The following is a 57671-nucleotide window of genomic DNA, read 5'->3' on the forward strand; positions in this document are numbered from 1 at the left end:
TTTCTTGACGTAGTATCATTTATGAGCGAATTTTACTGATTTATGAGCGAATGCTATTCTACTGTGTCACTCGTTCAGATAATTCACCATGAATCTTCGAGTTCAATCGAACAAGTTGTTCAGAATTCCTTACTTTAAACGTCAGCAATAATCCAACCACTAAACACAGTGACGAAAATAAAAAAGCACTTTTGAAGCCGCCAAAATCCTCGATCAACCAGCCTGCTATTGTAGGACCAATAAATTGCCCAACTGCAAAATAAAAGGTAACATAACTAAAAGCTAATGGCATGTCAGTAGGCCGAACATGGTCCATACTTGAAGCCTGTGTTAACGTAAATAATCCGGTAGACGTGCAGCTTAAAATAATGATATGGATGGTAAAGCCTAGGAGCGTGGTAAAGAAAATAGGCAGCGCCATTGAAAATAAGGTCAGGCCCATTGTTAAAATGAGTGACGTTCTCCTTCCGATTTTATCAGAAATAAATCCCCATATTGGTCCGCTAAAAATAGACAAAATCCCATTCAATGCCATTAGTTGCCCTGCAAACTTCATATTAATACCTGATTCAATCATAAAGCTCATGATAAAAATCATTTGGACAATGTAGGTAATTCCAACAATTCCATAGATTAATCCAACATTTATAACATGTGGATTTTTATAAATATCTCTGGGTGATTTCTTTTTGAAACGTTGTTCAGTAGAGAATTCAACTGGTGGGTTTTTGATAAAAAATAGAGTGAGAATTACAACAACCACCCCAATAGCGGCGAATACTCCCCAAGCAATTCTCCAACCAATCTCGGTATTCAAGCTGCCAAGGTAGGGAACGATGATTCCTGCAAAGAGGATTCCAATACCTGCCCCGCTCGTTGTTAAACCGATGACAAATCCCTTTTTTTGCGGGAACCAGGCAACAAGTAAGGAGATAAAAGGGGTATAGGTAAAGGAGGTCCCAATCCCTAATAAAAGCATAAATAGAAAGGTGACTAGAAATGAAGGAGTAATAGTGAGACCAGCTAGGCCTAGCGTAACAAGAGAAATACCAAGTAAAATCGTCCGTTTACTACCCCATCTTGAAGCAAGGATCCCAGCAAAGATAATGGTGATTAAATACCCTAGGGAGGTAGTGGTACCGAGGTAACCTGCTTCCTTATAAGTTAGATAAAGGCCCTCTCGCATAAAAGGAAGGATTACCCCATAAGAGAGTCTTGCAAATGCCAAAACAACGACGGTTGTTAACATACCAATAGTGGCATAACCCCACAAACGTTTATTGCTACTTTTTTCCATTGAACAACCTCCTATTTCCCAAAATCCGATTCAATTTAATTTATTTATCATTTTATTCGGGTACCTAAATTTCTATGTGAACTATTATAAGATAAGCATCCGAAGCACTATTACTTTATTAATTTAAAAAAATCCAACTTGACAATTTACTAATTTCTATGGATAATCAAATAAATTGAAAAATCGAAAAATGGTAAGGGATTAGTAAATCTTTGGAACGTGTTAGAGAATGAAACCCACTGGCTGAAAGGTTTCTCACGGAAAAATAATTGAACCTGCCCTCAAATGCTGCTTATGCAAACATAAGCCGTCCTCCCACGTTACAGGTTCAAGTGGATGTAGGCGCAAGCTTCCTGCATCAATAAAGGTGGTACCGCGGAAACGACTATTCCGTCCTTTTTTAAGGACAGGAGAGTCGTTTTTTTATTTTATAATGGAAAGGTCCGAAGACAGATGAAGAAACAGCTGGTGGTAGTGAAGATTGGAAGCAGCTCACTAACAAGTGCCTCGGGGCATATTTCAGAAGATAAAATACGTGATCACGTGAAAGCACTGTCCTATTTAAAAGAACAGGGGCATGAGGTTATTCTCATTTCTTCCGGAGCTGTTGCTGCAGGCTTTGGATCGCTTGGATATCCAACACGACCTAAAAGTACAGCTGGTAAACAGGCAGCTGCAGCTGTCGGGCAAGGTCTATTAATGCAGCAATACATTCAACTTTTTAAAGAGTTTGGTATCATTCCAGCTCAAATATTATTAACACGAGAAGATTTTTACAGTCAGGTCCGGTTTCAAAACTTATTTTCAACGATGACTGAGCTTCTTCAACGAGGGGTTTTACCAATTATCAATGAGAATGATTCCGTGTCAATTGAGGAATTAACCTTCGGAGACAATGATTTATTGTCAGCACTGGTTAGTGGTTTTCTACATGCCAATGCGTTAATTATTCTAACGGATATCAATGGACTCTACGATGGGAATCCGAAAGTGAATAAAGAGGCAAAAAAATATCATTTTATACCAGAAATATCAGATCAACTCATCTCAGTTGCCGGTGAAAGTGGGTCTTCTGTAGGTACAGGAGGGATGAAGTCAAAGCTACTTGCTGCAAAAAAAGCATTATCCCTTGGTGTCAGTGTTTTTGTCGGCACCGGCACTGGAAAGGAAAAACTGGTCGATATTTTATCTGGGAAAGGCGACGGGACATATATTGGAGGACCCTTCCAAACACAGATGCAAATGAAAAAGCAATGGATTGCTTATCACTCGCAAGTCGGCGGTGTTATTGAGATTGATGAAGGAGCAGAAAAAGCCATTGTGTTTCATGGAAAAAGCTTATTGCCTGTAGGGGTTACCAATGTCATCGGCGAGTTTAATGCCTTAGACGTTGTCATCGTTAGAAATCAAAAAGGGTATGTCATAGGTAAGGGGCAAATTTATTATTCTTCTAAAAACTTATTAAAAGTGAAAGGCTTACCTGGTGAACAATCGAAAGGATATTCGATCAATCAAAAAGTAGAAGTGATACATCGTGATAATTGGGTCATTATGCCAAAGGAGTGAGTAGGAGAATGAGTGAATTACTAGAGAAATCCCGTCTTTTAAAAATTGCTTCAAAAACATTAGGAATGCTTTCATCGATCGAAAAAAACGAAGCGTTAGAAAAAATGGCTAAGCATATTCAATCTAAAAAGGAATGGATTATCAGTGAAAATGCGAAGGACATTGAGGCTGGGAAAAAAAATGGACTATCAGACTCTTTAATTGATCGACTCTCATTAACAAACGAGAGAATCGAACAGATTGTGGATGGAGTTCGTCAATTAATACATTTAGAGGACCCAATCGGTGAAACGATTGAGGCTTGGGAACGACCAAATGGACTTCGCATTGAAACGATTAGGGTTCCACTCGGGGTTATTGGGATGGTATACGAAGCTCGACCGAATGTAACGGTAGATGCAGGAAGTCTTTGTTTAAAAGCTGGAAATGCGGTTCTTCTAAGAGGGAGCTCTACCGCTTTTCATTCCAATAAAGCCCTTGTCCATACTATGCAAGAGGCGCTAGAAGGAACGGCGATTCCGAAGGATGCGGTCCAGCTATTGGAGGATACGAGCCGTGAGACAGCTTCTGAAATGTTTAAGTTGAACCAATACTTAGATGTCCTCATTCCTCGTGGTGGAGCAGGACTCATTCAAACCGTTATTAATCATGCTACTGTTCCAGTTTTAGAAACGGGCGTAGGTAATTGCCATGTGTATATTGACGAATCAGCTGAAGAAAAAATGGCAACAGAAATTGCTATCAATGCCAAATTACATCGGCCTTCCGTATGTAATGCGGCTGAAACATTGTTAATTCATGAAAAATGGCCTTATAAGTCGGAACTCTTAAGAGCCCTTTATGACCGGGAAGTTGAACTTCGAGGGGATGCAACAATAGCAGCTGATTATCCATTTGTACAGCAAGCCTCAGAGGAAGACTGGCACACAGAATACTTAGCACCTATATTAGCAGTTAAAGTGGTTAGCAATGTAAAGGAAGCGATTGAACATATTGATCGTTATGGTACGAAGCATTCGGAAGCGATCATTAGTGATAATGAAGCAAATGTTCATCTGTTTTATCAATCGGTGGATGCGGCGGTGTTATACCACAATGCTTCTACCCGTTTTACAGATGGGGAGCAATTTGGCTATGGGGCAGAAATCGGAATTAGTACGCAAAAGCTTCATGCTCGCGGACCAATGGGCCTAAAGGCAATTACAACGACAAAAACAATTGTCCGTGGTACAGGACAAATTAGGTTATAATTCTAAAATACTCGAAAAATATCAAACAAGTAAGGGCAATTAGTCCTTACTTGTTTTTGTTATGAATTCATTTCTGCTATACTTAAAATACAAACATACATTCTTATATTTATAATAGTTGGTGATCATGTGACAAATACGATTCAACTATCCGTTCGGAAGCTTGTAGAATATGTTTATCTGGCTGGCAGCATAGATAACCGTTTCCGCTCTCAATCGTCTCTTTTAGATGGAACAAGAATTCATCAAACAATCCAGCAAACGTATAAAGATGGTGATCAGAAAGAAGTGTATCTTCGTTCAGAAATTCCCTTTGAAGAGCTAACCTTTCTTATTGATGGCCGTTGTGATGGGCTTTTGTTTCAGGATCATGTCGTGACGGTAGATGAAATTAAATCTTTTTCGAGACCACTTGAGGAACTAGATCTGGAAGGGGTTCTTGTTCACTGGGCACAGGCAAAAATGTATGCCTATATGTATATGCTAGATCATGAATTACAGGAAATCACGGTTCAGCTTACCTATGTACATGTGGAAACACTAGAAAAAAAGCAATTAAAAACAATTTGTACTTTTTCAGAGCTTGAGGCATTTGTCTTTCATGTGATTGAAAAGTACGCACCCTATGCAAGATTGATACACGTTCATCGAATGAAGCGAAATGAGAGTATAAAAGACCTCCCTTTCCCTTTTGAAACGTATCGCGCAGGACAAAGGAAATTAGCGGGAGCTGTGTATAAATCCATATTAGATGAGAAGAATCTTTTTGTTAAAGCCCCAACCGGAATTGGCAAAACGATATCAACCCTCTTTCCAGCAGTCAAGGCTATAGGGGAAGGGCATCTAACCCGTATTTTTTATCTTACAGCAAAAACAATTACACGATCAACGGCAGAGGAAGCTTTTGCAAGGATGACATCACGCGGACTATGTATGAAAACTGTCACGATTACCGCTAAAGACAAGGTTTGTTTTAAGGACGAGACCAAATGCCAAAAGGAATACTGTGAGTTCGCTGACGGGTACTATGACCGCATCAACGAAGCTATTCTTGATATTTTATCCAAGGAAAACAGACTGACCCGTGAAGTGATCGGTGACTATGCACGGAAACATACAATTTGTCCATTTGAATTTTCGCTTGACCTTTCCTATGCGGCTGATGCGATTATTTGTGATTATAATTATATTTTTGATCCACGAGTATCCTTAAAACGCTTGGTTGAAGAGCAAAAGAAAACGACTGTTTTACTGGTAGATGAAGCACATAATCTCGTTGACCGGGGGAGGGATATGTTCTCTGCATCACTAAATAAAGATATGTTTTTACAATTGAAAAAAGAGCATAAAGGGATTGATAAAGAAATTTACGAGTCTGCCAGCCAGATCAATAGCATCTTTATTTCAATGAAAAAGGATATGGAAAGAGAGAATGAAATGGTGTTAGAGGTTTTAAATGAATCATTCTTAAGTCATCTTATTGATTTTGTAAAAAAGGCAGAAAAAATGCTTATAGAAAATGCCTCGCCCAATTTATTGGAAGCCTACTTTAAGGTGAATCAATTCATAAAAATGGTTGATTTTGTAGATGAGCATTATGTTATTTATACTGAAAAAAATAAAAATGATTTGCTGGTCAAACTCTTTTGTATGGACCCTTCTAAACTCCTTGCACAAATGGGGAAAGGATATCGGACAAAAGTATATTTCTCAGCCACCTTATCACCGTTACCTTATTATCAAGAAATCCTTGGAGGAAATGAGGGAGATTATGTACTCTCCATTCCTTCTCCTTTTTCAAAGGAACAGGTGGATATTTTTATTAAACCATTGTCCACCAGATATCGTGACCGTAAACAGACAAAAGTGAAAATCATACGTGTGTTACTTGCATTAGTAAAACAACGACCGGGTAACTATCTATTCTTCTTTCCTTCCTATGATTACTTACTAACTGTCTATGAAGGGTTTAAGGTAGAGGACCAAGTAACACAAACGATCATTCAGGCTTCAGGAATGTCTGAAGCAGAACGGGAACACTTTCTAGAAACCTTTAAGCCTCAATCAGAAAAGGGAGTCCTAGGATTTGCTGTCCTCGGAGGTATTTTTTCGGAGGGAATAGATTTAATCGGAGATCGATTAAACGGTGTGGTCATCGTAGGAGTCGGATTACCTAAAATAGGTTTTGAGAAAAATCTCATTAAGGATCACTTTAATAAAAAGAACAAGAGGGGATATGATTATGCCTATATCTATCCAGGAATGAATAAAGTGTTACAAGCTGGAGGCAGATTAATTCGCTCTGAACACGACCAAGGAACCATCGTCCTGATAGATGATCGATTTTTACACAACCACTATCAGAGCCTTCTGCCCGAGGAGTGGAATGAGTTTACTATTTTATAATTAGCCATAGTTGATAAGCTGCCTAAAAATAGGCAGCTTATTTTTTAAAAAAAGGTGACAAATAGGGGAATCATCACATATAATTAAACAAAAGTTGCACGAGGTAAAAACTTTGAAAGTGGGGAAAGAGAGATGGATAAACCTAAAACAATGAAATTGGTTCAAGGGGAAAAGGGAAATTTAATAAAAATAACATCCTTAAATTTAGAAGGTGTGATGAGACGAAGACTGTTAGATTTAGGCTTTGTAAATGGAGCGTTAGTAGAAGTTGTTCGTAAGAGTCCATTAGGAGACCCTATTGCTTTTCGTGTGAGTCAAACAACGATTGCTTTAAGAAAAGAGGAAAGTTCTAAAATAGAGGGGGAGCTGATTACTGATGCGGGATGAATATCGCATTGCCTTAGCAGGTAATCCGAATACGGGTAAAAGTACCTTATTTAATGCTCTAACAGGCCTCCGCCAGCATACTGGGAATTGGGCAGGAAAAACAGTTACACATGCTCAAGGAAGTGTTCAATATAAAGACAAAACCTTTCATCTGATTGACCTTCCAGGGACATATTCACTTTTTTCTAACTCAACGGATGAAGAAGTTGCACGCAATTATATAGTATTTGAGAAACCAGATCTTACGCTTGTAGTTCTTGATGCCACCTCATTAGAAAGAAACTTCAATTTGGCATTACAAGTGCTAGAGATGACAAAAAACGTAGTGATTTGTATAAATCTAATCGATGTTGCAGAAGAGCGTGGGATTCATATAAATGAAAGGTTGCTGACAAATCGATTAGGTGTACCAGTTATTAAAATTTCTGCAAGGAATAAAAAGGGGTTTCCTATGCTTCTAGATACTATAGACCGTATTGTGACAGGAGCAATAGAATGTAATCCGATACAAATCACGTATCCTGATGAAATAGAAGAAAAGATCAAACAAATTGAGCCGAAAGTTCGGGGAATCGTCGGGAATCATCTATCTGCTCGCTGGGTTTCTTTAAGATTACTAGATGGTGATGAGGCTTTACTCAATGAAATAAGTAAGCGGTTAGTGGTAGCTGAGGAGGTATAGAAAATGAGTCTTCAAGAGCTTTATGCAGAAGCACGTAGTTTGTCAACATCAGAGCTTAGAGATGAGATTGTCCAACATCTATACGACCGAAGTCATAAATTATGTCATGAAGGCATTTCTTACACGAAATCAAAACAGGATTCGCGAACGGAAAAATTGGATGCGATTTTTACCTCACCGGTATTCGGATTCCCGATTATGATTACCATGTTAGGTGTACTGTTTTATTTAACGATTGCTGGAGCGAATATCCCTTCATCATTGTTAGCAGAGTTTTTCGGTTTCCTTGAGGGGTATCTAACTTCATTCTTTCAATTCATACATGCACCTGATTGGCTGCACGGTATATTAGTTCTCGGGTTGTATCGGGGAACGACGTGGGTCATCAGTGTGATGTTGCCGCCAATGGCAATTTTCTTTCCAACCTTTGCTCTTCTTGAAAACTATGGTTATCTGCCAAGGGTTGCCTTTAATATGGATCGTTTGTTTAAGAGGGTTGGAGCACACGGGAAGCAATCCTTAACAATGGCAATGGGCTTTGGTTGTAATGCAGCCGCTGTTATATCGACACGAATCATTGAATCTCCAAGGGAGAGAATGCTTGCCATACTGACAAATAACTTTGTACCCTGTAACGGCCGTTGGGGAACATTGATAGTATTAGCTTCCCTGTTTATGGCTGCTAATTTTACAGGTGGGTTAAAATCGTTAGTTACCACAGGGGTTATTGTCGGAATTGTATTATTTGGAATTATCGTCACTTTTTTTGTCTCCTGGGTATTGTCAAAAACTGCTTTAAAGGGAGTCCCTACACATTATACTCTAGAGCTCCCGCCTTACCGGAAGCCAAAGATTTTTGATACGGTGATACGCTCCTCTTTAACTAAATCATGGTCGGTTTTAGTACGTGCGGTTAAGGTTGCTGCACCAGCAGCCATCCTCACATGGGTGTTCGCAAACATCTATATCGGTGATACAAGTATTTTGATGTATGCGGTAGAATTTTTAGACCCGTTTGGAAAAATGCTCGGACTTGACGGGTATATTATGATGGCATTTATTCTTGGGTTACCAGCTAATGAGATCGTCTTGCCTATCCTTTTAATGGGGTATTTATCAACAGGTTCCTTAACTGAAGTTGATAATTTAGCGGATTTAAAGAATATTTTCCTTGACCATGGATGGACGTGGCTGACAGCGTTAAATATGATGTTATTTTCACTATTGCACTATCCATGCGGAACTACCTTGCTAAATATTTACAAAGAAACAAAAAGTAAAAAATGGACCTTCATGGCTTTCCTTATCCCAACAGTTATCGCCATCTTGGTTCCATTAATCATTACCCAAACGGTAAGAATGCTTGGAATTCTATAAAGTAAGGAAGACACCTGAATTAATTCTCAGGTGTCTTTTTCATGAAAAACTTATTTTCTTTTTTTAATCTCTTCCGTCACTACGAATGCAAGGTCCTCGTTTCCAAACAAGGATAATACACCTAGAAGAGTTTCATCAGGTACTTCACCAGCTTCTTCCTTCGGTACGGTTAACTCAATCGCTTCCCTCAACGCAGGGTTGGCTGCTTGATCAGGGTAAGCCCTTATGTATACTTCTTCAGGATTAAGGTGGTGATTAATGCACCATTGGGCAAAAACGAGGATCATCATTTTCTCTTCTCCGCGATAATTTTCAATGATCTTTTCTTCTAACTCTTTTTGATTCATTTGAATTCTCCTTACAAAAAACTTAATAACACAATTATATCGGATTTTTAACTATGTTGCTGAGATTTTCGAAAAGTATGATTACTGATTTAGATTAAATTCATTGGTTTTATGAGATACTGTTTGAAGGTAGAAAATTTTTCATTAGGGGTGAATGAACATGAGTAAAATTGAAATTGGTGAGATTTTTACAATTAGCGATGAGAATGACGATGAACAGGAAGTAGAAGTACTTGGAGTTATGACAATTGAAGGTTCAGAGTATGTAGCCGTCGCATTTGCAGACGAAGTGAAACAAGAAACGGAAGAGGATATTGATATCTTCTTTTTAAAAGTAGATGAGGATGGAGATTTTACAGCGATTGAAAGCGATGAAGAATTTGATAAGGTATCTGAGGCTTTTGATGATATGATGGAAGAAGATGAATAGCATACTTTGAGAGAGAGGTATACCTCTCTTTTTTTTGTTATGAACCTGCTGGAAAAATTATGTATGCAAACATTGATTTTTGGCATACTAACATGGAGAATATTTACAAAGGAGACTTTCATGTTTATTGAAGAGGGTTCAAAGTATCAAATTTCCCAAAGTATCAAAAGTTTTTTCAATTCTGCTGAATTAATGACAGTGACAAGTAATAATGGCATCACTGTCCAATTCATTCTTGGCGACAGTAAAGGTCATGGATCTATGCCAGTTGAACATATGAATTACTTATTGAAAAGGTCTAATTTAACTCAAATCCCGAGTAAACGAGCTTTATTGAATACGGACCAAACTGAGGAACAGATTGGATAATATGTATATAAAGAAACTATGGCATTGCTCTGAAAAAGCAATGCTTTCTTTATGGTAAAATTGGGTATATATATGACTAGAAGAGTGAAATGGATAGGAGTGAGGATGATGGAAGTGAAATTTCAAAAACTTGATGGTTCATCGATTTCATATGTGGATAAAGGAGAAGGAATGCCAGTTGTTCTTCTTCATGGTTTTTGTGGTAGTTCTCGTTATTGGGAAGAGGTCATACCGGAATTATCAAGAAACTACCGGGTCATTGCACCAAATTTGCCTGGTCACGGGGAATCCGAACCACTTTCAAATGGTGCGACGATTGAAGCGATGGTTGATCGGATAAAAGAACTTATAGATGTACTTGATTTAGAGAAGGTAACGATGTTCGGGCACTCCTTGGGAGGTTATATTACTCTTGCTTTTGCTGAGAAATACAGTGACCAATTATATGGATTCTCTTTAGTTCATTCCACTGCATATCCAGATTCAGATGAGGCCAAAAAGGGAAGACAGGTAAATATTGAAAAAGTGCAGCAGCAGGGAGTCCGGCCTCTAATTGATGGGTTAGTACCAAAGCTTTTTTCTCCTGAACATACAGATGAAAAATACGTAGAAACGGCAAAAGAGATCGGTTACGGTACGACACAAGAGGGTACCATTCATGCATTGCAAGCAATGAAAGACAGACCTGACCGTAATCAAATATTAGAAAAGACAGAGTTACCTGTCCTATTATTAGCAGGGGAACAAGATCAAATCATCCCTGCAGAGAAAACATTTTCAGTAACAAAACCTAATATTACTCATTCAGTGATAAAATCTTCGGGACATATGAGCATGTACGAAAATCCTATAGAATTGATAAGAAAGATGCAAGAGTTTATGTTTAAGTAGGATTAGAAAAAAAGGTTCCCAACTGTATGGGAACCTTTATCCTTGTTAAGGAAGTAATACAGGTAATTCTGTTTCTGGATTAAGAGCTCCCGCAAATTTACCATTTACAAAACCAGCAATAATAACTTTTCCATCGCTAGTATAAAAAGGAACAACAACAATAGTAACAGGATTCTCTGGATCTTGATTATTGTTTTTGGCTACTTGGATGAGATTTACCCCTTTGAAAGAATACCCAGCGGTTATAAGCGTTTCTTTTGCTGATTTAAAATTTTGACTGCTTAATAAGTCAGCCACAATAATATTCCTTTCCACGCCTACAACTGGTGTACATCCACAATCCTCATTTTCAGCTGCTTTTGCTGTATTCCCCGTAGTGACAAAGAGGGATAAAGCGATTAATGCACCAAATAATAATGTTAATAATTTCTTCATCTTTCTTCCTCCTTTTTTCAACTCCCTATTTTATTCTTCTTTTTTCGACAATCTCCTTCAAAAAACCTGGAAAAATATTCGACAAATGCCATATTTTGTGACAAATTCATGTCATGTAAATGTAGATGCTAAAAAGTAAACAATAAAAAAGCTGAACCATCTTTTTAAGAGAGTTCAGCTTCATATCCTTAATCTTTCTTAACCGTATAGTATTTAACTGGTTCCTTATTGGAATCTTTCAAAACATTGTAAATAGATGAAGTTAAACTATGAGAGCCTTGTGCATCGAGACCCGCTTCCCAGAGCATCATTCCACCTAAGCTGTGGTCAAGTGCCAATTTCGTTTTCTTTTTCATCGTTGCATCGCCATTATAATAATAGGTTGTTCCGTTCATCTTTACTGTATCACTGTTTGCATTAGCGGGGTTTTCGTTAATGATGGCCCCATAAGATACCTGTTTAATTTTTGGATCAGCAGGTTGTGCGTAAAGCGGTACACCTAATACCAGCTTTTCTGTTGGGTAATGGTATGTTTCAAATAAATGAGTCCAATAGGTTACAATTTTTTCTGTAAAGGGGAACGGTGATAAGTTTGCTCCATTATACCCACCATCCCACTGTCCGTCATATGCCATAATATTGACATGATCTACATCGGCGAACATCGATGGCTCATACACCACAAAGCCAATTTCTGTAAGAGTTTGTGCATGGATTTTGGAGTAAACAGCAATTGATAATTCCTTATTATTTGCATGCAACTGGGTACTTAATTCCTTCGTAAAAGCAGCTAGATTTTTTGCATCTGCTTTAGAACGAGGGTGTTCAAAATCTATATCAATACCATCTAGCTTTTCTCGTTCTGCGATACTAGTAAGCTCGTTAACTAACCTTGTTCGGCTAACAGGATTAGAAATCGCTGTTTTGAAATACTCATACGATTCGCCGCCGTTTATATGAAACCAACCGCCAACAGCCAGCATCACTTTTGTATCATATTTATGAGCTTTAGCAACCATTGCCCGAAGGTTCCCTATAGCAGCATCACCATTGAGCAAAATCCCTCCGTCTTTTGTCGGATGAGCAAAAGAAAAAATCACATGTGTTAATTTTTTGTAATCCACTATATTGGGATCACGAAAATCCTGTACATAACCAATAAGGACTTTCGAAGCGGCTTTTTTAACTTCTGGTAAGCCCTTTGTCTGCGGCTTTATTTCAGACTGTGCTACTTTTTGTATATTTTTAGATTGTGAATGTTCATTGTTAATAGAGAAAAATACTCCAGTAAAAATGCCACCAATAAAGGTAATAGAAATTACCAGGGCAAGGAGGCTATAATGTTTTTTCATTAGATGAGTTCCTCCTCCGTTTTTCTTCCATGAAAATTGTAACAGAAAAAGCAGGGAAGATAGGTTGGTAATATCCACCTTTTAGCTAAAAAAACCAAAGACGGAGGTTTAGACATTTGAAAAGTAGTTCGAGTTTTTGATATAGTAATAAGGTTAATGTTAAAAATACGTATGTTTTATACGTTTTATTATAGGAAAGTGCAAGGTGGTAAACATGACTCAAGAATATAGAGTGTTATTATATTATAAGTATGTTCAGATAGAGGATCCTGAAGAAACGGTGAATGAACATCGTCAATTCTGTAATGATTTAGGCTTAAAAGGCCGAATTATTATTGCTGCAGAAGGAATTAATGGAACTGTTTCCGGTACTATTGAACAAACAGAAGCCTATATCCAATACATGGACCAGCACCCTCTGTTTTCTGGAACAATTTTTAAAATAGATGAAGCATCAGAACATGCATTCAAAAAGATGAAGGTCCGTTTTAGATCGGAACTGGTTACCTTACGTTTAGAGGATGATATTAATCCAAATGTTTTGACTGGAAAGCATTTGAAACCGAAGGAATTTTTTGAACAAATGCAGAGTGAAGATACTGTGGTTATTGATGCTAGAAATGACTATGAATATGATTTAGGACACTTCCGAGGCGCTGTTAGACCGGATATTTTAAATTTCCGTGATCTACCGCAATGGATTAGAGATAATAAGAAAGAGTTTGAGGGTAAAAAGATTCTTACTTATTGTACTGGTGGCATTCGTTGTGAAAAATTTTCAGGTTGGATGCTTCAAGAGGGATTCGAAGATGTATCACAGCTTGATGGCGGTATTGTTACTTATGGAAAAGATCCAGAAGTAAAGGGAGATCTTTGGGATGGCCAACTCTATGTGTTTGATGAGCGTATTAGTGTCCCTGTAAATCAAAAAGAGCATGTGGTGGTAGGAAAAGACTACTACACTGGAGAGCCATGTGAACGCTATGTCAACTGTGCAAATCCAGAATGTAACCGAAAAATCCTTTGTTCAGAAGAAAACGAGCACAAACATTTACGCAGCTGTTCTCATGATTGCAGGGTTCACCCAAGGAACCGTTATGTGGCTCAGCATGGATTAAGTGAAGAAGAGGTCAACGAAAGATTAATAGCTCTTAAGTAATAAATATTTATTTAGAAGCAGGTCAGATTATAAGCTGACCTGCTTTTTATTTTTCGAAAAATGGGATATTTAGACACTTATGGTATATAATTGTGAAAATGATTTTCGAGGAAGGGGTTTAATATGCAAACCTATACAAGCCGCAACGAAGTACCCGTTTATGAGAAGTGGAATCTTGCAGATATCTATACGAATATAAGTAATTGGGAAGAAGAGTATCAATTAGTTGAACAAATAGCTTTACAATTGAATGAGTATGACGGAAATATTCATGATGGCCCCACCTTGTATAAGTATCTTCAACAAAGAGAGGTTTTATCGTTTCATTTTAATAAGTTGTACGCTTTTGCCATGTTATTAGTGGATGAAAACACAAGGGATACAAATGCCCAATCTCTTTTAGAGCGGGCGAAACAACTTAGCGTGAAGGTTAGCTCGTCCACCTCATTCTTTATGCCCTATTTATTAAGCTTAGATGAGAAAACTTTAAAAAGATACATTGAAGGAGAAGAAAAGCTTGAATACTTTGCAGAGGATTTATGGGAATCCTTTCGTTATAAGAAACATGTGCTTAGTAAGGAAAGGGAAGAACTACTATCACAATTAGGTGATGCATTGTCTGTTCCTAGTCATACGTTTGGGATGATGAATAACGCTGACATAAAGTTCGGGGACGTGACAAATGACAATGGGGAACGTGTGGAGTTAACTAGGGGAATGTACGCAAAGCTCATTGAGAATGAAAATCGAGAGAAGCGAAGAGAAGCTTATAAGGCATATTATCAGCCGTATGTTCAATTAAAAAACTCTATTGCATCAACTCTTGCAGCTGCCATAAAAAATAATGTTACTTTAGCTAAAATACGACAATATCCATCTGCACTTGAAAAATCTTTATTTGGTGATAAAGTTCCGAAGGACGTATATGAGAACTTAATTCAAACAACAAAAAAGAATATTGCCCCATTGCATCGATATACACAAATCCGTAAGGAGAAATTAAAGTTAGATGAAATTCGCCAATACGATATGAGTGTTCCACTCGTAAGTGGAGTGAAGCAAGTAATCTCATATGAGGAAGCTTATGACACCATGTGTAAGGCATTAGCTCCTCTCGGAGAGGAATATATTCAAATTCTTAAGGAGTTTAAGGATGCTAGATATATCGATGTTCGGGAAACGCCTGGTAAACGATCAGGCGCCTACAATTTAGGTGTTTATGGAGTGCATCCGTTTATCCTTTTGAATCATCAGGATGATTTGGATAGTTTATTTACCTTAGTGCATGAATGCGGTCACGGAGTACACAGCAGACTAAGTTCCGAGCATCAGCCACAAATAACAGCGAGATATAGCATTTTTGTAGCAGAGGTAGCTTCCACAGTTAATGAAGTGCTATTAATTAATTATTTATTGAAAAATGAGGAGAATGTAGAGGCTCGCAAACATTTACTCAATCATTTTATTGATCAATACAAGGGTACTTTCTTTACACAAGTGATGTTTGCTGAGTTTGAAAAGATAACCCATGAGAAGGCAGAAAAAGGGACACCGCTTAATGTTGAGGTATTTAATCAAACTTACGAAAGCTTGTTTAGAGAATACAATGGGAATGAACTTGTATTTGATGAGGAAGTAAAATATGGATGGTCAAGAATACCCCATTTCTATCGTCCTTTTTATGTTTATAAGTACGCAACTGGTTTTGCTTCAGCGATTCATTTGGCAACTAGGATTCTCGAAGGTGATGAGGATACACTTCAATCCTACCTGGAATTTTTAAAGAGTGGCAGTTCCGATTATCCTTTAGAGTTAATGAAGAAGACTGGTGTAGATTTGACGTCACCCTATCCAATTGAAAACTCATTAAAGAAATTTGAAGAATTAGTTGAAGAGTTCTCCAAACTGTAAATTTACCAAAAACCGTGATTCTTCCTTTTACTAGGGGATCATGGTTTTTTTTTGATAGAGTATTGTAAGAATTTGTTATAGAATTAAGAAAGTTAGAAAAATATTAAAGGGGTTAATTGCATTTATGAATGAAGAGACAGATAAAAAAGGGACAGAAACCAGATTAGTGCGCCATCGATCGCCAAAAAAAAGACGGAATATTATCCTCATGATCCTCTTAGTTTTTATTGCTTCCGCTGGAGCGTATTATTTCATGGGCATAAACTCAGAACAAGCTTCTACAAAATTAGTGAAAAAAGAATCAATATCTACGGAGCAGAATACAAAAGCAAAGGCGAAAGAAGAAACCAAACAGGAAGAAAAGAAAGAAGATAACCAGACTGCTACTCCAGAACCAGTTACAGAAACTAGTATTAAAATTAGTGCAGCCGGTGATTTTACGCTTGGAACAGATGAAAGCTTTACTTATAGCGATTCCTTCGTCAAGACCGCCTCTGCAAACGGTTTAGCTTATTTTGTAAAAGGGTTAAATGATATTTTTAAGAACGACGACCTCACAACTGTTAATCTAGAAACAACCTTAACAAATGCCACTCAAAAAGCACAAAAGACTTTCCGCTTTAAAGGTGACCCATCGTACGCACAAATTTTAGAGCTTGGAGGGATTGAAGCTGTCAATCTAGCAAACAATCATATCCATGATTATCTTGAGAAAGGGTATTCTGATACCATTAATACATTGAAAAGTCAAAAAATCGGTTATTTTGGATACGATCATCAATTTATTACCACGGTTAAAGGCGTGAAAATTGGGGCTTTAGGATATGAAGGCTGGAATGATACAGCAGAAGTTCGCAATAGAACGGCTCAGGATATTAAAAACCTAAGGGATCAGGGTGTCCAGATAATTCTTGTCCATTATCATTGGGGAAACGAGGGGCATTACGTACCAGAAGGGTCACAGCAATCATTAGCTCATTTTACCATCGATAGTGGTGCGGATTTGGTATTGGGTCATCATCCACATGTTGTGCAAGGTATAGAAGAGTATAAAGGTAAGTTTATTGTCTATAGTCTTGGGAATTTCATGTTTGGTGGGAATAGAAACCCTAAAGATAAGGACACATTTGTGTTTCAACAAACGTTTCATTTGAAGAATGGGTTACTTACAGACAAAAAGGAAATTAATATCGTTCCATTTTCTATTTCATCGGTTTCTTCAAGGAATAACTATCAACCAACTTTATTAACGGGTACTGAGCACGACCGTGTTAAGAACAAGATAATTAATGCTTCAAATAAAATTAATGGCTCTGAATGGTTAGTATATGAAAATAAAGACCAGGTTGCAAAAAAGTAAAGAGTTAAGGCTATATAAATTCAGATTTGCCATTTCATTCTAGGAGGGTTCAAATTGGATACAAAGTTTAATAAACCAAAAGGATTTGGTGAAATTCTTGATCATACCTTTAGCTTAAGTAAAAGCCGCTTTAAGGACTTTTTCCGTATTCTACTATTGTTAATGGGACCTTTATATTTACTAGAAGCTATAGTCCAGTTAGCTTCTGGAACAAGTTTTTTTAGAGCAGTTGGTACAGGTGGTGCTTGGTATGAACAGATGCTATCTAGCTTTGAAGAAACAGGAACATTTGATTCAAGCAGTTTGGGAGCAGACGTTGGCGTGATCTTGGTGGGCCTAATTAGCCTCATATTAGGTCCGGTGGCTGAGGCAGCTATTCTTTTTGCAATTGATCATGTACGAAAAAATGAAGAATATACGGTTGGTACTGTCATTAAACAGGCCTTTTCCCGATTTTGGCCGATGATTGGAAGTAGTATTTTATTTGGATTAATCGTTTTTGCTATTATCTTAGTTCCGATTATTATCATTACTTTAATAGTAGTTATTGGCGTTGAAATCCATCCTGTAATAAGTATTCTAGGTGCCATCTTATTGTTTTTGGGATGTGCAGTTGCAGTTGGGCTGCTTTTGACCCGTTGGAGCTTTTATTTCGGTTCTGTGGTATTAGATAAAGAATCACCAGGTATGGCTAGAAGCTGGAGACTTACGAAAAAAAGAACATGGCCATTAATGGGGCTATATATCGTTTTTTATTTGATTATTTCAAGTATCGGTTTCGCCGTTCAAATGACGTTTGGAATTATTTTAGGGAATAGTGTGCTATTAAGTATTATTTCAAATATTGCTACACTATTTACAACCTTGATTTTTTCAGTTGGCTATGGTGTTATGTATCTTGATTTAAAGCTCAGACATGATGCTGATGATTTAAAAGAAATGATTGATGATTATAACCTGGTAAAGTAAATACCTAAAGTAAGCTAGGTGATGAAAATGCTTGATCCAAGCAAAGCTCGTGACACGTTAGAAAATATATTAAACCGTAAGGAATATAGGGTCTACCAAGATGGTACCAAAGGATTGTTAGAGACCTGGTGGGAAAAAGCAAAGGAATGGGTCGCGGACCGATTGTCTAAGCTGTTTCCTTCCATGGAATCAGCAAGCAGCGCTTCAGGACCAGTTCTTATTGGTATTATCGTAGTAGTTGTTCTTTTTTTGTTAATTTTTACATTTTTTATGGTTCGTAACATTAGACGGAACCGGACGTTTCGAGAGAAAAAACCTCTGCAATCATTAAAGGAAATGAATTGGTCCTATCAAAAACATATAGAAGAGGCGAAAAAACAGGAAGAACAGGGAGAATACACACTTTCAACCCGTCATTTATTTTTGGCCTTACTTTTATATCTCCATGATAAGGAATGGCTTGAAGCGAGGATATGGAAAACAAATTGGGAGTATTATGAAGAACTTCGGAAAATACATCAATTTCGGGCAGACCAATTTTTCCTCCTAGCCAATTTTTTTGATGAAGTGACTTATGGTGAAAGAAAAGTGAGCAAAGAAGAATATAGAAATTTTTCGATAGAAATTAACAAGTGGCTTGCTGAACATGAAGTTGAACACCTAAGAGAAAGGAGATAGGAGAGCTTTGAGAAAACTTCCATCAATTAGCCGTTCATGGATTGGGCTGACTGTTTTACTCTTTTTATTTATTCTTATAAGTTTTTTCATTTTTTCGCAAAAGCCAAAGAGTTATCCAAGTTACGTTTCTGACTCTCCTGCTCCAACCGGTGTGAAAGCATTTTATACATATGTAAAGAATGAAATAGGAGGTAAAACCTGGTCCTATTCTCCTGACATACTGCCAAAAGGAGAAAGCAATCAACTTCTTGTAATGGTCGAACCATTTTTTACTCCCGATCAAAAAGAAACGAAAGCGTATGTAGATTTTATGGAAGCTGGAAATACCATTTTATTGTTTAAAAACAATCCTAAAGGAATGTTTGATATAAACACTGGACCAGAAGAGTCTCCTGGAACATCACAGGATGTATCGAATTTGAATAATCAAAATCATATCTCCTTTAAAGCAGAGATAAACTCATTTATTCGATTAGATCCCACCGATAAGGATCAGCTTTTACTAAAAGATGCTGCAGGTACTGTTGCACTAAAACGAACATATGGACAAGGTCAGTTGATTGTAACTATTGCCCCTGAATGGATAACAAATGGACAGCTATTAAAACATGATCATTTGCCAATTATTTTAAGTCTACTAGATGAAGGTAAACCTCAAAAAATCTTGTTTGATGAATACCTGCATACTGGCAAGAGTACAGCTGGCCAATTAGCGGTATATCCAATGTGGTTCTTAATAATGCTGTTTCAAGGCATTCTCATCATTATTCTATGGCTATGGAATAAAGGAAAACGCTTTGGACCTATTTTTACCCCAAGAGAAGAATCCGTTCGATTTAGTGATGAGGGAATCCAAGCCTTGACCGCTTGGTATTTACGGGGCAGAAGGTATCAGGATTCCATTAGGATTCAGGCTGATTATGTGAAACACATGCTACAGGAACATTGGCGGATCCCCTATAGCAAAGAGTGGAGGGATTCCATCAGTTTGTTGGAGAAGAAATGGAAGCTAATGCCGAGTAGTGAGATTCATTCCTTTATAAACGGATTAGAAATAATATTAGAAAAAGAAAAGATTAGTCAACAAGAATACTTGCTTTGGTCTAAAAAGCTAGATCGATTAAGGAAAGAGGTGAATGAGGGATGAAAACTGTTTTAACATCCTTCTTAGAAAAATATGAGGAACGGATTTTAGGTCAAGGACTCAATCTAAGACTCTTATTGTCAGCTATATTAGCTGGAGGACATGTCTTACTAGAAGGAGTTCCAGGTACTGGTAAAACACAAATGGTAAGGACACTGGCGAGTTTCCTTGGAGGAAACTTTAATAGGATTCAATTTACACCTGATTTGCTTCCAAGTGATATTACTGGAAGTACCATTTACAACATGAAAGAAAGTGCGTTTCAAACACTTAAGGGACCTATTTTTACAAATATTCTCCTTGCAGATGAAATTAATCGCACACCTGCAAAGACACAGGCAGCTTTATTAGAAGCGATGGAAGAAAAACAAGTGACGATTCAAGGTGAAACGTATCCATTGCCGGAAGTGTTTTTTGTCGTCGCCACCCAAAATCCAATTGAATTTGAAGGTACATACCCTCTACCAGAAGCACAGCAGGACCGCTTCCTATTCAAACTACAAATTAACTTCCCGTCGTTTGAGGAGGAAAAGAAGGTATTACAACAAGTGATTGAAAAGCGTTTTACTGAAAATCAAGTAGAATCCTTCTTAGATATGAATACTTTTCAAACGATTAGACAGGAAATTGAGCGAGTGACAGTAGGAGAAAATGTCTTAGATTATATTATGCAGATTGTAAGGAGATCACGGGAGTCAGATTCCATCCGTTTTGGGGCAAGCACGCGTGCAGGAATATCAATAGGGAAGGCAGCGCAGGCTTGGGCATACATACATGGCCGGAATTACGTAACACCTGATGATATCAAAATGGTTGCAAAGCCAGCTTTAAGACACCGGGTACAGTTATCTCCACATGTGGAATTGGAGGGAGCAAACGTTGACCAAATCATTGAAGAGCTTGTGGGGTCGGTTCCTGTTCCAAGATAGAGGGATTCTTCCAACGAAAAGGTTCATGCTTATTGCCATGATCCTATCAATTCTGTTGGTAATTGGCAGCGTATTAGAAATATCATGGGTATCTATTATTACGGTTGATATTATGATGATAGTAGCGAGTTTCCTTGATTTGTTTTTTTCTCCTAAAAAGGCACAATTAACTTTTAAACGATCTTTACCGGAGGAGTTAGAAAGAGGCTTGAATTATAAGACAGTGATCGAGGTAACAAATACATCAGGCTGGTCTCTTACCTATCGAATAATTGATGGTTTGCCACAATCATTCAACACATCGTTTCCCCTCTTGGGTGAGATACCAAGAAAATCTACTGTACAGGTAACCTATGAAATGACTGCCACAAAAAGAGGGAATTATGATATTTCTAAACTATATTTTCGATATAAAAGTTTCCTTGGATTATGGGAGAAACAGAGCACTCTAGAGATTAAAGATTCAGTAAAAGTGATACCAGATCTAACAGAGACAAAGCAGTATTTAGCCAATGCACAAAGGTTTCTTGTCAATGAGGGTTTGCAAATTCGTAAACATCGAAGTGGTGTGGGTGATTTTTCAAAAATAAGAAGTTATGTAGTAGGCGATGACCCTCGGAAAATAAATTGGCGCCAAACTGCAAAGCTACAGGAAGTTATGACAAATGATTATGAACCAGAGCACGGAAAGTATATTACTTTATTAATTGATTGTGGACGAATGATGGGAGCAGAACTCAAAAAGGGAAATCGGTTAGAAAAATCCTTAGAAGCTGCGTTAACTGTAGCGGCGGCGGCTCTACAAAAAGGCGATTATGTTTCTGTCCTTGCTTTTTCAAAAAAGATAAAGGTTTTTGTGCCTCCTGCCAAGGGGATGGCTCATTTACAGGTGATTCTTAAGGCCGTCTATAATATAAATGTCGACGCAACAGAATCTAATTATGCTTCAGTACTACAGTACTTAGAAACGGTACAAAAGAAACGAAGTCTCTTGCTTTTATTTAGTGATGTGCGCACCTTTCTTCATGAGGAGAGTGCACTTACTTACTTAAAGCGTCTTAGACAACGACATATGTTTTTAATGGTAGGTATTGAAGATGAGACCCTATTAAAAAGAAGGAATGAAGAACCAAAGGATGTACATGCTGCCATGGTAAAAAGTATGGCCCAACAACAGTTACTTTTTAAGAAGCGGGAGAAAATCAAGTGGGAAAAGCAGGGCCTCCAAATGATTGAGGCCCTAGAGGAGAAATTGGCGATTACTGTAGTATCTCAGTATATCGACATTATGAATCAAAACCTTTTGTAGGCTCATTTTTTATAAGTAACAGCTTACCAATAACAACATATAGAACTAAACTGAGCACAGTTAAACAAGCAACAATATACTTAGCTTCTAATGAGATGGCTGCTGGTGTGATAAAGCCCTCGATTAATCCAGCAATAACAAATAATGGGATTGTTCCAAGAAGTAGCTGAACAGACCGAATCGCTTGTTGTTTTAATTGAAAGCCCCTTGAAAAGTGGCCAGGAACAAAGAGCTTATAGCCCATTAACAATCCTGCTCCGCCGGCAATAAAAATAGCTGTAAGCTCAATCATTCCATGTGGAACGATATAGGCCCAAAAATCATAGGACTTATTGTGATGCCAAAAAAGTGCGGCGAGTGACCCAATGATGATGCCATTATAGACAAGTAAATAAACCGTCAACAGACCAAATGTGATTCCCCCTGCAAAGGCTAAAATGGCCACCTTGATATTATTCGTCATAATGCTTGCTGACATTAGCGAGGAATCAACTGCACCATTTCTATTTCCAAGTTGTTCAGGGTCAACTCCTTGAGCAATTTCTGCAGGGAGAATGGAATAAATATGTAAGGGATCATTCAATACGGATAGAAAGCTGCCTATAGCACCGATGGTAAAAAGAATCATGGCAGTGACAACAAATCTCCATTGTTCGATTAATAATCCAATAAACTTCGTGCTGAAAAAATAACGAATTTGCTTCATACTCGATACTTGATCCTTATACATAAGGTTATGTGATTTTGCAACTAGTCCGTTTAGGTAAAAGGTAACATCATCATCAGGAAAGTATGTTTGACTATACGAAAGATTTTGAGCAGCTTTTTGATAAAGCCGATGGAATTGAATAATGGTATCACCGGTAATACTTTTTCTGCTTTTATTTAGGGAAGTGACCAATAGCTCTAGCTGATTCCACTCATCACGGTGCTTTTTAACAAATTGTTTAACATTCATATTGACACCTTCTTGGTTTGGCATTTAGTAAACTTTTCATTCTATTAAAACTTTCTTATCCACCTAATTATAGTAATTTTGTTAGTAAATTGAAACAACTAAAGAAATATTCTAGATAGAGATGGGGGATTCCTGTTGAATGAAGACCATTTAGATATAAAAACACCTGAATACGTATCCCTTCAGTTTCAGCTTGCAGGTTTGGGAAGCAGGGCAGCAGCCTTTATCATTGATCAATTATTATTAATGACCATCAATGTCATCATTTTAGTGGTCCTTTTTGTAGTTATGAGCGGAATGTCATCCTTGTCGTTTTATATTATGGATAATTCAATTCCTCTTGCTATTACAATTATTCTCCTGTTTATATTGAATGGGGGTTACTTCTTCGCTTTTGAGTTCTTTTCAGGTGGACGGACGATTGGAAAGAAATTAATTGGGATTCGAGTCATTCAGGAAACTGGCCACAGTATCACCTTACTTTCGAGCTTTATTCGAAACCTGATGCGCATTGTTGATTCACTGCCAGTTAGCTATTTTCTTGGTATGATCATGATTTTTTTCCATTCCAAACATAAAAGGCTTGGAGATATTGTTGCGGGGACCATGGTAGTTCATGAGCGGAAAGCAAAAATGAAAAGAAAACTTTCACCCATTGAGAAGGAAATACAAGCCAGAGGATTAACAGTAAATGACCTGTCCATTGATGATTGGTCATTGAAATCTTTAGGTATGAAGGAATGGAAACTAATCAGTACATACTCCCGCCGATTTCATCAGTTATCGTTGAATGATAGGCGTGATTTAACAAAACAAATTGCAGATATTCTATTACCCAAAATCAAGTTTGAGACAGAGGGGAAAACGGAAGAGGAGTTAGAAAATATGCTTCTTGTCCTTTATTTGATTCTGAAGGATGAATGGGAGTTTGAACTATAAAAAAAGGGATAGAAAAACCTCGGCATATGTGAACCTGCCGAGGTTTTTTAACTGTTTATTCAGTTGCTTCCTGCCCATGTATGTTTGCTTGAAGCTCGTTTTCTTCTGTTAGTTCTTTATCTCTCTTAATACGACCTTTTCCTACAGATAACGCGACTAAAATTCCAATCGAAATAAAGATAAGACCTGTTAAGAATACTGTTGTAAACGATTCTGACCATGCAGTTTGAATACCATGAATAACCATCTTTTGAATGTCACTTGGCAATTTTAACAAACCCGGGTTGATCAATAAACCAAATAATACATCCGTTTTTTCAGAAAGCTTGGTTAATGCAGCCTGGGCGATTGGATTATCTGCATTATTTGCCGCTTCAACCATTTTTGTTCCTAATGAATGATTCATAACAGAATTCAAAATGGTGATTCCGATAGTGCCACCAATCGAACGGAAGAAGGTGGACGCCGAAGTAACTGTTCCGAGCTGAGATTTTGGAAATTCATTCTGAATAGCAATCATCAATGTTGGCATGACTAGACCCATACCTAACCCCAGAACAACCATATATGCATAGGCAGTAAACTCACTAGATTCAAGTCCCATCGTACTCATTAAAAAGAACCCAGCAGATGCTAGTAACATACCAGCTGTTAACACCGTACGGAAAGTGAATCTAAGGAGCAGTTGTCCGCCTAGGATACTCGCAGCGATCATGGCGATCATCATAGGTGTCATAGTCGAGCCCGCTTGAGTTGGAGAAACACCTAAAATTCCTTGCATAAACATTGGAACGAACATGATTGCTCCAAACATTCCAAGACCTAACAAGAATCCTAACCCATTCATCGTTGCAAAAATTCTATTTTTAAACAAAGAAAGATCTAAAATTGGTTCTTCCGCTTTTTTCTCAATAAAGCCAAAGAGAATAAACAGTACAATGCTTCCGCCAAAAATCAAGTAAGATTTCGTTGACAGCCATTCAAACTTATCTCCGCCAAAGGTTAAACCAAGCAGTAATAAGACAATTGCAGGTATTAAGGTAACAATACCTAAGTAGTCGATACTTACCTTATCCTTTTTCCCAACATTTTCATGTTTCAGTCCAGCAAAAATTAATAAAGCAGACAATAATCCGAAAGGTACATTAATAAGGAATATCCAATGCCAACTGATATGATCCACAATAAGTCCTCCTAGGAAAGGACCAATTACAGAACTTAATCCAAATAGACCGCCAAATATTCCTTGCCATTTTGCACGTTGTTCCGCTGTGAAAATATCACCAATAATCGTTTGTGAAAGTGGCATTATCATCCCACCGCCAAGTCCCTGAAGACCTCGATAAAGTACTAATTGTTCCATTGACGTGGCAGTTGCACATAGACCAGAACCAATAATGAATATAATGGTCCCTAGTAGATAAAGAAAACGCCTGCCATACAGGTCTGATAATTTACCGACAACAGGTACGATTGTTGTCGATGTGATCATATAGGCTGTTGTCACCCAAGCAAAAATTTTAAATCCATTGAGTTCAGCAATAATAGTAGGCATAGCAGTTCCTACAATTGTTTGTTCAAGAGCACTAAAGAACATTCCGATAATTAGTCCAGTAATGACTAATCGTGTATTGATCCCTTTTTGTTGTATTTCCATCTTTTTATCTCCAATCTAGTTGGTTTTATATTGTCATTTATGGCTGACCTCCCAGTCAGAAATTATAACTCTGAATGTCCAGTCAGTCAATAGTATTCATTCCGCGTTTTAAAATCCACCAATTAAAGATTGTAAAAGGAAGAAATCACTCTCACATACCCTTTAAATTCCTCGGTTTCTTTAAAATTGGTGAGCATTCCTTTAATAACCGGTTTTCTAGGATTTTCTCGCTTCATTTCCTCTTCTAATACGTCAAGCGATATTTCTAGTGCTTCTTTATTTTCGAACTGCTCTAATTCATTTCTCATTTTTTGTACGATTTCGCTGATATCGGTACTGCCAAATAGGTCCATGGATTTTTGTATCACCTTTTCCAATTTCTCTTCAGATATAAATGGTTTTTCAGCAGTAATATCCTTTACAATGCTATCCATTCTTCTCATTAGAAATTGGGTTAGACCTTCCAATTCAAATTCAGCTGGTTCAAATATGATTAACCTCATATAGGAATGAAATAGTCCTTCTAATATCATTGATAGATCTGTTGAAAAGGGTTCGATATTTTTTCCATAGATGGATATTAATCCATTTCGAAAAAGCTGGTGTGTTTCAAATTGCTTTTTAAATAATAGCTTTTTGATTTCATCATTTCGAGGTATGGCTTGTTCTTTTGAAAGCATGATAAAAAATTCTTTATGTCCCATGAAGGTCCCCATGAGAGAGGATAGCTGCTTACAAAACCTTTCGCGTGAAGGTAAATCCGAATGTTCGAACTTTAGGATGTTTGAATGAACTGTCTCGAAGATAAACTCAAGTATGGCAAATAATAACTCATCCTTTGATTTAAAGTGTAAATAGAAAGCTCCTTTTGATATACCGCTATCAGTTGCAATTTCCTGAATAGAAGTGGAGGAGAAACCCTTCGTAGCAAAAAGCTTCATTCCTGATTCAATTATTAATTTTTCCTTCTCATTCAAAATAAACCCTCCATATAAACATCATAATACTATATAAAAACAACTTTATTTCTTGACTTATGACTGTCCGGTCAGTAACATTAGTTTTGTTCAATATAGTCAAATGCTAGACGAATTCATTTTAATTGTCAACAACATTACAAATAAGGAGAAATATATGAAAAAAATCATTCAATTTTCATTGAAGAATAAGTTTGCTGTATGGTTATTAACGATTATTGTAACAGTAGCCGGTCTGTATTCAGGTATGAATATGAAGCTTGAAACGATTCCAAATATCAATACACCTCTCGTTACTGTTTTGACCGTCTATCCAGGAGCTACTCCAGAGCAGGTTGCTGAGAAGGTAACAGAACCTATTGAAAGTAGAGTAAAGAATTTAGATGGAGTTTCAGTGGTAAGTTCATCTTCGTTTCAAAATGCTTCTTCCATACAAATAGAATACAATTTTGATAAAGACATGGAAAAGGCCCAAAACGAAGTAAAAGAGGCATTAAATGATCTTACATTACCAGATGGTGTCCAAGCACCAAAAGTATCACGTTTAAGCTTTTCATCCATACCTGTAATGTCATTAAGCATTTCCAATAAAAAACAATCATTAGCTGAATTAACTGATACGGTGGAAAAGAAAATTGTTCCGGAACTTAAAGGAATTGATGGAGTTGGTTCGGTTCAAATCTCTGGTCAGCAAATAGATGAAGTTCAATTAAGATTTGACCAGGATAAATTAAAACAATATGGATTACAGGAAGATACGATTCGCAATTTAATTAAAGCATCTGATATTTCTTTTCCACTCGGTTTGTATACTTTCAAGGATACACAAAAGTCAGTAGTAGTTGATGGAAATATCCAGACGCTTGAAGAGTTAAAGTCTTTAAAAATACCGGTGATTCCATCTTCAGCTGGACAACAGCAAGGGATGACGGGAAATACCTCCCCTACACAAGGGAAACAGCAAAACCCAACTGGTGTACCATCCATGCAAGGGCAAAATACCCCAAAACAGGCTGGTATTCCAACAATTGAATTAAGGGATATCGCTTCGGTTGAAGTGGTTGGTAAAGCAGAGTCCATATCTAAAACCAACGGTAGGGAATCCATTGGATTACAAATTGTAAGTGCGCAAGATGCCAATACAGTCGATGTCGTTAACGCGGTAAAAGACCAACTAAGTGAGTTAGAGAAAAAGATTGATGGCTTAAAGGTTACCCCAATATTTGATCAGGGAAAACCAATCGAAGAATCTGTTTCAACGATGTTGGATAAAGCTATATTTGGTGCTATTTTTGCCATGATTATCATTTTGCTTTTCTTAAGAAACTTCCGAACTACAATTATCTCAGTCGTATCTATTCCGCTATCACTACTTATTGCTGTATTACTGTTAAAACAAATGGATATCACACTTAATATGATGACGCTTGGTGCAATGACCGTTGCAATTGGTCGCGTAATTGACGACTCCATCGTTGTCATTGAAAATATTTTTAGAAGAATGTCCTTACAAAATGAAAAGTTAACTGGTAAAGAACTTATTGTAGAAGCCACAAGAGAAATGTTTATGCCAATTATGTCTTCTACCATTGTTACTATTGCAGTGTTCCTTCCATTAGGTTTAGTTAAGGGACCGATTGGAGAAATGTTCTTGCCATTTGCATTAACCATAGTTTTCTCGCTACTTGCTTCCTTATTAGTAGCAATTACAGTTGTTCCAATGATGGCTCATTCCCTCTTTAAGAAGGGTGTAACCTCAAAACACATTCACGAGGAAGGCAAGCCCAATAAATTAGCTTCAGGATATAGAAAGGTTCTAAGATGGGCGTTAAATCATAAACTTATCACGTCTGGTTTGGCAATATTGATGTTAGTGGGAAGTTTGTTCCTTGTTCCTGTTATTGGAGTGAGCTTTTTACCTTCTGATGAACAGAAAATGATTGTGGCGACCTACAAGCCTGCTCCAGGACAAACAATAGAAGATGTAGAACGAATTGCCACAGAAGCCAATGAATTTTTAAGTAAAAGAAAGAACGTAAAGGATATACAGTTTTCTGTTGGTGGAGAGAATCCAATGAATCCTGGTGAAAGTAATTCTGCCATGTTTTTCGTTGGTTACGATAAAGACACGAAGAATTTTGATAAAGAGACAGAAAATGTTATTAAGGCACTAAAGGATAGAAACGATAAAGGTGAGTGGGGGAAACAAGACTTTTCTGGTATGGGCTCAAGTAACCAACTGGCACTCAATGTTTATGGTGATACGATCGATGACATTAAGCCTATAGTCACCCAGATTGAAAAGATCATGAAGAACAATAACTCACTTACCAACGTAAAAACAGGTATTTCTGCTACGTATGATGAATATACGCTTGTAGCTAATCAAGAAAAGCTTAGTAAACTTGGACTGACAGCAGCCCAAATTGGCATGGAGCTTTCCGCTAATGGACAACGCCAGGTATTAACAACTATAAAAAAAGATAATAAAGAATTAAATGTCTATGTAGATGTGGAGAAGAAGGGATATTCTGATATTCATGAATTAACAGATAAGACTCTAACATCACCACTTGGAGTGACTGTTCCAATCAAAGACGTTGTGGAAATTAAAGAAGGAAATACATCAGATACGATAAAACGTCGAGATGGTCGTATTTATACGAATGTAACGGGTGAGATTAAAACGAAGGATGTAGCAAAAGTTTCAACTGCAGTACAGAAAAAAGTAGATAAGCTTGGCATTCCAGCGAATGTGGATGTTTCAATGGGCGGTGTAACGGAAGATATTAATGATTCTTTCAAACAACTTGGACTTGCGATGCTCGCAGCAATTGCGATTGTTTACTTAGTCCTTGTTATCACATTTGGAGGCGGATTAGCCCCATTTGCTATTCTGTTCTCTCTGCCATTTACAATTATTGGTGGTTTGATTGGGTTACTGATTGCTGGAGAAACCTTGAGCGTATCTGCAATGATAGGCGCACTCATGTTAATAGGAATCGTAGTAACCAATGCGATTGTTTTAATAGACCGTGTCATTCATAAAGAAAATGAAGGTTTATCTACAAGAGATGCTATTATTGAAGCGGCTGGAACGCGTGTTCGCCCGATTCTTATGACTGCTATTGCAACCATTGGTGCCCTTATTCCACTTGCAGTGGGAATTGAAGGTAGCGGTTTAATCACAAAAGGCTTGGGTGTAACTGTAATTGGTGGGTTAACAAGTTCTACCTTACTCACGCTGTTGATTGTTCCGATTGTGTATGAAACATTAATGAAATTGAAGAGAAAAGGGAAGAAACAAGTAGTAAATGAATAAAGGCAACAATAAACAACTCGGCACTCTATCAGAGGCCGAGTTGTTTTATTTCATAAAGAGCTTAATTTTTTGTAGTCCATTTTTAACATTCGGATAGCGAAAGGGGATATCGAATAAGGTCGTTTGCTTAAGGACACTCTTATTATGGGAGAACGTATCAAAATTCCCTTTTCCATGATAAGCACCGATGCCGCTATTTCCCACACCGCCAAATGGCAGGTAAGGTGAGACAAAGTGGTAAACTGTATCGTTCACACATCCTCCACCAAAAGAGACGCTGTTTATAACCTCTTGTTGGAGGTTTTTGCTTTCTGTAAAAATATAAAGGGCGAGCGGTTTTGGGTGACGGTGAATTCCCTCAATCACCTCATGTAAATCACTGTATTCAAGTACGGGAAGGATCGGACCAAAAATTTCATCCTGCATAACCGGATCATCCCAAGTGATTTGAGTAAGAACGGTCGGTTCAATACTTAGTTTGTCTTTATTTGTTTGACCTCCCATAAACTGTTTTCCATTATCTAAGAAGGAAGTTAATCGATCAAAATGACGGTCACTTACAATCCGAGTAAAATTTGGATTATTTATCGGTTGTCTCCCGTATAATTCCAATGTTGTCTCTTTAAATTGTTGAAGGAATTGATCTTTGATATTTTTATGAATGTATAAGTAGTCAGGTGCAATACAGGTTTGTCCGGCATTAGTGAATTTTCCCCAAGCAATTCGTTTGGCAGCAAGTTTTATATTGGCATCTTCGTGTACAATACAAGGGCTCTTACCACCAAGCTCTAATGTAACAGGAATCAAGTTTTTCGCGGCAGCTTCCATAATCACTTTTCCAACAGGGACACTTCCGGTAAAGAAGATATAATCAAATTTCTCCTGCAGCAACGCCTGACTAGTTTCTACACCACCTTGAACAACAGCAACAAACTCCTCAGAGAATAACTCTCTTATCATTTTACCTAGTAATTCAGATGTTTTTGGTGTTAACTCTGAAGGCTTAATAACGGCGCAGTTTCCTGCCGCTATGGCGCCGATTAAAGGTGCTATGGCTAACTGAAACGGATAATTCCATGGAGCGATAATCAACGTTACACCATATGGTTCCGAATAAATGTAGCTAGTTGAACCGATATGGGTGAGCGGTGTTTTCACTCGTTTAGGCTTCACCCAAGAACGTAAATGTTTAATCGTAAATCGTAATTCTTCTAGAACAAAACCAATTTCAGAGGTATAGGCATCGAACTCAGATTTGTTTAAATCTGCTCTAAGTGCTTCCATTAGTTTGTTTTCATTATTTTTAATAGCTGCTCGCAGCTTCTGAAGCGCATCGAGGCGGAAAGCAAGGTCTTTTGTCATTTCCGTTCGAAAGTAAGATTTTTGTTTAGCTACTAGGGAGCTATAGTTTTCCATTTTTCTTCAACCACCTTGCTATATTTGACATTTCAGCAGTAATGAAATGCATGCATCTTATTCCTTAATTTGTTGATAAAGTGTGTCCAAGTCCTCTTTATAAAGAATTTTCGGTACAGGGTAGAGGGGATTGGCTTCCTTCAAAGCTCGATCCACCATCACTGGGATATCATTGTCGATAATTCCGCTGATCTTTTTTGGTATTTCTAATTTTTCGTTCAGTTTCTTTATGGCATCAATGAATTTACGAGCTTTTTGCTCAATGGTATCGTCAGGTTGACTGAGTCCAACTAAATCAGAAAGCTCTGAAAGCGGCTGATAGACCGAATCCCCATAATACTCTAGTACATATGGTAAAATGACGGCATTTGCCAGACCATGCGGTACGGAATAAAAACCACCTAGTGTATGTGCAATTGCATGGACATAACCAACATACGCTCTAGTAAATGCCATTCCTGCCAAATAGGCCGCTTTTTGCATGTTTTTACGTGCCATTATGTTTGTCCCATTGGAATAGGCTTCATACAGATTTTCAAAAATCAACTTTACGGCTTCAATACTGTATTTCTTTGTATCTTTGGTGTTACTTCTCCCGATATAGGCTTCAACCGCATGTGTCAAAGCATCAATTCCCGTTGCGGCAGTGATATGAGGGGGAAGGTTAACCGTTAACAAAGGATCTAATACAGCCACATGTGGGAGGAGAGAAGGATCCATTAATGCATATTTTTCATGCGTCTCACTATTCGATACCACCGCTGCAATGGTGGCTTCACTTCCTGTACCAGCCGTAGTAGGAACGGCAAAAAGGGGCGGCATTTTTTTCAATATCTTCAATATACCTTTCATTTGGGAGATGGTTTTATTAGGTCTAGCCACCCGTGCCCCCACACCTTTCGCGCAATCCATGGGTGAGCCCCCGCCGAAAGCAACAATCCCGCTACAATTGTTAGAGTGATACAATTTTAAAGCTTCCTCGATGTTTTCTATTGTCGGGTTCGGTACGGTTTTGTCAAACATAACGAATTTAATTTTTTCAACACGTAAGGCTTCAAGAAATTTATCTATTAATCCAACAGATACAATACCTTTGTCGGTAACGATTAGAACGCTTTCAATATTTTGATTTTTGATTCGTTGTGGCAATTCATATAAACTGTTTTCACCCTCTAATAATTCAGGCTCCCTCCAGGGTAAGAAGTAGGAGGTAGTTTTCATTACTCCTTGAAAGGATCTGCAATAGACTTTATACATAACATTACCTCGCTTTTATAAAAATATAGGATTGCCTTTTATAGTAGTCTACGAAGTATATGTAAATCTGGAGGATACACAAAAGACCCAAAAAGTGGGTTAAACTTACCCAAAAGACCAAAAAACAAAAGGGTATACAACATATATAACTTGATTATCTGATGATTGTCAAGAGAGTCTTATGAATATAATTAATATTCAGAAAATTATATATATAGAATAAAATTAATTCCAAAATAAAAAAATAGTCAGACAGTGGAGTCCTGACTGACTTACAATAGTAATGAAGGGGAAGTGAGTTATTAGCTTTGCTCGATAAACGCTATCAATAACTGTAGTTCCTCTCCATTTAGTTGATTAACATTATCGAAAAATTGTTGTACCAAGGTGATCATTTCAGGACTTAACTCATCACCGACAGACTGAATGATCATTCCTATAACCGCACCGACGAAAACAGTAAGTTTTAATTTGGTTTCTGGTGACGCATTGACCATGTTGACGGTGAGACTCTTAACAGTTGTTCCTAAGCTATTTAAATATAAAATCAGGACACATAGAAAGTATGCACAAAATTCCAGCTTAACGTCTACTGTTTTCATGCGAGTGATAATATTATGAATCGCATCCATTAAGGGTAGATTTTGATGATTCTCAATTAATTCTGTCATATGGTTTAGAATTGCTTCCCATTCTTCCATATTTGATGTTTCTCTTCGTTCTTTTTGAAACATTTCCTCTGCCATTTCAGTAGGAGAGAAGACCACAACTGAACGCCCTGTTTCATTTTCATTAGTAGAATAGTTTCTTTTTACAAGACCTTGGCTTTCAAGGGTTTTTAGCACATCGTACGCTGTCCATTTACTCACACCAATTGCTTCGGCCACCTCAGAATAATGTACAGGAAGATTGGTTGTATGATATTGTCGGCAAATTTGATCCAAAAATTCACGTCTTCTTTTTGTTAAGATCATTGCAGCAGCCCTCACGATCTGTTTTTCAGTATGTTATTTATAAGATATCAAATATAGGGAGAAAGAAATACTACTTTTTTTCATTCAAAAGAACAATAGTCGACAAAATACAGCGCTAAAGTATAATATGGAAACAGTGCTAGATTTTTAATAGAAAAGAAAAGGTAACGAAGATGAGTATAATAAAGGATTTTTTGCTGCAAATAACGTTCATGGTCATACCCATATTTATTTACTATACATTTATTACTGAGAGGGTAGAGACTGATAAGAATAGAAACTTAATAATGACCATTTTGTGGGGAATATCAATCTTATTTTGCATGTCCTTTCCAGTGAGTTATGGTCAAAATGCTCGATTGGAGTTAAGAATTATTCCTCTTTTATTTGGAGCCTTATACGGCGGATATTGGCCGGGCATCTTTCTATCAGCCCTTATCATTATCTTTCGCCTATATTCTGGGTTCAGTATAGGATTTTATAATACGGTTCTTGTCTTATTATTCTCACTGCCTGTGATATTGTTTTTTCAAAGATCGTTTGCAAGTTCGAAAAAAGATAAAAGGGTTAAAATTGCTGTCAGTCTTTCCTCTTACTACTGTGTGTTTGGCCTTATTTTTTTTGGTATTCTTAGAGGTTTTTCCGCAGAGTATCTTAAAGTACAGATGATTCATCTTATTTTTGTAGTTATAGTTACATGGGTATTCACTTTGTTAATTGAAAATATAAGGGAGATTCACCAGCTGCGGTTAGAGATGCAAAATTCGGAGAAATTACGAGTTATAAGTGAGTTAACCAGTGTTTTTGCTCATGAAATAAGAAATCCGATGCAAGTTACTCGTGGCTTCCTGCAACTTTTAAACGAGCCTGATTTGCCTGATAAAAAGAAAGAATATATCCAATTATCCATTGAAGAATTAGATCGTGCAAATGAAATTATTAATGATTTTTTATCTTTTGGAAAACCTTCCATAAATCATTTCGAAAAAATCGAAGTAGGTTATCAGTTGCAACGAGTAGCAAATATCATTCAAGGTTATGCCAAGAACCATAAGGTAGACGTTAAAACTGATGTTCGTGATAATTGTTGGATATATGCTAATCCTCAAAAATTAAACCAATCTTTGATTAATATTTTAAAAAATGCGATAGAGTCAATGCCGAATGGTGGAAATGTCTGGATTACATGTAATTCTACGAATGATGGATATATAAAGATTATCATTAAAGACCAAGGAATCGGCATGACGAAAGATCAAATTGATAGGCTTGGATCTCCGTTTTATTCTTTAAAGGAAAGTGGAACTGGATTAGGGATGATGGTAAGTTTTCAAATCATCCGTTTATTCAAGGGGAAAATATATGTGAACAGTGAAAAGGATAAGGGGACAGAATTTATTATTCTTTTACCCGAGATAACCTAAGAGCAATGACACGAAATTCCTTGAAACACAGGATTTTTGTGTCATTATTTTTTTGTTCGCTATCATATCGCGCCAGTCGTTTATATCGCATTGGTCAATTCCTTAAGCCCTTCCCATTATAAATCTCTAGAATATCTTCTTCGCAAACTCCGTAAGAACTCCAAGAAAAAAATTCTACAAACTGTTTGAAAAACTAGATTGAATATTAGCTTTAGAATTGTCGGTTGTAAAAATAGTGAGTAAATCTTTCATTATTAAATTAGGTGATATTTGAAAGTCACTTTTAATCCATTCATGGATTAAACCGTAAAACCCATACGCTTTATAGAAGGCATTCGAATTAAATATAGGTGAACTATCTTGGAAATTAGCGAAAAGCAGTTCATTTTGTAATATTGTAATAATGGTTTCTATAATTGAACTCTGTAATTTTGGAACAGTGTCGTTTACTATTAATAATCTATAATAATGAGAATGTTTCAAAATATGATGGAAAATCGTAAACTCTTGTGGCTTCATGCGATTGAAGTTAATTTGTTCTTTTTCATTAAAAGGATGAAGGCATTCTTGATAGAACTCATGAGATAGGTATTCAACGAAAGAGTTGGCAAGATCTTGTTTATTCTTAAAGTATTTATAAAATGTCGCACGATTATATCCGGAGTGTGACACGATTTCTGAAATAGATAACATGGAATATCCGTTTTTAGCCGTCATGTCCGCCAAGACGAAGTAGAAATCCATTACTGTATGTTGTTGTTTTTTAGAGATATTTTTGTAATCGATCATGAAAAATCCTCCTTAAGTCAACAATTTTTGGTAAATTGTTTATTACCTCAACACATTTTAACCTTCTGTTGATTGTGGGCCTTTTAGTCAGTTTGGTATAGTGATTATATCATAAAATAGTATGTATATTCTAAAAATTCAATAATCATTTTTTCCTAAAAATATACTATTTTATGAATATATTATCTTACTATACTAGAAAAGGAAAAAGAGAGAAGGTGGGGGTAAAATGAAAGTACAACAAAACAAATGGCTTGTTGTTGCCAGCTTTTTGGTCCTGTTTGTCATCGTTGTCGGGTTTTATTTTTTTCTGAACTCAGGCAATAAAACCGAACAAACAGCTAGCAAACCTAATGAAACTGAAAAAGTTCCCGAACAACAAGTAGAGGTGCCAAAGGATCCGATTCCACCAGCATTTACGAGCAAGGAATTGACAACGCTTCCAGGAGAGAATTGGATTACTAATGGCGGCAGTACATTTAATCAACGATTTTCTACATTAAATGAAATCAACACTACTAATGTTAAAAATTTAAAAGGAAAATGGGTAACACACCTTGGTTCTGGTCAAGAGTTTAAGTATTCAGGCGAGGCATCGCCGATAGTTTATAATGGAGTAATGTATATTATTACAGGGGCTGATGAGGTATCGGCACTGGATGTAAAAACGGGTGAGAATTTATGGATTTATAAGCCTAAAATTGACGATTTAACAACCGTTTGCTGTGGCTGGACAAGTCGGGGAGTTGCCATTGGCGATGGATTAGTTTATGTAGGTCTTTTAGATGCAAAGCTTGTGGCGTTAGATCAGAAAACAGGAAAAGAAGTTTGGTCCACTGTTGTTGATGATTGGAAAAAGGGCTATACGATTACAAGTGCACCGCTATACTATAACGGCAAAATATACACGGGTATCTCAGGCGGTGAATATGGAACAAGGGGCAGGGTAACTGCCTTTGATGCCAAAAGTGGAAAAGAACTTTGGCGATTCTATACCATTCCAGGGCCCGGAGAAACTGGACATGAAACATGGCCTAGTGACAATGATTCATGGAAACGCGGCGGTGCGCCAGTCTGGCAGACACCGGCTGTTGACCCTGAAACGGGACTGCTCTATTTCTCAACTGGGAATGCTGGCCCAGACTTAGATGGAAACGTACGATCAGGGGATAACCTTTTTGCCGCTTCAATTGTGGCGATTGATGCAGAAACGGGTAAATACAAGTGGCATTTTCAAGAGGTGCACCATGATATTTGGGATTTAGATGCACCAAATCCTGTCATTTTATTTGACGTTGAGATTGATGGGGAAATGAGAAAAGGATTAGCTCAAGCCGGGAAAACGGGTTGGGTATACATTTTAGATCGGACAAATGGGAAGCCATTAATAGGAATTGACGAAGTACCTGTTCCGCAGGATAAGCGACAGGCAACTGCACCTACACAGCCGATTCCAAAAGGGGATGCGTTTGTTCCACAAGAGGTAACAAAAGAAGCTCTTGCTAAGGATGCACCTAAATATGAAGGGAAATTTGGTAAGATATTTGATCCTTTCTGGGAAGAGCCACTTCTTTTAAAACCAGCAGCAGCTGGAGGTGCCAACTGGCCACCATCTGCCTACAATCCAGACACTGGATATTTTTATGTCGTAGCTACAGACCAGTACCAGCTTTTCACCAGAAGTGAAGAAAAGTTTAAAGAAGGAAGTATGTATCTTGGAAGTATCATTGCGCCTGTAGATGATTCTCCAAGACGAGGCACCGTGACGGCGATCGATGTGAAAACAAATAAAATAGCTTGGCAAAAGGTATGGGATGATAGTGCCTATAGTGGTGTTTTAACGACTAAGGGTGGCCTTGTTTTTGTCGGTCATAATGATGGCAGATTAATTGCATATGATGCCAAAACGGGTGATCAAGTGTGGGAGTTCAAGACAGATGCTGGTGTAAATGCCGCGCCAATCGCCTATGAAGTCGATGGAAAACAATATATTTCTGTCCTTGTTGCAGGAAATTCTCTTGCTGGGACGAAGCATGGAGACTCACTATGGACATTTGCCTTGGACGGTACGATTGAATCTGGGACTACTCCAGTAGCTGTTAATAATGATGAAAGCACAAACGATGGTGCTGTTGAAGTAACTGCAAGTGTCGATGATGGCCAGACAGTATTTGAAGGAAACTGTCTAGCCTGTCACGGGAGAGAAGGAACAGGGGGACATAATGGGCCTGATTTACAGCTTAGTCAAGTTGCAAAGGATCCCGAGAAGGTAACAGAAAGGGTAAATAAGGGCGGAACAACTATGCCTGCATTTGGAGATATTCTTACAAAGCAACAAATAAAAGATGTCACCGCCTATATCACTGAGATTATTGCAAAAAAGCGAGAATAGAACTGAGAGAGTCAGGCCCCCGAATGCTAATTCTTTAGCGCGAGGGGGTCTTTTCATTTTGTAAAGGCATAAGAAGGAATGTTAATTCGTATGATAGAATTTTTAACTAGGGAAAAGGAAGAATAATGAATATGTTATGAGGAATGAAAAAACATTCAACGAATGAGGGATATGATGAAACTATCAGGGAATACCGTACTTATTACGGGAGGGGCAGCAGGAATCGGGTTTGCTTTTGCCGAGAGATTCATAAAAGCAGGCAACAAGGTCATTGTCTGCGGCAGACGCGAAGCAAAGCTAAAGGAAGCAAAGGAAAAATATCCTGAACTGATTACCCGCGTTTGTGATGTCACCAAAGTATCTGATCGGATTACTTTGTTCGACTGGGTAAAGGACGAGCACCCTGAAGTGAACGTGCTTGTAAACAACGCAGGCATTCAGCAGCGCTATCATGTACTTAAAACGAACACAATGGAAGATTGGAGCTATTACAGTCATGAAATAGCGTCTAACATCGAGGCACCATTTCATTTATGCATGCTATTTGCGCCGTACTTTGCCAATAAAGACTATGGGGCTATCCTTAATTTATCATCTGGTTTAGCGTTTACCCCAATGGTGATTGCACCGATTTATTCAGCTACGAAAGCGGCGGTTCATTCATTTACGATGAGCTTACGACATCAGCTTGAAGATACGGCCATTGAGGTGATCGAAATTGCGCCTCCGGCAGTTAATACCGATTTAGGCGGAGTAGGCTTGCATACCTTTGGCACCCCAGTAGATGAATTTGCAGATGCTATATTTAAAGGCCTAGAAGCAGGAAAAACCGAAATTGGTTACGCACGTGCTGAAAAAGCGATGAGGATGTCCCGAGATGAAATTGATGAGACCGTAAAGGCGATGTACGCCAATATGAAAAACACAATTCTATAATGACGCAATGAGCTACCGTGTGGGTAGCTCATTATTGTTGAATTAACGAATGTGGAGAAGATGAAATTATGTAATTTATTATTATTACGTAAAATATAAATTTGACGTAATAATAGGAGGATTTTAAAAAGGGGGGGCGAATATATAAATGATGAGGTGAATTTATGGCAAATCAAACAAAACAATTAAATTATAAAAAGCTGCAGCAATTATTAAATGAATTGCCATGGTATGTGGCTGAATATATCAATCATAAACAACGAAAGCTTTCAGCAGCATCCTTATTAAACTATTGTCATGATTTCAAGATCTTTTTTAATTGGATGATCAGTGAGCAATTGTGGACTGGTGATGTTAAAGATATTCCACTTGAACAATTAGAGAAAATGACTGTCATCGAGGTCGATAATTTCTTAAACTTTTTACATTATCAGTTAAATAACAAAGAAATTACTGTCAATCGTAAGCTTTCGGCGCTGAAATCCTTATTTAACTATTTGCAGAATATCGCTGAGACACGTGATTTACAGCCCTATATCCAGCGAAATGTCATGGCTAAGATTGAATTTAATGAGATTAAGGAAAGCATGGAAACAATCGCCAATAAAATGGAAGGCAAAATCCTTCTTGGCGATGAATATGAGAAGTTTAGAGCATTTATTGCACATGATTACGGAGAATTAAACAAAGATAATAAGAGAATCTATCATTTTTATAAAATGAATCAGCAGCGTGATACGGCTATTGTATCGTTAATATTAGGTTCCGGCCTCCGTTTATCTGAGTTGGTCGGATTAGATGTGGATGATATTGATTTTAGCAAGTTCACAGCAAGAGTGATTCGTAAAGGAAATAAAGAGCAATACGTGTATTTCAGCCAGGTGGCGATGGCGGATTTACAAGAATATTTGGCTGTCAGAGTTTCAAAATACCAAATTGATAAGAATAATAAAGCGCTATTTATTTCGGCTCCCATGGGTCCAAAAGGTAAATCTCGTAGACTGACAGCACGTGCGGTGGAAAAATTAATCGAAAAATATGCTGCAGCATTCGGTAAACCAGCGTTATCAGTACATAAGCTGCGGCATTCATTTGCTACCAGATACCATTCGGAGATAAATGATGTACCGAAATTAAGACGGCAATTAGGCCATTCATCGATCCAAACAACAATGATATACACGCATATACGTAATGATGATCTAAAAGATGCTGTTGATAAGATGGATATGCCGAAGGATTAAATTTGATATTTATTTTTTACTGGTCTGTATTTGTTACGATTATTAGACAAATGCAGATTTTTTATTTGATATAATTCTCATGTTTTTTGACACAAAGAACATTTGTTCGTATAATTAAATTAGGTTGCTTCTATCTTAGGAGGATGTTCAAATGCATAGAAAGAAAGATATTACCTACGAGCAAATCATTGAAATGTACTTAAATGGTCTATCTTATAAATTGATGGTTGAGGTCCTTTCCAGATGTTCCTAATAAATACTTACCTCCATTTATAAGAGGTGTGATTGATGGTGATGGTTGGGTTCAAAAGACAGGATATGTAATGAATATAACAACAGGAAGTATTGGATTTGCCAACGGTCTTCTATCTGTTTTTCAATCTTGGAATTTACGAACGGAGATAACATCCCAGATTAGTAATGCTGGAAATCTGATATATAGAGTTTGGGTTAAAGGAAAATACGAACTTCCTAAACTAGCAAAAATTATATATAATGAAGTAATTGATTATTACGCTTCATATAAAAAGGATTATATGACACAACGTATAAATGAAATATAAGTCAATATTAAATATTTGGAGTGGTTGAAATGTGGGTAACAGTAAATGGAAAGTTGATTCAAACAACAGATATTTCGAGAATTAAATTCAGAACAAACATTAGTAGATCTTTAATTAATGATTTAAATGAATTAGCCAAAAACAATAATACACATATTAATTACTTGATTGAAAGTGGATTACAAAATGTTTTATCTAAAGGCTATATTAGTTTTAACAAAGAATTAAGACCTACTGACAGGGTTCAATATAAAACAACATATGACAAAAACCTTTTAGAAAAAGTAAAAGAATTTGCAAAAAAGCATGATTTATTTATTAATGATGTAATTGAATATAGTGTTAATTTTATTGATGTGGAGAAGGCTAAAAAAAGTAATTATAAACATCGGATAGAGTAAAATTTTAGTATCATATACAACGCCCCGAACATAATACATATTCTAGGAACTTATAAAAAGAAATTAAAAACTGTCTCATATCCAAAGTATACTTGTGATATTGAGACAGAATGAATTTTTTTAGTTTAAATTGATTTCAATCTTAGGATTTATTTTTTTGATCATCTCACAGAATTTGTTATCATGTTTAGGTGAAATTAAGATCGTGTTGTATGTACCATATTGTATTTCTAGTCGTTTTAATGATAATGCTGGGCTTGATAATGGATTTAGTGTTTTTCGAATGCTATTGATTGACATAATATCAATTTTCCAACGAAATGGTCCACCGACAACGATTAATTGTTTTCCTTTAATTTCATAATACGTTCCGAACCACACCCAGCTAATAAATGTGGTTAATAAAATAGTAGTTAATATGGTTGTAGTGGTCTCCCCCATCCCCTCTGGTCCTCCGGGGAGAAAAATGAATGATCCTATTAAAAAGAGTATGGTACCCCATAAAAGAACCCCGGTGATAAGCCCTTTTTTTGAATAGAACCGCATATCGTTAGGCCTCCCTTCTACTATTTTTTATCCTTATTGGTTGCCATGTCATATGCCTTTTTTAAAAACTCCTCTTCTGTGATTTTTCCTTTAAGTCGATCCCGTACCAACTGAATTTGAGCCTCTGTTAGAGATAATCCATCGATTTCTAACGAAGCTCGAGCATTTTTCATTGCATTTTCGATTCTTTCATTCATAATGGGCACCTCATATAATTTTTCTACACAAAATTGATTCATATCTACAAATGGCTTATGGGCTTCATAGGAATTCTACAAAATCCATAATCAATTCTACAAAACTAATGAAGAATTCTACAAATTTTACGAGTTATTCTACAAAATCACAAAGGAATTCTACAAAGTATGGATAATACTCCCAAATCCACGCACAAATCCCTACCTCTTATCTACGTTCCAACACTCCAAAAGTTACAAAAAAACGTCTAGAAAGTCCACTAGACTCCCTAAACGCCTCTGTCAACTACACTATCCTACATTCTTTATTCCACCACTACCAGTAAACTGACTATTATACAAATCAGCATAAAATCCGCCACTTGCTAACAACTCTGCGTGATTCCCTTTTTCAATCACACTTCCATTATTCATCACAAGAATAAGATCGGCATCTCGAATCGTAGATAACCGGTGTGCAATAATAAAGCTCGTGCGTCCCTTCATCAAATGATTCATGGCCCGCTGAATCTGCAGTTCTGTCCGAGTATCTACACTACTGGTTGCTTCATCTAAAATCAAAATAGCAGGGTTTGCTAGAATCGCCCTGGCAATCGTTAATAGCTGCTTCTGTCCTTGCGAGATATTGGATGCTTCTTCATTCAAAATCGTATCATAACCTTCAGGTAGTGTGCGGATAAAATGGTCGGCGTTAGCCGCTTGTGACGCTGAAATAATTTCCTCTTCTGTTGCTCCCTCTCTACCGTACGCGATATTGTCACGAATCGAGCTATTGAACAGCCAAGTGTCTTGCAGCACCATACCGAAAAAGCTTCTAAGGTGCGCACGTTTTAACATTCTAATATCAATGCCATCTATCAAAATTCTACCCTTGTTGATTTCATAAAATCGCATCAATAAATTTATAAGGGTCGTTTTACCAGCACCTGTTGGCCCTACAATCGCCACCTTTTGGCCTCTTTCCACTTCAATATTCATGTCTTCAATTAACAGTTCTGTTTCTTTATATCCAAACGAGACATTTTCAAATGCTACGTCACCCTTTGGAGAATCAATTTCGAGAGCTTCAACCGCTTCAGGTACCTCTTCGGTCTCGTCTAATATCTCGAACACCCGCTCCGCACTCGCAACTGTTGACTGAATTACGTTTGCAATCGATGCTGTTTGAGCGATTGGCTGAGAAAATTGTCTGGTGTATTGAATAAAGGCTTGAATATCACCGATCTCAATCGCCTTTTTTGTAACTAAGATACCGCCAGCAACAGATACTAAAACATACCCAATATTATTAATAAAAGACATTAAAGGCATAATCATGCCAGAAACGAATTGCGCTTTCCAGCCTGCTTGATAGAGCTTTTCATTTATTCCCTCAAATTGTTCAATGGACTTTTTTTCATGCCCAAATACCTTAATGACTTTATGACCTGTATACATTTCTTCAACATGTCCATTAAGCTGTCCCAACGATTTTTGCTGACCTTTGAAAAACTGTTGTGATTTTTTTGCGATTTTTGCAGTGGCAATAAAGCTCAACGGCAGTGTTACAACCACGATGAGTGTCATCAACGGACTAATTGAAAGCATCATCACAATCACTCCAATTAGCGTGACAACCGAAGTAATGAGCTGGGTTAAGCTTTGCTGTAAAGTAGTACTAATATTATCTACATCATTCACTGCACGGCTGAGAATTTCCCCATGTGTCCGGGAATCAAAGTATTTTAGCGGCAGTCGGTTAAGTTTTTCTTCCACTTCATTACGCAGGTTATAGACGGTTTTTTGAGCGACTCCGGCCATGATATACTGCTGAATATAGGCAAATATCGCACTCATTAGATAAAGACCAATTAATAAAATTATGATATGACCAATATAGTCAAAATCTATTTTTGCTCCAGGCACACCTTTAATCTTCATCATTAAGCCCTCAAACAGTTTGGTTGTTGCCTTACCCATAATTTTGGGGCTGACAATAGCGAATACTGTGCTGATCATTGCAGTAAGTAATACAGAAAGAAGCTGTAGTTTATATGGTCTTAAGTATCCTATTAATCTTCTAAGTGTTCCTCTAAAATCCTTTGCTTTTTGGACAGGCATCCCCATCCCCATTGGGCCAAATCCGCCTCCTGGCCCCGGTCTCCGTCCTCCAGCACCTGGTACAGCATCCTGTTTCTTCGACTCTCTACTCATGCAATCTCCTCCTCGGAAAGCTGAGACATTACGATTTCACGATATATAGGACTCTTATCCAACAGTTCTTTATGAGTACCAATGCCTGAGATCCGGCCATTATCTAGTACAATGATTTGGTCTGCATCTATAATCGTACTCACACGCTGCGCAACAATTAATACGGTTGAATCAACAGTTTCCTGTTTTAAAGCAGACCGTAACTTGGCATCTGTTTTAAAGTCCAATGCGGAGAAACTATCATCAAAAATATAAATCTCAGGTTTTCGTACTAGTGCACGGGCGATGGATAATCTCTGTTTTTGACCTCCAGAAACATTTGTTCCCCCCTGAGCAATCTTTGCATCAAATCCATCTTCCATTGCAGAAATAAATTCAGTTGCTTGCGCGATATCAGCCGCATGCAAAACTTCATCCTCCGTTGCATTTTCTTTACCGTAACGGATATTTTCTGATATCGTCCCAGTAAAAAGCACGGCCTGTTGCGGAACAAATCCAATCTTTTCACGGAGTCGTTCCTGCGTCATTTCATGCACATCCACACCATCTACTAAGACGGTGCCGCTGTCCGCATCATAAAAACGAGGGATCAAATTAATGAGTGTTGATTTTCCAGACCCTGTTCCACCTATTATGGCTGTTACCTCACCAGGCTTCATTTTAAACGATATATTCTCGATCGCTGGCATTTCAGCTCCAGGATAACTAAACGTGACATCTTTGAATTCTACCAGACCACGCATGCTTCCTACGGACATAGACACAGACCGATCATTAATATCTGTCACAGTCTCAAGCACCTCGTTTATTCTGACAGCTGAAACGGAGGCCCGTGGTATCATTACGAACATCATAGATAGCATGAGAAACGAGAACATTATTTGCATGGCATATTGAATAAATGCCATCATATCTCCTACCTGCATGTGACCATTGCTTATACGAAGACCACCAAACCAGATAATAGCGACGGTTGAAAGATTAAGGATGAGCATCATAATTGGCATCATAGCTGCCATAATTTTATTTACTTTAATTGCGGTTTGCGTTAAGTCCCAGTTGGCTTCATTAAACCTCTTTTTCTCGTGATTAGTCCGATTAAATGAGCGAATGACGCGAATTCCTGTTAAGTTTTCTCGTAAAACCCGGTTAAGTTTATCTAGTTTTACTTGCATTGCTTTAAATAGCGGAATTCCTTTTCTAGCGATGATTACAATGGCAAGAACAAGAACAGGCAAAGAAACGGCCAGCACTAGCGTCAATTTGGTATCCTTTGAATAGGCCATAATAATCCCACCAATGCACATCATTGGGGCCATGGCCATCATTCTCAGCATCATTACAAGTACTTGTTGGATTTGTGTAATGTCGTTTGTTGTTCTTGTAATCAATGAAGACGTACCCAGTAGATCGAATTCATGTAAGGAAAAATTGCTTACGTGAGAAAATACGCTAGAACGCAATAATTTTCCAAAACCTGAGGCGGCCTTGGCTGAAAAAAAACTAGCTGCAATCGAACAAATCATCCCTCCAGCTGCGATGATCAACATGAAACCACCAATTTTCCATATGTATGCTGTATCTCCTGTTACAACGCCCTTGTCGACTATATCGGACATTAACGTTGGCAGATATAGCTCAGCTAATGACTGTAGAAGGACAAGGACAAGTACCAGGTAGATTGGCAGCTGAAATGGTCTTAAATATTTTGTTAATTTTAACAAAAATCTTTCCTCCCTTTTTTGCCACAAAATTGATAAAAATTTTAAAAAAATAATGTTACTACTTACCTTTTCAGCTTTAGTGAATTAAGTATATTCCCCATGAAAAATTTGGTCAAATTTTACCCAGATTAGTTGTTTTAAGCACAAAAAACACAGGTCTTCCTGTGTTTTAAATTTATATCTACATGATTCTCAAACTAAATAGTTCCTTGGTGTACCGTAAAATATAACCTGATTAAATTGAGGATAAATAGATTCAAAATGAACGTAGATTGGGGCATCCAACAGCCATGGAAAGTTTGAATACAATGCTTGGTCCCCATTAACCATTGCTTTTAATGCTAAATTTAATTCCTTTTGAAAAATCATAAAACGGACTTTTGTGTAATTTTCATCATAATCCCCACCGCTTACATAGACACGAGCACACAATGAATATTCCCCTAACTGTGGTACCCACTCAGCTAATACCTCATCACGCATATTATAGTTAATAGCACTATAATTATAGTTGCAGCCAATAGAAAGAAAAAGCTGTCCTGTTGTATCAGAATGAGTGAGTGTATATTTTCTTCCCTCTACAGGACGAAAAGGGGTAGCAGGGGCTTGGTAGCTTACTGATAATTTTGAAGGAATGAAGACACTCATCAAAAGCTTCCTCCTTTCAAAAGAGCTACCTTAGTATATGAAAATTAAATTTTTTCGTGACAAATGCCTATTTCATGAAGAATCATTATAGTTAATTTGGTTGGTCCTTCTTTAGATTGCTTAAAAGCAATCTCCAATGACCGTTGTCAAATATCCAGGTAGATTCAACCAATGCAATCGTGTCTCCATTTGCAATACCGGTTACTCGTTGTATTCCTTTTAGCCCCTTAATCTCTCCTTCCAGTGTAACAGGGGTCAGGCTGCTAAATGTATTGACTGTTAATTCGGTTGGTTCATTTAATTTTCCTTTATAATAGACGCCCATTTTTTTATAATAATTCTTTCGATCTTTTAGATCCAATAAATATGACTTTCCAGTTTGGGCTAATCGGATCTCTGCCTTAAAATTATTTAAAAAGTGACTTTCCATCTCGAGTGGTTCAGGTACCGCTAATTTGGTGACTTCAAAGTCTTTTAAAGAGTATAGAAGGTTGTAGACGGTTCCTTCATTTTCTTCCGATAACACACTCGTAAATAAGTCCTTTACACCATCATTATTTAAGTCGATAAGCTGAACCGATGCCTTAGAACCACTTTCTAATGAAATGGTATACGTTTTCTCATTTGAAGCAACCACTTCAAGATAAATTCTTTTTAAAAATGAATCCTCTTCATCATAGGGAACTCCCTTTAACAGAATTACATCATTTTTTCCATCACCGGTAATATCCATTTCTTCTTTGGATAACGTGACTGTTTCCTTACTTTTTTCGATTGCGTATACTCCGGTAATGGCAGTTAAAGATATAAAAAAACACGCAACCATAGCAAGCAGCATCTCTTTTTTCATCAATTTCCCCTCCAAACCTTATTAATAACTAGTATGTCCAGAAATGGAAAAATGATGAAAAAAAGACTCTCTATATTTTAGAGAGTCCATTAACTATTTTATTCAATTGAACTTTGAGAAGAAGTTTCCTCTTTCCAAAGGTTACTAACCTTTCCATTATCACCTTCATCAAGAATAAACGAGCCGTTTGAATAACGGTCACTAAAGCGAATATCTTCAGTTTTAAGGGTTTCTATATACCCCTTTTCTGTTTGAATAAAGATCATGTCCGGGTCATTAGCTACCACGAAGCCCATGACTCGGTGCGGGTTCGATTTAAGCTCTCTTAAAATGACTACACCACGTTTAGCACGAGAGGATTTTTCGAACTCTTTTAACTTCATCCTCTTTACAGAGCCACGCTGAGTTGAAATGACAATGCTTTCCTTGCTGTCAGGGGTAATCAGTTTACCGCCAACTACAAAGTCGCCATCCTTTAAATTGATGCCCTTCACTCCAGCGGCACGTTGACCAACAATACTAATTTCTTCCTCATGGAACCAAAGTGCATACCCCAAATTAGTAATCATAAATACTTCCTTTGTTCCATCCGTTAGGTGTACGTCAATCACTTGGTCATCGTCTTTAAGATTCACAGCAACAAGCGGCTTGGAGTAGCGCTGTGCTTTATATGCTTTAAGCTCTGTTTTCTTTACCATTCCGTTTTTGGTAACAAATACTAAGAAGGCTTCCGTTTCAAAATTCTTAATCGGAAGGGCTTTGATAATTTCTTCGTCCCGTTCAATTGGAATAATATTGGCCACATGCTGTCCAAGATCTTTCCAGCGGATATCAGGCAATTCATGAACAGGGCAGAATAAGTAATTCCCTTTGTTCGTGAAGAGAAGAAGGACATCCTTTGTATTCATATCGAGCTGTGCAAATAAACGATCGGAATCCTTCATTGCTAAATCTTGTCCGTTGGAAGCAGCATAAGAACGTTGACTTGTCCGCTTTACATAACCTTCCTTTGTGACGGTGACAATAACATCTTCACTTGGTACGGTTACTTCTAGATTGATTTTCAATTCTTCGATTTCTGCTTCAATCTTAGAGCGGCGCTCATCAGCAAAGCGCTTTTTCACATCTTTTAACTCTTTTTTAATGACAGAAAAAAGCTTTTTCTCACTAGCTAAGATGCTAGAAAGCTCTTCGATTTTCTTGGCCAATTCTTCTGCTTCCTGTCTTAAAGCTGTGATATCCGTATTCGTTAAGCGATAAAGCTGTAAAGAAACGATGGCTTCTGCCTGTAGCTCGGTAAACGCATATTTCGCAATTAAATTGTCCTTCGCATCGCGTTTATCTTTCGATGCACGGATCGTTGCAATAACCTCATCAAGGATAGATAATGCTTTCATTAATCCTTCGACGATGTGCTGGCGTTCCTTTGCTTTGTTTAACTCGAATTGAGTTCTTTTTGTAACTACTTCCTTTTGATGTTCAATATAAGCATCTAGTAATTCTCTAAGACCCATTAATTTTGGACGTTTATTATGGATAGCAACCATATTAAAGTTGTAGGTTACTTGAAGATCACTATTTTTATATAAATAGTTCAAAACACCTTCTGCATCGGCATCCTTTTTCAATTCAATAACGATTCGTAGGCCTGTACGGTCTGTCTCATCCCGTACCTCCGACATTCCTTCGACTTTCCGATCAAGGCGAAATTCATCCATTTTTTTGACAAGGTTAGCCTTATTGACTTCGTAAGGAATTTCGGTGATCACAATTTGCTGCTTACCACCACGAACTTCTTCAATTTCGGCCTTTCCTCGAACGATAATTTTGCCTTTACCAGTTTCATAGGCTTTTTTTATGCCGTCTATTCCTTGAATAATCCCGCCTGTTGGAAAGTCGGGGCCTTTGACAATATTCATGAGTTCATCGACTGAAACATCGGGTTGTTCCATTCTCATTATAACCCCATCAATGATTTCTCCAAGATGATGCGGAGGAATGTCAGTTGCATATCCTGCAGAAATTCCTGTTGATCCGTTTACTAAGAGATTTGGAAACATCGCCGGTAAAACAGTTGGTTCCTTCGATGTATCATCAAAGTTGGGAATAAATTCTACCGTTTGCTTCTCTATATCACGTAACAGTTCAGCAGCTATAGCCGAAAGGCGAGCTTCTGTGTAACGCATCGCCGCAGGCGGATCACCGTCTACACTACCGTTATTTCCGTGCATTTGGACAAGAACGTTTCTAACCTTCCAGTCCTGACTCATCCGGACCATTGCTTCATACACGGAAGAGTCACCATGTGGATGGTAATTACCAATTACGTTACCAACTGTTTTTGCTGATTTACGAAAGCCTTTATCAAACGTATTTCCTTCCACATGCATCGCATAAAGAATTCTTCGCTGCACGGGCTTTAGGCCGTCCCTAGCATCTGGCAGGGCACGTTCCTGAATAATATATTTACTATATCTTCCAAAACGATCACCAAGTACATCTTCTAGAGGTAAGTCACGGAATTTTTCTGTTGCACTCATCCTTCAGAACCCTCCTCAGAGACCGTTAAATTTTCATTTTCCAAAATAGTGTCATCCTCTTCTAACCCAAATGCCACATTATTTTCAATCCATTTACGGCGCGGCTCCACCTTGTCGCCCATAAGGGTAGTTACACGGCGTTCCGCTCTTGCAGCATCATCAATTTTCACTCGAATCAGCGTTCTAGTTTCAGGGTCCATGGTTGTTTCCCATAACTGATCCGCATTCATTTCTCCAAGTCCTTTATAACGTTGGATAATATAACCTCTTCCAACCTTTTTCATGGCATCCTGAAGTTCATCTTCATTCCAAGCATATTCAATGATTTCCTTTTTCCCCGTCCCTTTACTCACTTTATAAAGTGGAGGAAGGGCAATAAACACTTTTCCTGCTTCAAGTAAAGGCTTCATGTAGCGATAAAAGAATGTAAGCAATAATACCTGAATATGTGCTCCATCTGTATCAGCATCTGTCATAATAACGACTTTATCATAATTGATATCTTCTACTTTGAAGTCAGAACCAACACCGCCGCCGATTGCATGGATGATGGTATTTATTTCTTCGTTTTTAAAAATATCAGCTAGCTTTGCTTTCTCAGTGTTGATAACTTTACCTCGCAGTGGCAGCACCGCCTGAAAACGACGGTCACGACCTTGCTTTGCTGATCCTCCCGCAGAGTCACCCTCAACTAGATATAGCTCGTTCCTTTGCGGATTTCTTGATTGAGCTGGAGTTAGTTTCCCAGATAAGACTGCTTCAGAACGTTTCCGTTTTTTTCCGCTTCTTGCATCCTCACGCGCTTTTCTTGCTGCTTCCCGCGCTTGGTATGCTTTAATAGATTTCCTAATGAGTAAAGAACTTATATCAGGATTTTCTTCAAGGAAATAAGAGAGATGCTCAGATACAACCGCATCAACCGATGATCTTGCTTCACTTGTGCCTAATTTCCCTTTTGTTTGTCCTTCAAACTGGAGAAGCTCTTCAGGGATCCTGACGGAAATTATGGCTGCTAAGCCCTCTCGGATATCTGCACCATCCAGGTTTTTGTCTTTTTCTTTTAAAAGAGAAACCTTTCTCGCATAATCATTGAAAACACGTGTCATTGCTGTTTTGGAACCAGCTTCGTGCGTACCGCCATCCTTCGTACGAACATTGTTGACAAACGAAAGGACATTTTCGGAGTAGCCATCATTAAATTGGAAAGCAAATTCTACCTCAATTCCATTCTGTGTTCCTTCAAAGCTGACAACAGGGTGGAGTGAATCCTTCTCTTCGTTTAGGTATTCAACAAAGGCTTCAATCCCATTTTCAAAGTGAAAAACTTCATGAAATCCATTTCTATCGTCAATAATTTCGATTTTAAGTCCTTTTAGCAAGAAGGCTGATTCTCTTAACCTCTCACATAAGGTTTCAAAATTATATGTTGTGGTTGAAAAAATAGTTGGGTCCGGCTTAAAGTGAATCGTTGTTCCTGTTTGATTCGTCTTGCCGATTTTTTCAAGTGTGGTTACTGGCTTACCGCCATTTTCAAACCTCTGTTCATAAATAAATCCGTCCCTTTTTATGGTAACGGTTAACCACTCTGATAATGCATTAACAACAGATGCACCAACACCATGTAAACCACCACTCGTCTTATAACCGCCTTGGCCAAACTTACCCCCGGCATGAAGGACTGTTAATATGACCTCAGGTGTAGGTTTTCCCATTTTGTGCATCCCTGTAGGCATTCCACGTCCTCTATCAATAACACTGATGGAATTATCTTTGTGTATTTTTACAATAATGTGATCACCAAAGCCTGCTAGCACTTCATCGACAGAGTTATCCACGATTTCATACACTAAATGGTGCAGTCCTCGTGCATCCGTACTGCCAATGTACATTCCCGGGCGCTTTCTGACGGCTTCTAACCCTTCAAGCACCTGTATGGCATCATCATTATAATCAAAAGCTTGCTGATTTCTTGCCACTAAAATACCCCTTTCATACCCTACAAAAAGAAACAACCTTCTCATTGCCTTAATAAACTGTTCATTTAATCATTCGCTCAGATGAGTTAATTATCCTTTAAAAATGGAATAGAACCCATGTTTGCCACTATTTATTTTATCACATGTTCTTGTGACGTCTATGCTTAATTGTAGCGATTTATTCAGATTTGGCAAATACGTAATTTAAAACAACATATTTTTGTCATATCATTTTCCTCACTTTTGGGTTAAAAAAATAGAAAAAACTGCTAATTATTAGCAGTTTTTTTAAATACTATCTTGTTAATGCATGCTCCACTTTAATACAGCGATCCATAACAACTGTATATCCCTTTCCTTTTAGGAATGTATAGGCTTCTTCATTGATAAGACCAAGCTGGGCCCAAAAGATATCTGCATCAATATCAACAAATTCCTTTGCAACATCAAATAACTGTTCGGAACGGCGGAAAACGTTTACGATATCAATATGACCCTCGATATCCTTTAGTGATGCGACGGCTTTTACACCTAGTACTTCCCCATCAACGGTAGGGTTTACAGGGATAATTTCATAGCCTGCCTTTTGCATTGCTGCTGAAACCTGGTAGGAGGTCCGTTCAGGGTTATTGCTTAGACCTACAACCGCAATTCTTTTTGCTTTTTTTAAAATTGCCCCTAGTTCTTCGCGACTTGGGATATCAATTGTCATAATACTCACTCCTAGCTTTTTTCTTTTATTTTACCGTTACCGTAGCAAAAAACATAATTTAACGCTTTCAAATTTAAAAAGCCCCTGCTTTTATCAGGAGCTAACGAGATCATTTATACGGAAACAACCTCACGTTCAGTTGAAACAGCACACCTTGGCAGTGTAATGTGGAATTTGGAACCTTCGCTTGTATTTTCTACAGAAATCCGACCATCCATTTTCTCAAGTATCATTTTTGCTATATACTGGTCCAATCCGGATCCATCAGAATCGGTGGAGAAAGATGGGGCAAATATCTTTTGAATGTGAGCGGGTTCGATACCACCTGAATTTTCAAACACCTCTACATTAACACATTCTTTTGATTCCTCTAATTTGATAACCAAATCGCGTTTCTTACTATTTTTATCCACAAAAGCATCTCGAATATTTGAAAAAAGAATGACCATGACCTGGCTAAATTCATTAGGATAACCATATCCGATATGTTGCCCCCTATATTCAAATGCCACCTGGATATTATGATTTTTTAGGCTGGAGGAAAACATAGATAATGCATCCTCAATCGAATCACCAACAGAGAAGAAGCATTTTTCCGAATTTAGCTGATAAAACTTTCGTAAATCATTCACTATACCTGACATTACATTTATTTGAGCCAAACTTTCCACTGTAAAGCGGTCAATATACAGATCATCAATTTCACCAAATTCACGTGCTTCTCTGACATCCTGAATTAATAGAGATAAACTATTTAGGGGTTGAAGCCATTGTTGCCCCATGCTCGAAATCATTTCACCAATTGCTGCAAATCTAGAATGTCGGATTAATAGAAGATCTTTTTGCCTGTTTTTTTCAAGTTCTTCCTGCATTCGTATGTCAAATTTTTGATTCCTCGAGTGATACTTTTCTGTTACATCTTGATATTTTCTTTCACTCGTTTTTAGCAGATTCATTAATTCACGAATCTTTCTAAAATAGTGGAACAATATTAGCACCAGTAAGCAAATGGTTAGGGAAAGTGTTATAATCAAAAATAACAATTGGGCACCTTCTTAGTGGATTTTGCTGAACAATGTTACACGATTCCGTCCATTCTTTTTTGACTCATAGAGTGCTATCTCTGCCTCATTTAGTATTTCTTTCTTTGATTTACAGTTTAGATACTCAGTAACCCCAAAGCTGCAGGTAACTTTTCCAATACTTTTAAAATCAAAGGTCCCTATTAAAAAACGAAGGGACTCTGCAATTTCAACCGCATCATCTGCTTCAGTATTCGGGAGTAGAAGGAAGAATTCATCCGTTTTCCCACTGCCCAAAATATCCTTTTCTCGAATTCTCTGTTGGATAATGGTTGAAATGGTAGTTAACACTTCTTCACCTGCATTCTTGCCATAACAATCAATAATCTTTTGAAAGAAGTCGATTTCCATTTTAATCATAGAAAAAGGGTGCGTACCTTGTCTGGTTCGTTTTACTTCATTTATCAGATATTCATGAAACTTCTCACGGTCTATACTATTTGCGGAGGAATCAATGGCAGCTACTTTGTTTTTCCTTTCAATTTCTAATTGAATTTGGTTCACAGATAATTGTATGGCTTGAAAGAAATAATCTAAATTTATGGGCTTTAGGATAATATGATTCGAGTAACCCTTAATCATGTGACTAAAGAAATCAATATCATCATGGTTAGTTGTTAGAATTACTTGTACTTTATCATTCATTTCTCTTATTCTTTGCACCATTTCTAACTGACTCATCTGATCCATTGTAGTATCAACGATGATGATGTCAGGTTGATATTTCTGATAGAGCTTTATACCCTCCACACTGTCACTAGCTACAAAAAGCGTTGAGAAACGGCGCTTAAGAATACGAAAAAGCTTCTCACGAGAAAATTTTTCTTCTTCAACTAACAACACCTTAATATCAGGATATTGATAGGTTAAATATTGTGGGATATTTCTTGCCATATGATGATCACCTCTTTCTTTTTTATTGAAAGTTATGTATGAAAAAGGGCCCATTTGTTTGTTTGAAATCGGCCGGATTTTGCTTGTTTATCTGATTTTATCTAAATTATATGGGCTCTATACATTGCTTTCAACGAGTTAACAAATGGTTTGAAAATTCTTCATATTTTTGTAATAAAATTGACTCTAATTGTTCTTAGTTACTTAGAAAAATAGGTATATTACAAAAAAAATAATCAAAGGAGTGCTTCCCCTTTGATTATTTTTGCGTCACTGATCGATCAGCTAGTAGATTTAATGCTGTCCAGGCAGTTTGATCCCCAAATAGTCGGGACCATGTACCAATCCCAGCGAGTTCATATTGGATCGCTAGCTCTGCTCGTTTATTCAATGAAAATTCATCCTCAATCCATATTTTATAGGTCGCTTTTTCATCCGCTGCATAAAATTCCGCGTAGTTTTGGCCGCTTTCTTCATCATATTTTGGCTGTAGACCTTTTTCAGTCAGCCACGCTTTCACTTTATCCATCGCTAGTGCCTTTGCCGTTATTTCAACCGTACCATCTGCATTCATTTGTTCCTTCCAGAGCCGTGCATATAAGGGAACTCCAAGAATTAATTTTTCTTTTGGCACTTCTGTCAGAAGTCTTTCAAGGTTTCGTTCCACCCATGGAAAACTTGCCACACTCCCTGATCCTGAAGAGGCATTGGTGTGCTCATCATAGGCCATAACAATAAGGTAGTCGACAATTTTGGCTAGTTGTGGTCTTTCATAAAATGATGACCAGTTGTTGTTATCACCTGCTGAGAAGGTGATATCCATCGAAATGACAAGGCCTGCTTCATGCAGGTAGGGTGCTGCCTCTCTCATGAATTGAGTAACTAACGGACCATCCTCCGGATTAACATTTTCAATGTCAAAGTTCATTCCTTGAAGCTGATACATCTGACTAAAATGAAGCAGTTGCCGGATGATCGTTGCTCTTGTATCAAAATCTTTGAATGCTTCGTGGGTCAATTGAGGATCAAAAGAATTAGAAAACACACCCCAAACTTGATACCCCTTCCCTTGCGCCCATTTACTATAATCAAGTGATGCAAGGTTTTTAACTGCGCCATCATTGTTAGCAAGGGAGAACCATGTAGGTGAAATAACATTTAATCCTGTCATATCTGGTATTTTCGACATGTCAGGATTCCTGGTATAAACGGCCTCCCATGTTAATTGAATGGGTCCATTTATTTTGGGTATTTGAAATGTCTTCCGCTCCTGCTTTACGGATATCTTTACGCGTGCCCCTTTTGAGACATACTCTTTTTTTATATAGCCGCTAACACCGTTTGCTTTCCTAACAAGATAAAAATTGTCTTTTTCACCCTCGATGATAATCTCTTCATTCAATTTCATGTCAGCGACATATGGTGACTGCCAGGTGGGCTTTGTACGAAGTCTAAGCTTCTCTTTATTAGTTTCCTTATCTGTTAACCTACCATTCTCGTATTGATCACCATCCTGTTGAATCCATAATGCATCACTATCAGGTAATGTTTTATATTGAATAGGGTAAAGAGATAAGATTGGATCAAGGGCAATATATAGTTCTCCATTCTTCGTAAGAATGGGAGAAAGCTGTAAGTTTACTGTCTTTTGATTCACATAATAACTTAACGAATCAGTTGGCATTCGTACAACTTTATCTGTCGTAGTGATAATAACCGATTTTGATTTCTCATCATAATGGATTGTGCTATCAATATTTTTTTTGACAAATGAAAGTGGTACAAATAAAGTGTTTCCCTCAATAAGGGCATTTCCTTGTTGCTTTCCCTTGAAGAGGATTGGATGCTGACCTTGAAAATAGGTCTTTTTCTCGGTTGATGCAAATGGATAAAGTATAAGAAAAATAGAAGAGATCATAAGTAAAATTGCACCTATTAATCCTCCAATTATCCATTTGGTTGATAGTTTATTATTTTTTGTATATTCTAGACGTGCCATGTTTCCCTTCCTCCTTATTTCTATCCTAAGGTATCTTATTGCAATTGAGAAGGTATTTTTAGAATCACTTTCAATCCTTTCTTCACTAATTATTAAAGTTAATCAAGAAAGCAATAGTGTTTTTTAATCAATACATGGTAAAATAAAAGAACTGGATCTTTTATCGAAGGAGAAATTATGAATGGTTCAAATTATATTAGTCTTGATCCTTGCCTATTTGCTAGGCTCAATCCCCTCAGGGTTAATCATCGGTAAAACGTTTTATAAAACCGATATTCGTCAGCATGGAAGCGGAAATTTAGGCGGCACGAACACTTTTCGAACACTTGGAGTGAAAGCAGGAATTGCCGTTACTCTTGCTGATATTTTGAAAGGGACCTTAGCAGCTTCCTTACCCTATCTCTTTCATGTAGACATTAACCCATTACTAGCCGGTGGACTTGCTGTTATTGGTCACACTTACCCAATTTTTGCGGGATTCCGTGGAGGTAAAGCGGTTGCCACTTCAGGAGGAGTTTTACTACTCTGTGCTCCATTTATGTTCATCACTGTTTTGGTTGTCTTTTTTCTCAGTCTGTACATAACAAAATATGTTTCTTTATCCTCTATGATTGCGGGTCTCTGTGCAGTCATTTACGCAATAGTCATATGGAATGTCCCGTTACTAATTGCCGTAACATTATTAGCATCATTTGTCATTTACCGCCACCGGGCAAATATTAAGAGAATCATCAATAAGACAGAACCAAAAATCAAATGGCTATAAAGGAACCGAATCGGTTCTTTTATAGCCATTTTTCATGAAAATGTCGA

At 37.5% G+C, this 57671-nt stretch carries 49 protein-coding genes and 1 other annotated feature; of the genes, 26 read left to right on the forward strand and 23 right to left on the reverse strand.

The genetic code is table 11. The annotated features are described in order from the left end of the window. Positions 1 to 58: 58 nt before the first annotated feature. Complete coding sequence (locus ABES03_RS03620) at positions 59 to 1297, reverse strand: MFS transporter (RefSeq protein ID WP_430115192.1); 1239 nt, start codon at positions 1295 to 1297, stop codon at positions 59 to 61. A gap of 184 nt (positions 1298 to 1481) precedes the next feature. Beyond that, positions 1482 to 1698: a binding site (T-box leader), on the forward strand. 52 nt (positions 1699 to 1750) lie between these two features. On the opposite strand from ABES03_RS03620, the gene proB reads away from it, so the two are divergent. The 6 genes from proB (at position 1751) to ABES03_RS03650 (ending at position 8965) form a co-directional block, all read left to right on the forward strand. Further along, complete coding sequence (gene proB / locus ABES03_RS03625) at positions 1751 to 2863, forward strand: glutamate 5-kinase (RefSeq protein ID WP_430115193.1); 1113 nt, start codon at positions 1751 to 1753, stop codon at positions 2861 to 2863. An 8-nt stretch (positions 2864 to 2871) separates the two neighbouring features. Beyond that, positions 2872 to 4113, forward strand: a complete 1242-nt coding sequence (locus ABES03_RS03630; RefSeq protein ID WP_430115195.1) for a glutamate-5-semialdehyde dehydrogenase — start codon at positions 2872 to 2874, stop codon at positions 4111 to 4113. A 129-nt stretch (positions 4114 to 4242) separates the two neighbouring features. Then, positions 4243 to 6519 carry an ATP-dependent DNA helicase gene (locus ABES03_RS03635; protein ID WP_430115196.1) on the forward strand — a complete coding sequence of 759 codons (2277 nt, stop codon included), beginning with the start codon at positions 4243 to 4245 and terminating at the stop codon, positions 6517 to 6519. A gap of 150 nt (positions 6520 to 6669) precedes the next feature. Then, positions 6670 to 6906 carry a FeoA family protein gene (locus tag ABES03_RS03640; RefSeq protein ID WP_430115344.1) on the forward strand — a complete coding sequence of 79 codons (237 nt, stop codon included), beginning with the start codon at positions 6670 to 6672 and terminating at the stop codon, positions 6904 to 6906. Continuing rightward, positions 6896 to 7588 carry a FeoB small GTPase domain-containing protein gene (locus tag ABES03_RS03645; RefSeq protein ID WP_430115197.1) on the forward strand — a complete coding sequence of 231 codons (693 nt, stop codon included), beginning with the start codon at positions 6896 to 6898 and terminating at the stop codon, positions 7586 to 7588. Before ABES03_RS03640 ends, ABES03_RS03645 begins: the two co-directional genes overlap by 11 nt. A gap of 3 nt (positions 7589 to 7591) precedes the next feature. Then, entirely contained in the window at positions 7592 to 8965 is a 1374-nt protein-coding gene (locus ABES03_RS03650) for a nucleoside recognition domain-containing protein (protein WP_430115200.1), read from the forward strand. A gap of 50 nt (positions 8966 to 9015) precedes the next feature. Here the strand turns inward: ABES03_RS03650 and ABES03_RS03655 are convergent, their stop codons facing one another. Next, a complete protein-coding gene (locus tag ABES03_RS03655) occupies positions 9016 to 9312 on the reverse strand; it encodes a hypothetical protein (protein ID WP_430115203.1) in 297 nt (98 codons plus the stop codon). 154 nt (positions 9313 to 9466) lie between these two features. Here ABES03_RS03655 and ABES03_RS03660 point away from each other — a divergent pair, with 154 nt between their 5' ends. The 3 genes from ABES03_RS03660 (at position 9467) to ABES03_RS03670 (ending at position 11002) form a co-directional block, all read left to right on the forward strand. Further along, a complete protein-coding gene (locus ABES03_RS03660; protein ID WP_430115205.1) occupies positions 9467 to 9742 on the forward strand; it encodes a DUF1292 domain-containing protein in 276 nt (91 codons plus the stop codon). A gap of 120 nt (positions 9743 to 9862) precedes the next feature. After that, positions 9863 to 10111: a hypothetical protein gene (locus ABES03_RS03665; RefSeq protein WP_430115208.1), complete on the forward strand. Its 249-nt coding sequence runs from the start codon at positions 9863 to 9865 to the stop codon at positions 10109 to 10111. Positions 10112 to 10216: 105 nt separating this feature from the next. Continuing rightward, positions 10217 to 11002 carry an alpha/beta fold hydrolase gene (locus tag ABES03_RS03670; protein ID WP_430115209.1) on the forward strand — a complete coding sequence of 262 codons (786 nt, stop codon included), beginning with the start codon at positions 10217 to 10219 and terminating at the stop codon, positions 11000 to 11002. A 45-nt stretch (positions 11003 to 11047) separates the two neighbouring features. Here the strand turns inward: ABES03_RS03670 and ABES03_RS03675 are convergent, their stop codons facing one another. Together ABES03_RS03675 and ABES03_RS03680 are read right to left on the reverse strand one after the other, a co-directional pair. Then, the gene (locus tag ABES03_RS03675) at positions 11048 to 11437 is read right to left on the reverse strand and encodes a hypothetical protein (protein WP_430115211.1); all 390 of its coding nucleotides are present in this window, start codon (positions 11435 to 11437) and stop codon (positions 11048 to 11050) included. A 188-nt stretch (positions 11438 to 11625) separates the two neighbouring features. Further along, entirely contained in the window at positions 11626 to 12789 is a 1164-nt protein-coding gene (locus tag ABES03_RS03680) for a glycoside hydrolase family 18 protein (RefSeq protein ID WP_430115213.1), read from the reverse strand. A 214-nt stretch (positions 12790 to 13003) separates the two neighbouring features. Between ABES03_RS03680 and ABES03_RS03685 the strand changes: the two genes are divergently transcribed. From ABES03_RS03685 to ABES03_RS03720, 8 genes are all read left to right on the forward strand, one after another. Next, on the forward strand, positions 13004 to 13948 hold the full coding sequence (locus ABES03_RS03685) for a rhodanese-related sulfurtransferase (RefSeq protein ID WP_430115215.1): 945 nt from the start codon (positions 13004 to 13006) through the stop codon (positions 13946 to 13948). A gap of 123 nt (positions 13949 to 14071) precedes the next feature. Beyond that, a complete protein-coding gene (gene pepF / locus ABES03_RS03690) occupies positions 14072 to 15859 on the forward strand; it encodes an oligoendopeptidase F (protein ID WP_430115216.1) in 1788 nt (595 codons plus the stop codon). A gap of 253 nt (positions 15860 to 16112) precedes the next feature. After that, positions 16113 to 17219 (forward strand): CapA family protein, encoded by a 1107-nt coding sequence (locus ABES03_RS03695; protein ID WP_430115346.1) that lies wholly within the window; start codon positions 16113 to 16115, stop codon positions 17217 to 17219. A 54-nt stretch (positions 17220 to 17273) separates the two neighbouring features. After that, a complete protein-coding gene (locus tag ABES03_RS03700) occupies positions 17274 to 18188 on the forward strand; it encodes a hypothetical protein (protein WP_430115218.1) in 915 nt (304 codons plus the stop codon). 27 nt (positions 18189 to 18215) lie between these two features. Beyond that, complete coding sequence (locus ABES03_RS03705) at positions 18216 to 18866, forward strand: DUF4129 domain-containing protein (protein ID WP_430115220.1); 651 nt, start codon at positions 18216 to 18218, stop codon at positions 18864 to 18866. Between the two features lie 7 nt (positions 18867 to 18873). Continuing rightward, a complete protein-coding gene (locus tag ABES03_RS03710) occupies positions 18874 to 20013 on the forward strand; it encodes a DUF4350 domain-containing protein (RefSeq protein ID WP_430115222.1) in 1140 nt (379 codons plus the stop codon). Next, positions 20010 to 20939, forward strand: a complete 930-nt coding sequence (locus ABES03_RS03715; protein ID WP_430115224.1) for an AAA family ATPase — start codon at positions 20010 to 20012, stop codon at positions 20937 to 20939. The genes ABES03_RS03710 and ABES03_RS03715 overlap by 4 nt, the downstream gene beginning before the upstream one ends. Continuing rightward, positions 20890 to 22248 carry a DUF58 domain-containing protein gene (locus ABES03_RS03720; protein WP_430115226.1) on the forward strand — a complete coding sequence of 453 codons (1359 nt, stop codon included), beginning with the start codon at positions 20890 to 20892 and terminating at the stop codon, positions 22246 to 22248. Before ABES03_RS03715 ends, ABES03_RS03720 begins: the two co-directional genes overlap by 50 nt. On the opposite strand, the gene ABES03_RS03725 is transcribed toward ABES03_RS03720, so the two are convergent. Next, positions 22226 to 23206, reverse strand: a complete 981-nt coding sequence (locus ABES03_RS03725; protein ID WP_430115227.1) for a stage II sporulation protein M — start codon at positions 23204 to 23206, stop codon at positions 22226 to 22228. The two genes, ABES03_RS03720 and ABES03_RS03725, sit on opposite strands and share 23 nt — an antisense overlap. Before the next feature lie 135 nt (positions 23207 to 23341). Between ABES03_RS03725 and ABES03_RS03730 the strand changes: the two genes are divergently transcribed. Continuing rightward, positions 23342 to 24145, forward strand: coding sequence for an RDD family protein (locus ABES03_RS03730; protein ID WP_430115229.1), 804 nt, complete (start codon positions 23342 to 23344; stop codon positions 24143 to 24145). A 55-nt stretch (positions 24146 to 24200) separates the two neighbouring features. Here the strand turns inward: ABES03_RS03730 and ABES03_RS03735 are convergent, their stop codons facing one another. Continuing rightward, a complete protein-coding gene (locus ABES03_RS03735) occupies positions 24201 to 25802 on the reverse strand; it encodes an MDR family MFS transporter (protein ID WP_430115230.1) in 1602 nt (533 codons plus the stop codon). A 122-nt stretch (positions 25803 to 25924) separates the two neighbouring features. Continuing rightward, complete coding sequence (locus ABES03_RS03740; RefSeq protein WP_430115233.1) at positions 25925 to 26779, reverse strand: TetR/AcrR family transcriptional regulator; 855 nt, start codon at positions 26777 to 26779, stop codon at positions 25925 to 25927. Between the two features lie 157 nt (positions 26780 to 26936). Here ABES03_RS03740 and ABES03_RS03745 point away from each other — a divergent pair, with 157 nt between their 5' ends. Then, complete coding sequence (locus ABES03_RS03745; protein ID WP_430115235.1) at positions 26937 to 30101, forward strand: efflux RND transporter permease subunit; 3165 nt, start codon at positions 26937 to 26939, stop codon at positions 30099 to 30101. 45 nt (positions 30102 to 30146) lie between these two features. Here the strand turns inward: ABES03_RS03745 and ABES03_RS03750 are convergent, their stop codons facing one another. The 3 genes from ABES03_RS03750 to ABES03_RS03760 form a co-directional block, all read right to left on the reverse strand. After that, positions 30147 to 31517, reverse strand: a complete 1371-nt coding sequence (locus tag ABES03_RS03750; protein ID WP_430115237.1) for an aldehyde dehydrogenase — start codon at positions 31515 to 31517, stop codon at positions 30147 to 30149. Positions 31518 to 31574: 57 nt separating this feature from the next. Continuing rightward, on the reverse strand, positions 31575 to 32774 hold the full coding sequence (locus ABES03_RS03755; RefSeq protein WP_430115239.1) for an iron-containing alcohol dehydrogenase: 1200 nt from the start codon (positions 32772 to 32774) through the stop codon (positions 31575 to 31577). Positions 32775 to 33076: 302 nt separating this feature from the next. Then, positions 33077 to 33748, reverse strand: coding sequence for a helix-turn-helix domain-containing protein (locus tag ABES03_RS03760; RefSeq protein ID WP_430115242.1), 672 nt, complete (start codon positions 33746 to 33748; stop codon positions 33077 to 33079). Positions 33749 to 33921: 173 nt separating this feature from the next. Between ABES03_RS03760 and ABES03_RS03765 the strand changes: the two genes are divergently transcribed. Continuing rightward, the gene (locus tag ABES03_RS03765) at positions 33922 to 35172 is read left to right on the forward strand and encodes an ATP-binding protein (RefSeq protein ID WP_430115245.1); all 1251 of its coding nucleotides are present in this window, start codon (positions 33922 to 33924) and stop codon (positions 35170 to 35172) included. 174 nt (positions 35173 to 35346) lie between these two features. On the opposite strand, the gene ABES03_RS03770 is transcribed toward ABES03_RS03765, so the two are convergent. After that, on the reverse strand, positions 35347 to 35961 hold the full coding sequence (locus ABES03_RS03770) for a TetR/AcrR family transcriptional regulator (protein WP_430115246.1): 615 nt from the start codon (positions 35959 to 35961) through the stop codon (positions 35347 to 35349). 229 nt (positions 35962 to 36190) lie between these two features. Here ABES03_RS03770 and ABES03_RS03775 point away from each other — a divergent pair, with 229 nt between their 5' ends. The 5 genes from ABES03_RS03775 (at position 36191) to ABES03_RS03795 (ending at position 41497) form a co-directional block, all read left to right on the forward strand. Beyond that, positions 36191 to 38353, forward strand: a complete 2163-nt coding sequence (locus tag ABES03_RS03775; protein ID WP_430115249.1) for a PQQ-dependent dehydrogenase, methanol/ethanol family — start codon at positions 36191 to 36193, stop codon at positions 38351 to 38353. Positions 38354 to 38527: 174 nt separating this feature from the next. After that, positions 38528 to 39289: an SDR family oxidoreductase gene (locus ABES03_RS03780; protein ID WP_430115348.1), complete on the forward strand. Its 762-nt coding sequence runs from the start codon at positions 38528 to 38530 to the stop codon at positions 39287 to 39289. 164 nt (positions 39290 to 39453) lie between these two features. After that, positions 39454 to 40533 (forward strand): tyrosine recombinase XerS, encoded by a 1080-nt coding sequence (gene xerS / locus ABES03_RS03785; RefSeq protein WP_430115252.1) that lies wholly within the window; start codon positions 39454 to 39456, stop codon positions 40531 to 40533. 281 nt (positions 40534 to 40814) lie between these two features. After that, the gene (locus ABES03_RS03790; protein WP_430115255.1) at positions 40815 to 41096 is read left to right on the forward strand and encodes a hypothetical protein; all 282 of its coding nucleotides are present in this window, start codon (positions 40815 to 40817) and stop codon (positions 41094 to 41096) included. Between the two features lie 29 nt (positions 41097 to 41125). After that, positions 41126 to 41497 (forward strand): rRNA methyltransferase, encoded by a 372-nt coding sequence (locus ABES03_RS03795; RefSeq protein ID WP_430115258.1) that lies wholly within the window; start codon positions 41126 to 41128, stop codon positions 41495 to 41497. A gap of 120 nt (positions 41498 to 41617) precedes the next feature. Here the strand turns inward: ABES03_RS03795 and ABES03_RS03800 are convergent, their stop codons facing one another. The 12 genes from ABES03_RS03800 to ABES03_RS03855 form a co-directional block, all read right to left on the reverse strand. Next, on the reverse strand, positions 41618 to 42043 hold the full coding sequence (locus ABES03_RS03800) for a PH domain-containing protein (RefSeq protein ID WP_430115260.1): 426 nt from the start codon (positions 42041 to 42043) through the stop codon (positions 41618 to 41620). A 20-nt stretch (positions 42044 to 42063) separates the two neighbouring features. Beyond that, positions 42064 to 42240 (reverse strand): antitoxin VbhA family protein, encoded by a 177-nt coding sequence (locus ABES03_RS03805; RefSeq protein ID WP_430115263.1) that lies wholly within the window; start codon positions 42238 to 42240, stop codon positions 42064 to 42066. A gap of 291 nt (positions 42241 to 42531) precedes the next feature. Continuing rightward, entirely contained in the window at positions 42532 to 44433 is a 1902-nt protein-coding gene (locus ABES03_RS03810; RefSeq protein WP_430115266.1) for an ABC transporter ATP-binding protein, read from the reverse strand. Beyond that, positions 44430 to 46157, reverse strand: a complete 1728-nt coding sequence (locus ABES03_RS03815; protein ID WP_430115269.1) for an ABC transporter ATP-binding protein — start codon at positions 46155 to 46157, stop codon at positions 44430 to 44432. Before ABES03_RS03815 ends, ABES03_RS03810 begins: the two co-directional genes overlap by 4 nt. Positions 46158 to 46349: 192 nt before the next feature. Next, on the reverse strand, positions 46350 to 46805 hold the full coding sequence (locus ABES03_RS03820) for a staygreen family protein (protein WP_430115271.1): 456 nt from the start codon (positions 46803 to 46805) through the stop codon (positions 46350 to 46352). Between the two features lie 91 nt (positions 46806 to 46896). Further along, positions 46897 to 47655, reverse strand: coding sequence for a hypothetical protein (locus tag ABES03_RS03825; RefSeq protein WP_430115274.1), 759 nt, complete (start codon positions 47653 to 47655; stop codon positions 46897 to 46899). Positions 47656 to 47753: 98 nt separating this feature from the next. Beyond that, complete coding sequence (parC, locus tag ABES03_RS03830) at positions 47754 to 50195, reverse strand: DNA topoisomerase IV subunit A (protein WP_430115277.1); 2442 nt, start codon at positions 50193 to 50195, stop codon at positions 47754 to 47756. Next, the gene (parE, locus tag ABES03_RS03835) at positions 50192 to 52171 is read right to left on the reverse strand and encodes a DNA topoisomerase IV subunit B (RefSeq protein ID WP_430115279.1); all 1980 of its coding nucleotides are present in this window, start codon (positions 52169 to 52171) and stop codon (positions 50192 to 50194) included. Before parE ends, parC begins: the two co-directional genes overlap by 4 nt. A gap of 295 nt (positions 52172 to 52466) precedes the next feature. Beyond that, positions 52467 to 52883 (reverse strand): CoA-binding protein, encoded by a 417-nt coding sequence (locus ABES03_RS03840; protein WP_430115280.1) that lies wholly within the window; start codon positions 52881 to 52883, stop codon positions 52467 to 52469. 113 nt (positions 52884 to 52996) lie between these two features. Beyond that, the gene (locus ABES03_RS03845) at positions 52997 to 53926 is read right to left on the reverse strand and encodes a sensor histidine kinase (RefSeq protein WP_430115282.1); all 930 of its coding nucleotides are present in this window, start codon (positions 53924 to 53926) and stop codon (positions 52997 to 52999) included. A gap of 12 nt (positions 53927 to 53938) precedes the next feature. Next, a complete protein-coding gene (locus tag ABES03_RS03850; protein ID WP_430115285.1) occupies positions 53939 to 54859 on the reverse strand; it encodes a diguanylate cyclase in 921 nt (306 codons plus the stop codon). A gap of 259 nt (positions 54860 to 55118) precedes the next feature. Further along, positions 55119 to 56858 (reverse strand): glycosyl hydrolase family 18 protein, encoded by a 1740-nt coding sequence (locus tag ABES03_RS03855; RefSeq protein ID WP_430115287.1) that lies wholly within the window; start codon positions 56856 to 56858, stop codon positions 55119 to 55121. A gap of 181 nt (positions 56859 to 57039) precedes the next feature. Between ABES03_RS03855 and plsY the strand changes: the two genes are divergently transcribed. Then, entirely contained in the window at positions 57040 to 57624 is a 585-nt protein-coding gene (plsY, locus tag ABES03_RS03860) for a glycerol-3-phosphate 1-O-acyltransferase PlsY (RefSeq protein WP_430115288.1), read from the forward strand. Positions 57625 to 57671: the final 47 nt, after the last annotated feature.

Origin of the sequence: Neobacillus rhizosphaerae, assembly GCF_050477885.1 — a bacterium.
Lineage (GTDB): Bacteria > Bacillota > Bacilli > Bacillales > Cytobacillaceae > Neobacillus > Neobacillus rhizosphaerae_A.

Bases quoted from the DNA above. Each gene is read 5' to 3' on its own strand.
- ABES03_RS03800 (WP_430115260.1), bottom strand. From the start codon at position 42,043: ATGCGGTTCTATTCAAAAAAAGGGCTTATCACCGGGGTTCTTTTATGG.
- ABES03_RS03840 (WP_430115280.1), bottom strand. From the start codon at position 52,883: ATGACAATTGATATCCCAAGTCGCGAAGAACTAGGGGCAATTTTAAAA.
- ABES03_RS03620 (WP_430115192.1), bottom strand. From the start codon at position 1,297: ATGGAAAAAAGTAGCAATAAACGTTTGTGGGGTTATGCCACTATTGGT.
- ABES03_RS03750 (WP_430115237.1), bottom strand. From the start codon at position 31,517: ATGGAAAACTATAGCTCCCTAGTAGCTAAACAAAAATCTTACTTTCGA.
- ABES03_RS03780 (WP_430115348.1), top strand. From the start codon at position 38,528: ATGAAACTATCAGGGAATACCGTACTTATTACGGGAGGGGCAGCAGGA.
- ABES03_RS03850 (WP_430115285.1), bottom strand. From the start codon at position 54,859: ATGGCAAGAAATATCCCACAATATTTAACCTATCAATATCCTGATATT.
- ABES03_RS03795 (WP_430115258.1), top strand. From the start codon at position 41,126: ATGTGGGTAACAGTAAATGGAAAGTTGATTCAAACAACAGATATTTCG.
- ABES03_RS03770 (WP_430115246.1), bottom strand. From the start codon at position 35,961: ATGATCGATTACAAAAATATCTCTAAAAAACAACAACATACAGTAATG.
- xerS (WP_430115252.1), top strand. From the start codon at position 39,454: ATGGCAAATCAAACAAAACAATTAAATTATAAAAAGCTGCAGCAATTA.
- ABES03_RS03660 (WP_430115205.1), top strand. From the start codon at position 9,467: ATGAACATGAGTAAAATTGAAATTGGTGAGATTTTTACAATTAGCGAT.
- ABES03_RS03715 (WP_430115224.1), top strand. From the start codon at position 20,010: ATGAAAACTGTTTTAACATCCTTCTTAGAAAAATATGAGGAACGGATT.
- ABES03_RS03685 (WP_430115215.1), top strand. From the start codon at position 13,004: ATGACTCAAGAATATAGAGTGTTATTATATTATAAGTATGTTCAGATA.
- ABES03_RS03650 (WP_430115200.1), top strand. From the start codon at position 7,592: ATGAGTCTTCAAGAGCTTTATGCAGAAGCACGTAGTTTGTCAACATCA.
- ABES03_RS03820 (WP_430115271.1), bottom strand. From the start codon at position 46,805: ATGAGTGTCTTCATTCCTTCAAAATTATCAGTAAGCTACCAAGCCCCT.
- ABES03_RS03775 (WP_430115249.1), top strand. From the start codon at position 36,191: ATGAAAGTACAACAAAACAAATGGCTTGTTGTTGCCAGCTTTTTGGTC.
- ABES03_RS03680 (WP_430115213.1), bottom strand. From the start codon at position 12,789: ATGAAAAAACATTATAGCCTCCTTGCCCTGGTAATTTCTATTACCTTT.
- ABES03_RS03675 (WP_430115211.1), bottom strand. From the start codon at position 11,437: ATGAAGAAATTATTAACATTATTATTTGGTGCATTAATCGCTTTATCC.
- ABES03_RS03705 (WP_430115220.1), top strand. From the start codon at position 18,216: ATGCTTGATCCAAGCAAAGCTCGTGACACGTTAGAAAATATATTAAAC.
- ABES03_RS03665 (WP_430115208.1), top strand. From the start codon at position 9,863: ATGTTTATTGAAGAGGGTTCAAAGTATCAAATTTCCCAAAGTATCAAA.
- ABES03_RS03655 (WP_430115203.1), bottom strand. From the start codon at position 9,312: ATGAATCAAAAAGAGTTAGAAGAAAAGATCATTGAAAATTATCGCGGA.
- ABES03_RS03825 (WP_430115274.1), bottom strand. From the start codon at position 47,655: ATGAAAAAAGAGATGCTGCTTGCTATGGTTGCGTGTTTTTTTATATCT.
- ABES03_RS03745 (WP_430115235.1), top strand. From the start codon at position 26,937: ATGAAAAAAATCATTCAATTTTCATTGAAGAATAAGTTTGCTGTATGG.
- ABES03_RS03810 (WP_430115266.1), bottom strand. From the start codon at position 44,433: ATGAGTAGAGAGTCGAAGAAACAGGATGCTGTACCAGGTGCTGGAGGA.
- ABES03_RS03735 (WP_430115230.1), bottom strand. From the start codon at position 25,802: ATGGAAATACAACAAAAAGGGATCAATACACGATTAGTCATTACTGGA.
- ABES03_RS03855 (WP_430115287.1), bottom strand. From the start codon at position 56,858: ATGGCACGTCTAGAATATACAAAAAATAATAAACTATCAACCAAATGG.
- ABES03_RS03760 (WP_430115242.1), bottom strand. From the start codon at position 33,748: ATGATCTTAACAAAAAGAAGACGTGAATTTTTGGATCAAATTTGCCGA.
- ABES03_RS03670 (WP_430115209.1), top strand. From the start codon at position 10,217: ATGATGGAAGTGAAATTTCAAAAACTTGATGGTTCATCGATTTCATAT.
- parC (WP_430115277.1), bottom strand. From the start codon at position 50,195: ATGAGTGCAACAGAAAAATTCCGTGACTTACCTCTAGAAGATGTACTT.
- ABES03_RS03695 (WP_430115346.1), top strand. From the start codon at position 16,113: ATGGGCATAAACTCAGAACAAGCTTCTACAAAATTAGTGAAAAAAGAA.
- ABES03_RS03805 (WP_430115263.1), bottom strand. From the start codon at position 42,240: ATGAATGAAAGAATCGAAAATGCAATGAAAAATGCTCGAGCTTCGTTA.
- ABES03_RS03725 (WP_430115227.1), bottom strand. From the start codon at position 23,206: ATGAATGTTAAACAATTTGTTAAAAAGCACCGTGATGAGTGGAATCAG.
- proB (WP_430115193.1), top strand. From the start codon at position 1,751: ATGAAGAAACAGCTGGTGGTAGTGAAGATTGGAAGCAGCTCACTAACA.
- ABES03_RS03640 (WP_430115344.1), top strand. From the start codon at position 6,670: ATGAAATTGGTTCAAGGGGAAAAGGGAAATTTAATAAAAATAACATCC.
- ABES03_RS03765 (WP_430115245.1), top strand. From the start codon at position 33,922: ATGAGTATAATAAAGGATTTTTTGCTGCAAATAACGTTCATGGTCATA.
- ABES03_RS03630 (WP_430115195.1), top strand. From the start codon at position 2,872: ATGAGTGAATTACTAGAGAAATCCCGTCTTTTAAAAATTGCTTCAAAA.
- ABES03_RS03645 (WP_430115197.1), top strand. From the start codon at position 6,896: ATGCGGGATGAATATCGCATTGCCTTAGCAGGTAATCCGAATACGGGT.
- plsY (WP_430115288.1), top strand. From the start codon at position 57,040: ATGGTTCAAATTATATTAGTCTTGATCCTTGCCTATTTGCTAGGCTCA.
- pepF (WP_430115216.1), top strand. From the start codon at position 14,072: ATGCAAACCTATACAAGCCGCAACGAAGTACCCGTTTATGAGAAGTGG.
- ABES03_RS03755 (WP_430115239.1), bottom strand. From the start codon at position 32,774: ATGTATAAAGTCTATTGCAGATCCTTTCAAGGAGTAATGAAAACTACC.